Genomic DNA, 57,671 nt, shown 5'->3' with positions numbered 1-57,671 from the left:
AAAAATATGTAGATTCTCCGGCAATAATTAACAACGATTTCTCTTATTAACCATGAAACTCTCTCACGCAGGAATTGCCGTCAAAAGTTTAGAAGAAGCAACGAAGTTATTCTCAAAACTCTTTAACATCCAACACATACCAACGGAAGAAGTTGCTGACCAAAAAGTTCGAGTCGGATTTTGTCACGTCGAAAATGCTTCAATTGAATTGACAGAAGCCACTGCGCCCGATTCTCCGATTGCAAAGTTCATAGAGAAACGGGGTGAGGGCGTTCATCATCTTTCGTTTGAAGTGGATGATATTGTCAGCGAGTTGGTTCGACTGAAAAATGAAGGCTTCCAATTGATTGATGAAAAGCCTCGTGTTGGCGCAGGTGGGTATTTGATTGCATTTCTGCATCCGAAATCAACCAACGGTGTTTTGATTGAACTCAGTCAAAAACAGAATAAATGATGGAAGAGCAATCAAACATAACAATAAACGTTACCGATGAGGAGGTCGCACTATCTGAAAAGTTAGACAACTTACCGAATAAACCGGGAGTGTATCAATTCAAAGATGCTGAGGGGAAAGTGTTGTATGTCGGGAAGGCAGTCATTCTCAGAAATCGGGTGAGGCAGTATTTCCACAAGTCACGCAAGAACGAGCCGCGTCTTGATGCAATGATTTCAAAAATCCGTGACGTTGAATTGTTCGTGACTGACTCGGAGGTTGAGGCGTTAATACTCGAAGCGACACTCATCAAAAAACTCAAGCCGCGTTACAATGTAGATTTGAAGGATGATAAAAGTTACCCGTTCATTGTCGTAACGAACGAGCCGTTTCCACGTGTGTTTGTAACAAGAAGAGTGTTCAAAGACGGTTCAAAGTATTTCGGTCCGTACACCGATGTGAAGAACATGCGCGCATCATTGAAGATGATTCGGGAGATTTTCAAAGTGCGGAGTTGTAATTATCTCATCAATGAGGAGTCAATCAAGAAACGAAAAATTAAAGTCTGCCTCGATTACCACATCAAGAAATGCGACGGACCATGTGAAGGAATTATCTCGCAGGAAAAATACAACGAGATGATTCACGAAGTGGTGCAGGTCATCAAAGGAAAATCTTCGAGTCTTGTTCATTCATTACAGGAACAAATGCAGAAAGCGGCGGAAGAATTACGCTTCGAGGAAGCGGCGGAAATGCGTGACCGAATCAAACAACTCAGCGTTTATACCGAACGCCAAAAAATTATTGATGCTGAGTTGGATGATAGGGATTTATTCAATGTTGCAATTGAAGGAAATGATGCTTGTGGAGTTGTCTTGAAAGTTCGGGAAGGAAAACTGAGCGGCAAGCATCATGTGTACATGAGTGGAGTCGAGCACAAAGCCGAAACGGAAATCATCGAACAGTTTGTTCAACGCTATTATCTCGATGCGGAAGATATTCCGTCGGAGGTATTGCTTCCGGTAGAAATCGAAAGTCATGAGCCGATGGCGCAATGGCTGAGCCAGAAGATTGATAAGAAAGTTCATCTCATCATTCCGAAAATCGGTGAGAAAGTTCGCCTGCTGAATTTATGTAAGAAGAATGCCGAGTTGCTTCTTGGTGAATGGAAAGCGCAAAAGATGAAGCGGGATGATTACATTCCTCATTCTGTTATTGCGCTTCAACGGGATTTACGTTTGAAAAAGCCGCCGCGAAAAATCGAGTGCTTCGATATTTCCAATATTCAAGGAAGCGATTCAGTTGCTTCGATGGTGGTGTTTGTTGATGGAAAGCCAAGGAAGTCTGAATACAGAAAATTCAAAATACAATCCGTGCAAGGTCCCGATGATTTTGCGAGCATGAGAGAAGTCATCGAGCGGCGATACTCCCGCCTGCTTGAAGAGCAAGGTGAGTTCCCTGATTTGATTATGGTGGATGGAGGGAAGGGGCAACTTTCGTCGGCGGTCTCTGTCTTAGTTCGTTTGGGACTTCGGGAGGACGGGAATCTTTTACAAACTGAGGCAAGGGAGCGAGGGAGCGAGGGAGTGGGGGCGAATCTCAACGATGGAGTATTGGAGTTTGGGAGTATTGGAGTAATGGAGTTACAAGAAATTGCAAACGAAAATCAAAGAACAAGAGACTCAAAACCCAAAACTCAAAACTCAAAACTATCAATTATCGGATTAGCAAAGCGATTGGAAGAAGTTTTCATACCGGAATCTGATGAGCCGCAAAACATTCCACGAACATCTTCGGGATTGAAACTGTTGCAACAAATCCGGGATGAAGCGCACCGGTTCGCAATCACCTATCACCGAACGTTAAGAGCGAAACGTACACTTCAAACAGAACTTGATTTGATTGAAGGCATCGGAAAGAAACGTGCACAGGAGTTGCTTGAAACTTTCGGTTCTGTTCAAGGGGTGAAGTTTGCAACGCATGAACAGTTGGTCGAGATAGTTGGAGAGAAAGTTGCAGGAAAGATTCAGGAATATTTTGCAGAAGATGCTGTTTGAATTTCTCAGAGGAATTCTGTAACTTGGCAACGCAATTCGGGCGCTTAGCTCAGCTGGTTCAGAGCGTACGCCTCACACGCGTAAGGTCACTGGTTCGATCCCAGTAGCGCCCACAACAAAAAATCCCGACGTAATACATCGGGATTTTTTATTTCACAATCGTCAATGACTAAATCGTCATTGATTCAATCTCCTTAGTTTCCATCTACATAAATCTCGTTCGTGTATAACCAGGACGTTCCGGGTTTTGAACCAAAGGTAAAGGGAAATCGTGAACGGTAATATCCGAAATGAACATATCCGTCTGTATAGCGATATGATTGCCGCGGGTACAAGACAATTTTTCCATAAGGATTAAATCCTGTACAAGGAAGTCCACGTCCGGTAATATCTTTCCATTCGCTTCCGAATTTTTTCTGGATGTACCTGCTGATAACTTGTGAGCATGTCGAAAATGTGAGAATGGAATCTGAGCCGTTGTAAATGGTAATTGCAACAACTTCATTCAACCCATAGGAAGATTTGTTCGTCGTTGCACGAATCAAACTTTCCTGTGTCGGTGTTTCCTGATTGTTCAAAAATGTTTGAACCGGCACTTGTTCATTCTCGCAACTCAGAAAGAACAACAGACTGAGTAACACAAAAGGAAATATTCTCATAGAAGTTTTTTTCACATTATTCCACACGAATTTTTGTGCCGTATTGTACAAAAACTTTTGTAATGAATCAAGGTTTTTTAATGAAAAATCAATCGTGATGGTCTGCCGGTTGCATAGTTTCCGCCCCGGGAAGTCTGCCGATAAGCATTTGCGGGTCATGAATCAAGACAGGTAGATGTTGGGGACAAATACAGAATGTCCCTTCACGGTACGTTAATGTTATCAAGGGAATTTCAGTTGAGGTCCGGTTACAGGCAATGCAGTTTAATGTAGATTCGGAGTTCATTGTTGTTCTTTTCGATTTGTTAAGTTCAAAATAATGTAAAAAAGAGAGTGCGTTCAAGATTTATGTCGAAAAAAGAACTGCATGTCTTTTTTACTCTTTGAGAGCAATATAGCCAAAGTTCATATATTATCTAAGGCTATGGGAACAAAAGAAGTTGTGTATTTCACTTTTCAAACAAATTTATATAAAAAGAGTTGACTGTTACCAAAAAATATCTTAACTTTAGCCCGAAAAATTATATTCATTAACTATTGAGTCCATAATGTCGGTTGTTGTTAAACACCTTACCAAGTATTATGGCGCTGTTAAAGCCATTGAGAACCTTTCGTTCGAGATTCGACCGGGGGAAGTTGTGGGTTTATTGGGTCCGAATGGAGCCGGAAAAACCACAACGGTTCGTATTGTCACAGGATTCATGTCTGCTACCTCGGGAACAGTCGAGGTTGGCGGGAAGGATATTAAAAAATATCCGCATGAAACCAGAAAAATGATTGGGTATTTGCCTGAAGAAAACCCTCTCTATTTTGACATGGATATCATTGACTATCTTGAATTTATTGCAGAATTGCAGGATGTTCCAAGAAGCGATATGAAGCGCCGAGTCAAATATGTTCTTGATACATTTCAATTACATGAAATGAAAGAACGGAAAATCGGTCAGTTATCGAAGGGCTATCGTCAACGTGTCGGCTTGGCGCAAGCGCTGATTCAAGACCCGAAGGTCATCGTCTTCGACGAACCGACGAATGGTCTTGACCCGAATCAGGTTATCGAGTTCAGAAAATTTCTTTCTAATCTTGGAAAAGATAAAACCGTTATTCTTTCATCGCACGCACTTGCTGAAGTTCAAGCAGTCTGTAATCGTGTTATCATCATTGGCAAAGGACGGATTTTAGCAGACGCTCCGATTTCTGAACTGCAACGAAAGTTTGTCGGGAAAGATGTTATCTCCATCGAAATAGAAAAACCGGAAGGAGTAACTTTAGATTCTGCCTTGAGGATGATTGAACAGATTCCGAATGTAGTTTCCGTCTCGCCTCTTTCGACTGTCTCAGACGGCGAAAAGATCTTCCGCTTTTATATTGATTCGACAAAGAACGCGGAAGTGAGAAAGCAATTAACTCATTTGTGTTCAGAAAAGAATTGGAGTTTGTTAAGTTTGCAACAGCAAGTTGTCCGCATTGAAGATATTTTCCACCAACTAACGGTAGGAAAGGAGAAACAATGAAACACATAAATATCATTTTCAAAAAGGAACTCCGTTCTTATTTTGATTCTCCGGTTGCTTACATTTACATCATCATTTTTCTTTTATTGAATGGTTCGTATTTCGTCAGCAATCTCTTCTTAGAAAACGTTGCTTCGTTACGGTTGTTATTTGAATCAACTCCGTGGTTGTTACTCTTCTTTGCATCAGCGATAACAATGCGGCTGATTGCAGAAGAACGAAAATCAGGCACCTACGAAACACTCAACACGAAGCCAATCAAAGTCGGTGAAATTGTCATGGGGAAATTCCTCGCAGCATGGTTTCTGATTTTGGTTGCCTTACTTCCAACGTTGCTCTATCTTTTTACTGTCTGGCTCCTCGGTAATATTGATATCGGACCTGTATTCGGCGGTTATTTTGGTTTGATGTTACTCGGCGGTGCATTCATTGCCATTGGCATGTTGGGTTCAGCGATGAGTGAAAACCAAATTGTTTCGTTCATCATCAGTTTCGTCATCATCTTAATTCTCTTTACGATAGATAAAATTCTGATATACCTACCGTTGAATGTAGTTTCGGCTGTGGAATATCTTGGAGTTGTCAATCATTATGCGAGCGTTGCGCGTGGTGTGCTTGATTCCCGCGACATTGTTTACTACCTGACGGTAATGATTTTCTCGCTTCTGCTTGCAACTTCGTTTGCCCATAAAGAAAGCATACGAAATGTCTGGCGCTTAAAAAGTTTTGATTGGAAGCGGGAAGTTCCAAAACTCGGTTTGGTGCTTGTTATCCTTGTGTTTTTCAATCTCTTATCATTCAGGATTTTTTATCGTGTAGATTTAACCAGAGAGAAGTTATATACTTTGACCCCGACGACGAAGAGTCTCTTGAATTATCTTGACGATAATTTCCTTGTGAAAGCATATTTTACTCCGAACTTACCGCCCCCATATCATAATCATAAGCGTATCGTTCAGGAACAATTAGATGAGTTTCGTGCTCATTCTCCGCAGGCATTTCACTATCAATTTATTCCCGTTGCGGATGACCCGGATGCAGAGCGAGAAGCCATTTCCGAAGGAATGGAACCGGTACAAACAAAAGTTATCAAAGACGACCAGTATCAAACACAAAAAGGATATGCCGGTTTAGTCTTTTCGTACGGTGATAAATCCGAGCGTTTGCCTGTGGTTGAACAACTTGACCATCTTGAGTATTACATTACCCGCAACATGAAAAAATTGCTGGTCCCTCAGGCACATAAAATCGGAATCCTTACCGGGCATGGTGAAACATCTCCCGAAAAAATGAATGCGTTTCGGAAAGAACTTTCCAAGCAATATCAAATTCGTACCGTCAATCTTTCCGGCGGAAACAAAGCCGTTCCGGAAGATATTTCAATTTTATTGATTGTGTCGCCCAAAAATCGCTTCAGTGAAAAAGACAAATATCAATTGAACAATTATGTTATGCGTGGCGGAAAATTAGCTATGTTCATCAATACAGTTGTTGTTGATTCATTGACTCATCGCTCAAGTGTTATTGATTTGAATCTTGGAGATATGATTGAAAATTGGGGTTGCGCACTCGGAACGGACCTCTTACTTGATGCGACGTGTGTAACCATTACGGCAAAAGTGGACACACTTGCAACCGCACTTCCGACCGATGTTGCTTATCCGTTTTATCCTCTGACTGGAAAATTCAATCAGAGTAATATTGCATTTAAGAATCTGCAACCCGTAGCGTTCACATTTGTAAGTACGGTTGACCCGAAGATTGCAAGTATCCGTGGAGTATCCGGTGATGCATTGCTAACAACATCAAACAGAACGACAAGAATGGAAGGTGAACAAATTGATACTGACCCGGCTCAGATATTTCCTGAGGATATGTTCACGCTGGAGGATATTCCTGTTGCCGCCGCGCTTGAAGGACAATTCAAGAGTATGTACACGCTCAATCGGGCAGTTGAGTTGAAAATCATCAAAGAAGATGAAGCGGATTATGAAGACCCGATTCCGGCGAGAAGTCAGAATACGAGAATTGTCATTATCGGGGATGGTGATTTTGTCTTGGATGCGGCACAGTATGGTCAGCAGAATATTGAATTTGCATCAACGGCTGTAGATTGGCTTGTTGATGATATTGAACTTGCATCAATGAAGATGCGGGACCCTTCGCCGAAACAATTTACCGATGTTAGCGAAGGAACGAAGACATTTGTTAAATATTTTAATTTCACAGCGCCTCCGGCACTTATCATTCTTATAGGCTTCTTACGCCTGATGATGAATGCCGCGCGTCGTAAACGTCACAAAAGTTATTGATGAGGTTGTATGAAACGGTCATCTTATTTTTTATTATTTCTTGTAGTCATTGTTTTAGTTGTCGCGTATTTTTATATCAAACCGAAGGAGAGTCAGGAATCAACATATGAGAAGCCTGACATTACGCTGACGTTCGATATCGGGAAGATTACCAAAATCGAGATAGACAAAAACAAACAGTATATCCGGTTCGAAAAAATTAAAGACAGATGGAAAATTATCGACCCCATCAACACGTATGCGGACGATGAAGCCATCTATGGTTTACTCGAAGGATTCGCGAAGTTTAGTTTACTCGGTTTAATTTCATCCAATCCACAAAAGCAAGCGATGTATGAAGTTGATGATAAGGGAACATCCGTCACGGTTACGACTGATGGGAATCAGCAGACGACTCTCATTGTCGGAAAACTTGGACAAACATCAGGACAGGCATATGTTCGACCTGCATCTTCAGGTTCTGTCTATCTTGCAAAAGGATTAGTTCCATCACTTGTCGGAAAAAGTTTGAGCGACTGGAGACAGAAAACAGTTGTTCGGGTTGAACCGCGAATGATGAAAATGCTTACCGTTCTCGCCGGTGGAGAGCGTGCAGTGTTCAAGCGTGATGATAAGAAGTGGACTTCCGGCGGCGCCACTGTTCCTGCAAAGCGAATGAAACCTGCCGTGCAACAACTTTCGTACTTACGTGCTGAAGGTTTCATTGATACTGTTGTGTTTTTATCCGGTTCGCCTGCATTACATGTTGAGTTAATGACGGACGAATTGATGCGGCTTGATTTTTACAATCATCCCAAATTCAAAAACCAATATTTATTAAAGTCATCCACCGACCAGAAGTTATACGTGGTGAACAAATCTTCTGTGAAGGATATTAGTGCATTAGTCGGTGGCATGGCAGAACAACCGGAAGAAACCTACGCCGCCGAACCTGATGTTCCGACAACAGGAGGAGGAGGAGAAGTGGATGATTCATACAAACCGACAGGTGTAGAAGCAAATGCAGATATTTCACCTGAAGCAAGAAAAGTTTTGCAATCTATTTTGCAACAATCACGCGGTACAGCGTTATCTTCTCAAGAAGGACTACCTGCCGCTACAGGCATTGAAGATTCCGGTGAACTTACGGTTTATACATGTAAGAGCGGTGATAACATTGCATCGGTCAGCCGAAAGCATAATGTTACGGAAGAGCAACTTATGAAATGGAATATCCTGAAACCGGGTGATGTCCTCAAACCGGGAATGGAATTATACGTGTACTTAAACAGATAATGACGATTGAATCATTCTACGAACCGTAGGTTGACGACTTAATTATTATCTCTTTCATTATGAAGCCCTGTCCGTTTGGATAGGGTTTCTTATTTCTACAGAGTGATGCCAGCATTTATTCGATATGACGCTCTTCGGTTTTCAGAAGAAGAACAGTTGGAACGGGCGAAGAGTTACTTTGAACTATGTCAGAAGAGACGCACGGTGCGAGAGTTTTCCGACAAACCTGTTTCCCGTGAATTGCTCGAAACCTTGTTACGCACAGCCGGAACCGCTCCATCGGGTGCAAACAAGCAACCGTGGCGATTCGTTGTTGTTACTGAACCTGAGTTGAAAAGAGAAATTCGCATCGCCGCAGAAAAAGAGGAGCGGGAAAGTTATGAACATCGGATGCCCAAACAATGGCTCGATGATTTAGCCGCGCTCGGAACGGATTGGCACAAAGAATTTTTAGAAATTGCTCCCGCTCTTATCGTTGTCTTTTCCATTGAGTATGAAAAAGAAAATGATAATCTCAAAAAGAACTATTACGTGAAGGAATCTGTTGGAATTGCCGTAGGTTTTTTACTTGCAACAATTCATAATGCAGGCTTGGTTTCGCTTACGCACACACCAAACCCGATGAATTTTTTGCAAAAAATACTCAAACGACCTGAGAATGAACGACCATTTCTCCTTCTTCCAATTGGCTACCAAGCCGAGGGAGTTCATGTCCCGGATATTCAAAGGAAATCTTCTAACGAAATAATACTCTGGAAATAAATCTGAATACTTGTATTTATGAACGAGACTCAAACATCACTCCCATCATTTACCGTTATAGTCAAAAACGCTTTTGTACTAAGTCTTTTGTATTTAGCGCTTTGTACTTCCATCTTTTCCCAGCAGGCACGTCAGATTAAAACAGGCGCTGATGAGTTTTATTTCAAACATTCAATGATAGTTTCACAAAAGCGAGTAGGTATTGTTTGTAACAAGACATCGCTCCTATCGAATGGTGTTCACATCGTTGATTATTTTGTTGAGAAAGGAATTCATGTAACGGCATTGTTTAGCCCGGAACATGGATTCCGCGGAGAAGCGCCTGCCGGAACGTCAGTTGAATCAACAGTTGACCCGCTCCTTGGGATACCGATTTATTCGTTATATGGAAAAAATAAAAAGCCGACGAAAGAAATGCTTGAAGAAGTTGATGTGCTCATTTTCGATATGCAGGATGTCGGGGCGAGATTTTATACTTATGTAAGTACGATGGCGTATGCAATGCAAGCAGCGGCTGAACAAAAGAAGGAGTTTATTGTTTTTGACCGACCGAATCCGATTAACGGTGTTGATGTAGAAGGACCGGTGCTTGATACTTCGTTTTCGTCATTTGTCGGAATCTTCCCGATTCCGATTCGCCACGGTTTGACCATAGGGGAGATTGCGCGGATGATTCGATACGAGTGGTGGAAAATTGATTCGCTTAAACTGAGTATTATTCCGATGAGAGGATGGGAACGGGGATTGTGGTACAATCAGGGGATGTTACACTGGACTCCGCCATCGCCAAATATAAAAACACTGGCAACTGCAATAGTCTACCCGGGGACATGCTTGTTCGAGGCAACAAATGTCTCTGAAGGGCGGGGAACATCAAATCCGTTTGAATTTATCGGTGCGCCATGGATTGATAAGGAATTGTTTTCATCATCCTTGAATGCCCTTCATCTGCCAGGAATTCTTTTTGAACCTATTACCTTTACGCCTGCCGATAATTCTGCTCCGGCGGCAAATCCTAAGTACAAGGATGTGGAATGTCAGGGAGTGTTTATGAAAGTGACAGACCGAACATCGTTTAAGCCGGTTGAAACAGCCGTTGCGATGCTTACTATTCTTCAGCAAATGTATCCCGACAAACTCACAATTGATGAGAAGCAATTTGACAGACTTGCAGGGGTTAGTGAAATAAGGAAAATGATTCTTCAGGGGAAGATGACCGATTGGAGTATTTATCAGAATGGAATAGAGGAATTCAAGAAAATAAGAGAACAGTATTTGATTTATTGAATTCAGATGCGAATGCCAAAATGGTTTTGTACTTCCCTCATTTTTTCGTATTTTGTCAACCGTTTAATCATAGTGGAATCAAATAATGTTTACAATTCTTGCAATTCTTGAGATTATCGTCTCTCTTTTACTAATAATTGTTGTTTTAATGCAGGCAAGCAAAGGAAGCGGGCTTGCAGGCGCATTTGGCGGCTCGCAAATGGGGGCAATGTTTGGCGCTCGTCGTGCGGCAGATTTTCTCAGTAAAGCAACGACGGTACTTGCCGTTGTTTTTCTCGCGTTGTGTTTAGTCATTAATATCTTTGTGCTTGATAGTTCAGCAGGTGCTGTGGAAAGTATTATTCAACAAGGACAACCGACATCTGTTCCGGCTCCGGTGCCACCGCAAGCCACACCCCCCGCACAGCAAGGCAAATAGTTTCTATGCGCCTATGGCTCAATTGGTAGAGCAGCTGACTCTTAATCAGCGGGTTCAAGGTTCGAGTCCTTGTAGGCGCACTTTTCCCCTCCGAGATTTCCTTCTTTCTTTATGATTTCCACAGTGGAATTACAGAACACTGTGCCGCCTGCTATGGAAAATCAAAGTGGCTCGCCATCTTTTTCCAGCACAACATTGTTTGAGGAATATCATTTGTTGGTTGAATCTGCCATGCTGATTCAATGTACCAATGCAATACTTTCAGTCAGGGGAAAGGATTCGCTTGATTTTCTTCAACGACTTTCGACCAATGAGTTAAAGGCGATTTCCGAACATCAATTTGTGACAACAATATTAGTAACTGAGAAAGCCAAGGTTGTTGACGTTGCGACCGTGATTCGGAAGAACGAAGAATTTCTTATGATACTGCAATCTGTTAATGCTGGAATTGTTTTGAAATGGTTAGAGAAGTTTTTATTCACAGAGGATGTACATCTTCGGAATGTGACTGGTGAGTATGAACATTTTGCAGTGGTTGGAGAACGGGCAGAGCAAATAGTCAGTAAATTTTCCGAACAAGCACAAGATGGAATTACCTTTCAAGATTCATTATGGGGGGAGAGGATGGTTCATTGTTTGGTGAGACATAATCAAAAGCGTGAAGTCAACAGTGAACTATTTTCTTACTTGGGTACTGTAGGAAATGAATCGGATGCGTTTGAGTCTTACCGGATTGAGAACGGAGTTCCGAAGTTCGGTTTCGAGTTGACTGAACACATCAATCCGCTCGAAGCAGGATTGGAGCGATTCATCAGTTGGACGAAAGGTTGTTACATCGGTCAGGAAGTAGTTGCACGAATTGATACGTATAAGAAACTGCAACGGCGTTTGGTTGGATTTATTTTTGATGATGAGGGAAGAAACAAGGTAGCAAACGGGAAGATATTTTTCGAGGGAGAAGAAGTTGGCTGGACGACGAGTCATGCATGGTCGGAGAAGTTTAGAAAGCACATTGCTCTCGGTTATTTGAAAACGAGTGTTGAATCTGATGTTCTCCAGTTTCAAAACGAACAAATTAAAGAATCAATTCCTGTTCGGGTTTCAACACTGCCGTTCGATATTCAATGATGAAACATCCAGCAAGAAAAGTTGCAATTGTAACAGGGGGTGGAAAGCGTTTGGGGAAACATATTGCGATTGCATTGGCTGAGCATGGATTCGATGTAGCCATCGGATATAATTCATCGCGGACAGGTGCGAATCGGACGATACAATCAATTCAGAAATTAGGGCGAGAAGCAATCGCGTTGAAAGCAGATGTTCGAGACAAAAAGCAAGTGAAGAAACTTGTGGATTCAACGATGAAGAAATTCAAACGAATTGACGTATTGGTAAATAATGCGGCAATTTTTGTGGAAAGCACATTGGAAAATATTTCTGAAGAGATGTGGGATTCGACGCTTGACACAAATCTGAAAGGAACATTTCTTTGTTCACAAGCGGTTGCGCCTTTCATGCTCAACCAAAAAGAGGGACGCATTATTAACATTGCTTCACTTGGTGGATTGCAAGCGTGGAGTAAGCACTTGCCGTACAGCGTTTCCAAAGCGGGCGTCATTATGTTGACGCGGTGCTTGGCAAAATCGCTTGCACCGAATATTTATGTTAATGCAATCGCACCCGGAACAATTGAGATGGATGAAGTTGCATCAACGACAAGTCAGGTGAGTGTGCAAGCGATTCCACTCAGGCGTTACGGTAACTCAACTGACATTACAAGTATGGTTGTCTATCTTGCAACGACTGCTGAATATATCACCGGACAAACTTTTACCATTGATGGCGGTCGTTCCGCATAAGGAAAGAGAATGAAAAGCAAAAGCATACGCACACCTAAAGCATATAAAAACATGGAATTTCTTGTCGGACCGGAAGCGCGTTCTATCAGAATTCTCACCGAATTTTTAGAGCCGGCAAGTCGCTTCAAAGCGGAGGGAATTAACGAAGCGATTGTGTTCTTTGGTTCGGCAAGAATCAAACCATTGACTGAATCAAAAAAGATTTTGGGGAACTTGAAAAAGAAAGTCAAAGGCAGTTCAAATCAAACAAAAAAAATAGTAAAGCAAATTCATGAAGCAGAGATTGATGTTGAAATGTCTCGCTACTATGAAGATGCGTACAGGCTTTCAACGATGCTGACAAAGTGGTCATTGGGCTTGGAGAATGGACACAGGTTTGTAATTTGTTCTGGCGGCGGACCGGGAATAATGGAAGCAGCGAACAAGGGAGCGTTGCTTTCCGGAGGCAAATCAATCGGATTGAATATAAGTTTACCCCACGAACAGGAATCGAATCCCTACATCTCAAAGAATTTGAATTTCGAGTTTCATTATTTCTTCATGCGAAAACTTTGGTTCATGTCGCTTGCAGAGGCGTTGGTGATGTTCCCAGGCGGCTTTGGGACGATGGATGAAATGATGGAGGTACTGACACTGATACAGACGACGAAAGTGAAAACCAAAATGCCGGTTGTTTTGTACGGTCCGAAGTATTGGAAGCAGGTTCTTAATTTTGATTTCATGGTAAAATATCATACAATCTCAAAGCAAGATTTGAAGTTGTTTCATTTTGCCGACACGCCCGAAGAGGCGTTCGAAATTCTCAAGAAAGAATTGTCAAAACATCTCAATCGAAAATAATAAGTGTCCACAACCCGAAGGAAAATGTTATTATACGCATGAACTTTTCGACGGTTTTCTACACGCTCGATGAGCGAGTAGCGACCGTCACCATGAATCGCCCGGAACGACGCAACGCTTTGAACGATGTGATGATTCGTGAGTTGACAGAGTCTTTCCAAGCGCTCGGGCGAAATGCAAATTGTCGTGTTATTATTCTCACCGGCGCGGAGAACTCATTCTGCGCAGGTATGGATCTGGAATTTCTTGAACAGATTTCAGCAAAAACGCAGGAAGAAAATCTTGAAGATGCAAAAGCGTTGATGAAACTTCTGCAACTGATTTACACACTCAAAAAACCGGTGGTTGCAATGGTGAACGATTCTGCTCTTGGTGGCGGTTGTGGCTTAGCCATCACGTGTGATTATGTTTTTGCCGGAAAAGAGCGTGCGAAGTTCGGTGTTCCTGAAGTTCGAATTGGATTCGTTCCCGCGTTGATTTTACCCTTTCTCATCAAACGAATGGGGGAAGGGCGTGCGAAAGAATTTGTGTTGCAAGGTGAAGTTCTAAATTCTTTGATTGCAAAAGAACGAGGGCTTGCAACAGAAATAGTTGATGATGAAAAATTGAAAGAACATGTCATGTCGTTTGCAACAACGCTTGCAAAGACGACAAGCCCCAATGCTGTTTCATTGACGAAAGAATTGATTTCACGGCTGAACGAATTGAGTTTCAAAGATGCGCTTGAATTTGCCGCGAATCTTAACTCAATGACAAGGAAGACAGAAGAATTCAAAAAAGGAATTGAATCATTTTTGAAGAAGGAAAAGTTGGAATGGTGAACAGAGAATCATTACGCACTTCGATTCGGAACATCCCGGATTTTCCAAAGAAGGGAATCATGTTCCGCGACATCACAACGCTGTTGAAAGATAAGCAAGCGTTCACTCAAGCGATTGATGTCCTCTATGAGCGATACAAATCCGAGAAGATTGATAAGATAGCGAGTGTGGAATCCCGTGGATTTATTTTCGGAAGCGTACTTGCTTATCGTCTCGGAGCGGGATTTGTACCAGTGAGAAAACCAAAGAAACTCCCTTCGTCAACTATCAAAGAAGAGTATCAACTTGAATATGGAACGGACGCGTTGGAAATTCACACAGACGCAATTAGCAAAGGGGAACGGGTTCTGATTGTTGACGATTTACTTGCGACGGGAGGAACAGTCGAAGCAACTTGTAAATTGGTGAAACGTCTTGGGGGAGAGATAATCAGTCTTGCCTTTTTAGTTGAACTAACATTCCTGAAAGCCCGGGAACGATTACGGGAATATGATGTTTATAGTATCATCCAATACAATTCTGAAGAATAAAAGAACAAATAATTTGAAAACGCATATCAATTATTTTCTTATCGCAATGCTGAGTTTATTGATAATCGCATGCGAACAGAAAAAAGAAAATCCGCTTGACGTTCAATTGAACGCGCCGTTTGTCAGTAACATCGCGGTTACGCCTGATGTCATTGATACTGACTCAATACTTGTAGGAGGAACGCCCTCACCGAATGATTTAATTACTCTGACATTCGTGGTTTCCGGGAAGGCTACGCATCCCGATGGTAACGGCACACTGAAAACCGTTCAGTGTGAAATCCTCTCTCCTACTTCTACATCAACGTTGGCAACTGTGCGATTGTTCAACAACGGAGTATTCCCCGATACTTCAACAACGGATAATATTTTCACCGGAACAGTTTCGATTCAAATCAAACGAGTGCAGGTAGGAAATTTCTCTGTTCGTTTGAGTGCAAGTGACAAAGCAGGAATGACGAGTAACACCATCATTCATCGGCTGAGGGTTGTGAGAAGCAGCAACGCACCGGTAATTTCCAATCTCGTTGCGCCTGATACCGTGACACTTCCTCCAAGTCCGTATTCTGTGTTATTTGTGATGCATGTGAATGTTACAGATGCAGACGGAAAAGCAGACATAGAAAAAGTCTATTTCCGAAATCTCGATTCACCAAGCGACACGAATAAACAATTTCTATTGTTTGATGATGGAATTAAAAACGATGTGAAGTATGATTCGGTATCGGCAGATGGCGTGTACTCCGGCAGATTCCAGTTACCATGGAACACACCGCCACAATCATATCGGTTCGAGTTTGTTGCTGTTGACCAACTTGGTGTAATGAGTAATAAGATTTTACATACAATGATTGTGAGGCAACCGTGAAGAAGTTATCAGTTATCTGTTATTTGCTATTCGTTGGTTCAATGTTTGGGCAGATGAATGTGCCGAGAGTTATTTGGTCGGATTCGAGTTCGAGCAGTTCCCATTTGATTCCGAGCAATAGCGTTACGTACATGCGCTACGAACCGGGAAATTTATGGACAGGAACAAGCAAAGGTCTTGCACGAACGACAGACTTTGGAAATTCATGGCAAAGTTTTCGCGGCAATTCAAAATTTCCACACAACGGAATATTTTCGTTAGCAACGAATGGGAATACAATTTGGACTTCGACCGGCTACGATACAGAAATTGAAGGCGGAAGTGTTCAAACCGGCGGCGGGTACACATTCTCACTCGATAATGGAATAAGTTGGGATTATGTTCCGCAAACATTAGATGACCCGAATGCAAAATACATTCAATACGGAATCAATGATTCGGTCTGGATTCTTCCGGTTACTGTTCCTCAACAAAATGTTACGTTTGATATTTCCATCACTCCTTCGGGAACTGTGTATATTGCAAGTTGGTCAAGCAGTTTGAGACGTTCATATGATAACGGGCAAACATGGGAACGAATCTTACTACCGCTTGATAATAGAATGAGCATTTCTCCATGGGATACGCTTTGGACGTATGCGCCGTCAGATACGCTCCGTCAGCAAAGAATATTTACACGATTTGACCCACGGCAAAATTTTAACATGCTTGCTTTTTCTGTTTTTGCCGTTGATGATGACACAATCTGGTGCGGAACGGCTGGCGGTGTCAATAAATCAACCGATGCAGGAGTAAGTTGGGTTCGGTTAACGCATCAAAATCAAACCAAACCGATTCTCGGAAATTGGGTGATTGCGATTGATGAACAACGTGTGAATGGCAAAAGCAGAATCTGGACAACGAACTGGCGCGCAAACGATTACGAAGAAGATTATGGTATAAGTTACACGGATGACGGCGGACTCTCATGGAAAAATTTATTGCATGGTGTAAAGGCGTATGACTTTGCATTTAAGGATTCCATCGTGTACATCGCTACCGACCTGGGTGTTTACCGTACTTCGGATTGGGGAATTTCATTTCAGAAGTTTTCAGATTTTGTTGATGAATTGCCCCGGGTCTCTATACCTTCACCGAAAGTATATAGCGTCGTGGTTGTCAATGATACGGTATTAATTGGAACAGATGACGGATTAGTCATGACAATTGATAATGACATGCATCTGTTTGGTTCAACGTGGAAAGCATTTCGTGCTTATCAACAACTTGGAACAAAAGCCGAAACGTATGCCTATCCGAATCCCTATTCGCCTTCGCTTGATAATATTGTGAGGATACATTACGGTGCGACGAATTTAAGTGCGTCAGGAAATCGTGAAGTCTCAATTGAGGTTTTCGATTTCGGAATGAATCGAGTCCGCACGTTAATTACAAAAGCACAACGGTCTGTGGCTCAGGAGTTTGACGAATTTTGGGACGGACGAACCGATGGCGGCGAACTTGTCCCTAACGGCGTTTATTTCTATCGCCTTGTGATTGATAACGATGAACCTCAGTTCGGAAAGATTTTGGTGTTACAATGAAGAAGTTTTTCTTTCTGCTTTTGTTTGTTTGTTGTTTGATGTTTCAAGCAATGGCTGATAGTCCTTATATCGGTTCGTTTGCACGGATGGGATTTGGAGCGCGAGGGATGGGAATGGGAAATGCGCTTGTGGCAGTCGCAACCGGAGACATCAACACATATTACAATCCTGCGCTTGCACCATTTACAGAAAAACGTACCGCCTCTGCAAGTTTCGGAATTCTCTCACTTGACAGAAGTTTGAATTTTCTCAGTTACACACAACCGATTGAACCTCGCGGCGGGTTCTCCATTGGACTTATCAATGCGGGTGTGAGTAACATTGACGGACGGGACAACGATGGTGTTCACACGGAAGATTATTCCACGTTCGAGAATCAGTTTTATCTCGCTTTTGCTAATCGCGTCTCGGATAATCTTTCACTTGGTGTGACAGTAAAAATGTATTACAGTAAATTGTTTGAAGAGGTCTCTTCATCAACTGTCGGGTTTGATATTGGCGCAGTATTTCAATTCTCACCGGAGTTAACTCTGGGTGCATCAGTTTCAGACATCAATTCAAAATATAATTGGAACACAACACCGGTCTATGGCTCGCTCAACGGAAAGAATTCCAAAGATAAATTTCCGATGGTGAGAAAGTTCGGAGCCGCGTATCATTGGAAAGAAGCCGGTGCAATTATTTCTCTTGAATATGAAAACACATCGGCGAGTACGAACGCATTCCGTGCGGGAATTGAATACGCAGTCCACGAGAACATTAGCGTTCGCGGCGGATTTGATAGATACGATTTCGGCGATGATGCAACCGGTGCGAAACCATCGTTCGGATTTTCTGCCCGTCGGGCATTCGGAGATTGGACTCCTGCTCTGACATACGCATTTGTCTTCGAGCCGTTTTCTTCGCACGATATTCATGTCATTACCCTTTCGACAACGTTTTAATTTATGAAAAGAATTATTTCAATTGTTATCCTGCTTGGAATTAGTTTTCAGTTTGTTCTTGCTCAGGCAGGAGGAACCGGTTTATCGTTTCTCAAATTCGGTGTCGGTGGCAAAGCCGTCAGTATGGGCGAAGCGTATTCCGTCATTGGTGCAGAGCCGTTTGCAATGAACTACAATCCTGCTTCGCTGACACAATCTCAATCCGTTCAGGCTGTATTTTCACACAGAGAATTATTTCAGGATACCCGTTCTGAGTTTCTTGGCGTTTCAGTTCCGCTGGATGATGTTACGTTAGCATTCGGCCTTCATTCTCTTAGCGTTTCCGATATTGAAATTAGAAGCACCCCCGGCGCAGCAGAAGGGACGTTCGACGCGAAGAACGCATCAATAGGAATGGCAGGCGCGTATAGGTTTTCAGATGAATTGAGTTTAGGATTCACGGCAAATTATCTTTATGAAAAAATTTATGTTGATGAAGCAACCGGCTATGGAATAAACATAGGCGGAACCTACATGACTCCATGGGAGGTTCGCCTCGGCTTCGTTGTTGATAATCTCGGTTCGATGAACGAGTTGCATACCATTGCGTCAACGTTGCCAACAACGTATCGCTTCGGCGGCGCGTATGAAATACCGTTAGAGAAGATTGAAGGGAATATCACTCTCGCCACAGAAATTGTTTCAGTGAAGAATGAGGGGACTGCCCATGTACACATCGGGGCTGAGTTTGAATTTCAAAAAATGATTGCATTACGAGGCGGCTTTCAATCAGGGTATGAATCGAAGAGTATCACAACGGGAATCGGCTTCAGGCAAAACATGTTTACGCTCGATTATGCGTTCGGTCCCGATAAATCCGATTTGGGTTCTACTCACACGTTCACCGTTGGCGTGTTGTTCTAAATTACAAAGGAATCATGTATGAGTTTGTTCATTTTAAGTTTATTAGCATTGAGTTTTATGTTCACCCCGGACGATAAGACAGAGAAGAAAGTTGAAACTTCCTGGTCGTCATTTGAGGAAGGAATCGAGCAAGCAAAGAAATCAAACAAAAAAATTATGCTCGATATTTACACCGATTGGTGCGGCTGGTGTAAGAAACTTGATAAAGAAGTATACGCGAACAAAGACGTTGCAAAGTATCTCGGAAACAATTATGTCTCCATTAAGATTAATGCGGAATCTTCGAAGAAATTTAAGTTCAAGGGGAAAGAATATACGGAGGCGCAACTTGCACAAGGATTCGGCGCTACAGGATATCCAACGATTGTTTTTCTGAAGGCAGATTCAGATATGATTACCAAGTTGGGCGGCTATGTTGAGCCTGAGCGCTTCCTCAAAATTCTCAAGTTCCTCGGTGAAGACCACTACGAAAAAATGAAGTTTGAGGAGTTCCTCGATAAAGAGGAGAAGAGTTCGAAGAAAAAGTATGTTGGACAGGCATTCTTGCCTGTCAGAAGAGTCAGGACAGAAAAGGATTCCATGCCTGCGGCAGGCAGGTCTGTACTACAATTGGGGAAAATCTCGATGATTCTGCAATCAGGTGCTTGTAATGTTGGATTGAACTTCTTTCGCCAACTTCTCCACGCACGTTTTGCAAAAGTACAACATTTTGTAGTCGCCGATTTGCCGTTCGACGAGTTTTGATTTATGGAATTTTTCTCTGCACACCGAACACTTTTCGGAGAAGACATCGTCGGGATGAGCGGGTTTTTGAAGTAATGCCATCCTCCCGAAATATGCGGCGAATATCAGAAGAACTAAGAATGCAACGGCTAATGCGGTAATAATCATCGTGGCTGAATATATCAACAAGAACAATCAACACAAAATCACCTGACAACATATCAGTATGAACAGAACAGACGCACTTCAACTTTTACAAGAATACACCAAGAACGATGCTCTCCTGAAACACATGTATTCAGTGGAAGCGGCAATGCGTGCGTATGCGCGCAAGTACAACGAGGATGAGGAGATTTGGGGCATCACCGGCTTGCTTCATGATTTTGATTACGAAATGTATCCTGACCCGCCCGACCACCCGCTCAAAGGTTCGGAGATATTGAAGGAGAAAGGATACAGCGAAGAAATCAGAACAGCGATTTTGGGACATGCAACGTACACTGGTGTAGCGCGTGAATCTCTCATGGCAAAAGTGTTGTATGCGAGCGACGAACTGTGCGGGTTTATTATGGCGTGTTCGTTAGTCAGACCGAATAAAATTGCCGACCTCGAAGTGTCATCTGTCAAAAAGAAACTGAAAGACAAAGCGTTCGCCCGCAATGTTAATCGCGATGACATTACACAAGGGACGGCAGAATTAGGTATTCCGCTCGACGAACATATTCAATTTGTGATTGATGCGATGAAGGGGATTGCCTCAGACCTTGGACTGAAATAAAAATAGCGGGCTACTGACTGTAAGTAGCCCGCTTTTCAAAGCTTCATCTTTTGTTATTTTTTATCTTTTTCCCTTCAATCCACTGAAATAAAATCGGGAGGACAAATAATGTCAACAATGTTGATGTTACTAATCCACCGATAACAACTGTTGCCAGAGGTCGTTGCACTTCCGCGCCCGTTCCGTGCGAAAGTGCCATCGGGATAAAGCCGAGGCTTGCAACAAGCGCAGTCATAAGAACGGGGCGTAGTCGGTCTGATGCGCCTTTGATAATCGCTATGTTTAAATCATGTCCTTCTTTCACTAACTGATTGATGTAGGAAATGAGGACAATCCCGTTTAAGACTGCAACTCCAAACAAAGCGATAAATCCGATGGAGGCAGAGACACTCAGGTTCAAATCACGAAGAAGGAGCGCGAAGATTCCTCCGCTTAGAGCAAAGGGAAGGTTTAACAGAATCAACATCGAGTGCCGGATATTCCCGAAGGTTGTAAAGAGCAATACGAAAATAATAAAGATGGAAAGCGGAAGGACAATCGTTAATCGTTGCATCGCGCTTTGCTGATTTTCAAATTGTCCTCCCCACGTAATATAGTAACCTGTTGGAAGTTGAACGGAAGATTCAATCTTCTTCTTTGCTTCTGCGACGAACGTTCCTATATCGGTGCCACGCACATTACACTCGATGACGATTCGCCGTTGTCCGTATTCACGGCTTACTTGAACGGGTCCTTCTTCCGCAACAATGCGAGCAACTTGTTTTAACGGAACGTTTCCTCCGCCCGGTAAACTCACAAGAGTATTTTCAATTGATTGAATATCACCCCGGTTGTTTTCAGGGTAACGAACAAGTACTGCAAACCGCGCTTGTCCTTCAAACATCTCGGTAGCGGTTTTTCCTCCGATCGCAATCTCAATAACACGCTGAACATCAGCAACATTCAGTCCATAACGAGCAATTGCATCTCTGTCAACATAAATATTCAAATACGTTTGTCCTGAGGTTTGCTCAATCGAAACATCAACCGCGCCATTGACGGTACGAACGACATCGGCTATGCGGTCTGCTTTTTCTTTCAACATATTCAAATCAGTGCCGAACAGTTTGATGGCAATATCAGACTTCACACCGGAAACAAGTTCATCCACACGCATGGCAATCGGCTGTGTGATGTTGTAGTTTACACCGGGAATGTGCTTCAATTCTTCCACCATCTTTTCAACGAGTTCTTCTTTTGTCCCGGCAGTTTTCCATTCCGATTTAGGTTTCAGTGTGACATAAATATCGCTGAGGTTCACACCCATCGGGTCGGTTGCGATATCGGGGCGACCAAGACGACCAACCACAAACTCGACTTCAGGAAATTGCATAATGATTTGTTGAACTTTCTTTTCTATTTCGATTGATTCGGTGAGTGAAATACTCGGCATCCGTATCGGTTGAATGAGAATCGAACCTTCATCAAGTTCAGGAATAAACTCTGTTCCGAGGAACGGAACAACAGCAAATGAAATCGCAAGAACGAGCAACGCGCCAAGCAAAACAAGGAACTTATGTTTCAGTGCGCGTTCAAGAAGCGGCGTGTACACAAGTCGAATCCAATGGATAAGTCGAGGTTCCTTATGAGATTTCTTCTCTTTGAGGAAGTACGAACTGAGAACAGGAACAAAGGTGAGTGTCAGAATAAGTGAACCGAGTAACGCCATCCCGACTGTCAATGCCATCGGCGCAAACATTTTTCCTTCAATTCCTTGCAAGGTGAGAATTGGGATATAGACGGCGATGATGATGAGAATGCCAAAAAGAATCGGTCTGCCGACTTCTTTCGCCGCATCCTGAATGAGTTGAAGTTTCGTGTGTTGCCCGCTATGGTGAAGCAATTTACGCTCAAAGTTTTCTACCATGACTACAGAACCGTCAACAATCATTCCGAAATCAATTGCGCCGAGACTCATGAGATTTGCAGATAAACCAAGCCATTTCATTCCGATAAACGCGCAAAGCATGGAGAGAGGAATGGTCGAAGCAACAATCATCGCGCCGCGGAAATCACCGAGAAACATAAGCAACACTACCACGACTAACAATCCGCCTTCGAGCAAATTTGTTTTCACTGTCGTGATTGTTTTCTCCACCAAGTCCGTTTGGTCATAATAAGGATGGACTTTCACGTGTGGCGGTAAGGACTTGTTAATTTCATCAATCTTTGTTTTCACGCGTTCGATGACTTTTCTGCTGTTTTCACCTTTCAACATCATCACGATTGCGGCGGAGACCTCTCCTCGTCCCTGCATGACAACTGCGCCTTGACGGATTTCCGGACCGACAGTTACCTGCGCGACATGTTTTAGATACACCGGAGTTCCATGTTCATTTTTTACAACGATGTTTTCAAGGTCGCGCGCGGTTTGTGCAAGACCGATTCCCCGAATAATATATTGCTCTGACGCATGTTCGAGATAATTTCCTCCTGCAACCGAATTATTTTTTTCTACCGATTCAAACACTTCATCGAGCGTTAAATTGTAGCTCAATAATTTTGACGGCTCGACGAGGATGTGATATTGCTTGACAAGTCCTCCGAAACTGTTCACCTCCGTAACTCCGGGAACGGTTCGCAACTGCGGTTTAATATACCAATCCTGAATCGTTCGCAGACCCATAATGTCGAGACTGTCGCTTTCAAGAAAGTACTGATAGATTTCTCCCATACCGCTCGCGATGGGACCCATTTCAGGTTCCGGGACTGTCGGTGGAAGCGATTCCTTCACGCCTTGCAATCGTTCAAACACCAACTGCCGCGCAAAGTAGATATCAACACCATCTTCAAAGACGACAGTGACAACCGTGAGACCGAATTTTGAGATAGAACGAACTTCCGTCAATCGCGGAAGTCCGTTCATCGCGATTTCGATGGGAAATGTTACTAACTTTTCGACTTCAACCGGAGAAAGTCCCGGCGCTTCGGAAATAATTTGTACCTGAACGTTGGTAACATCGGGAAAAGCATCTATCGGAATTTCATTTAACGAGTAGATGCCGATGACTGCTACAAGAATTGCTAATGCAACAATGAGCACTCGTTGTGTTAATGCAAAATCAATGATTCTATTTATCATAAGTCATTCCTCTCTTAATGTTCTTCGCCAAAGGTTTCTTTTGCCAACTCGGATTTCAAAAAGAATCCGCCTTTGACCACTATTTTTTCACCGACGAGTAATCCATCCATGACTTCAGCAAATTCACGAGTTTCCACACCTGTGCGAACATCCCGCTTCTCAAATGTTGAATCATTCAGCGCGATGAAAACAAAATGCTTTTCTGTTTCCCCGAGCAACGCGCTTTCAGGAATCTTAATTGTCTCGTTCCCAAGCGATGTTTGAATTTTTACCGTGCAGAACATTTCGGGTTTTAATTTTCCCGATGTGTTTTGTACTTCGATGCGCGCTTTAACAGTTCGCGTATTTTCATCAACGACGTTATACACCGAATTAATTGTTCCTTCAAACACTTCCGGGAACGCGCTGACTTCGATTGTTGCGCGCATACCTGTTTTGATGTAAGGAAGGTTGTTCTCAAAAACATCTGCAAGAATCCAAACCGTCGAAAGGTCGGCATAATCAAACAATTCAGTTCCAAGTTCAACATACGAACCAAGTTTGATTTTACTCTCAAGCACCGTCCCCTTGAACGGAGCGTGAATCCGATAAAGAGATTGAGGAGTTAGTGATGTTTCTAATTCTTTCAATTCATTTTCTGTAAGACCTACGATTTTCAATTTCTTTTTCGACGACTCGTAGAGCGCTTTTGTTGTCGTGTTATCTTCACCGGATTGCCCGAGACGGTTCAATCTCGCCACGACTTGAAGAAATTCAGACTGCATTGTGAGAAACTCCTGACTGAAAAGTTCGGCAAGTACTTCGCTTTCAGTGACATTATCATTCGTGAACGCATAAACGTGCTCAATGCGTCCGGCGAGCCGTGAGGTGATGTGTGCCTGCTTTCGTTCATTGAAACTGACTTTTCCGGGGATAGTCAGTGGAATGGCAACGGATTTCTTTTCCACCGTTTCCACTTTGATTCCAGCGTGATACACTTTGTGCATATCGAGATGGACCGTCGTGTTTTCTGAGAATTCAGATTCGTGTTCCCCATGTTCCATTTCCGATTGTTCCTGTTCCCGTTTTCCACATCCAAGCAATAGCATGAATAAAAGAAACAGAAGTGAGAGAAGTATTTTAGATTGATATATGATATTCATTGTAACTCCATTTCAAAATTGTTGTTCATTTGGTAATTCCGCCGATGTTTCCAGTTCAGCAAGAGCGATGGCATAGTTCAGCAACGCGCGGGCATATTCAATATTCGTCGAGAGATATGTTCTGTAAATATCCAACACGTTCAGTATGTCTATTTGGTTGTTCTGATATTGTGTTATTGCTATTGAGAGAATATCTTTGGCATCTCTGAGTAGTGATTCATCGAACGAACGAATTTGTTGTTCCGTTGTTTGGACAAAATCGAATGAGTTCTTTATCCGAGTCCGAATATTCCGTTCAACTGCTTTCAAATTTTCTTCAGCGATGGAAGTTCTTGCAGTTGCTTCTTCAACCTGTCCCTTCGGTTCATACCACGACCAGAAGGGAAGAGATGCTTTCAATTCAATTCCCCACAGATTGTTATTGAAGCCATTGAGTTCTCTCCTTCGTTGGTGAGAAATCCCGACAGAGAAATCCGGCAGGTAACTTGTCTTTGCAAGGGAAAGGGATTGTTGCTCACGTTGAATGGATTGCTTTGCAATGTTCAGCGTTATGCTTTGTCCCATCAAAGAGGTGACAAGGGAATCTTGTTGTAATTTCACCGGCATAAATGCGATGCTATCACTTACTTCCACATTCTCATCAGATTGGTAACCGATGAGAATGGTAAGAGCGTTTAACCGGACCCGATATTCACGTCTTGCTTCGTTGATATCGTTTGACAACCTTGTCCGTTCGACTTTCATTCTGATGATATCAAGGTAGTTGATGTTGTTCGTTTGATATTGGGAGGTCAATGTTGTTTGCACGTCATCGAGCAAAACAAGTTGTTGTTGAAGAAAGTCAATTTGTTTCTTAGCAAAGTAAGCGTGGTAATATGCTTGCTTCACTTCGCCAGTGAGAAGAATCTTTGTGCGGGCAAGTTCAAGTTGCGTCAGTTGTTTTTCTGTTACTGCAATATCAATTCTCCAGTTTCTTTTGGTTGGATACTCAATCTCCTGGGAGAGAGAAATATCCTGCTCGTTTGAAGAACCGAAATTGATGCCTGATGGAGTTTCGTTCACAGCGATGGAAAATTCAGGATTGGGGATTTTTCCTGATTGTAAGATTCTTCCGTTCGCCGCGTCAATTTCCTTCTCGGCTTTAAGTAAGTTAGGATTATTCTTGAGCGCAAACTCAAGAGCATCATGCAGGGATAACTTTTTCACTTCTTGTCCTTGCAATTGCATGAACAAAAATAGAGAAAGCCATCCCACAAATGGGATATACCTTTTCAAGGCAAAACCTCTTAATTAGTTTTGAAAATCAGTGAAAGTAAAAAGTGCTCAAAGTGAGGGAATCACTTCGAGTAAAGGGGGAGGCAGTTACGCGGCTAACGGCGGGCGATAAAGAAGCCGGTTAGGAGATGAGGGGATGTGAAAAGTAAATTCAGGAAAATAATTTTGTGAACTAAGAGGGAATGTAACACCCCATAATTGTCCTATTACTGTAGGAGTGTGACAAACACATGTACAATTATCTACACTATTGTTTCGCGATCTATCGGCATTTGAAGAATGATTTCCAGAAAGATTGCACAATAACGAAGAACAATTCTCTTCGCTTGTTCCATTAAGGCAACTAATGTCACCACACCAAATAAGGGAAATGACAAAGCAAAGCGTTAAGAGAACCAAAATATGTGGTCGCTGATGATTCATGCGCGAGCAAGTATAAGGAATTCTTGTGACATTAAGAAACATAAAAAAAAGCGGGCTACAGATTGTTCTGTAGTCCGCTTCTTCTGGTATCAAAAAATATTTTTAATGGTCTTCAAATGTATGAAAGAAGACTTCCCCTTTGTCGGTTCCTGCGTAGATGTAGTCTCTATCGTCCGTCACCATCGATATTATAGCAACATCCGGGATCCCGATTTCATCTGTTTCCCAGGAATCACCATTATCTTCCGAACGAAAGATTCCTTTATCTGTACCCACATACGTGGTTCCATGCTTGCAAAATGTCAGTGAATAAAAAGAGGTAGCTTGCAGTCCCTTGGTAAGTTTTGACCATGTTCTTCCATCGCTCTGAGAGCGATATAATCCCTCTCGCGTACCTGCAAAAATCATATTTTTATTATTTACAGTCAACGATAGAATACTTGCAACAGGTAATCCTGAACTGACATTTTGCCATGTGCTCCCGTTGTCTGCAGAACGAAAAATTCCCATTTTGTCTGTTCCAGCGTAAATGTGACCATCTTTATCAAAAGACAAACATAAAACAACCTTATCGTCAAGTCCGCTGTTACCTTCCTTCCAAGTATATCCACCATCAAATGAGCGAAAAACTCCGCCACCTGCCGTTCCTGCGAAGATAATTTCCTTGGTTCTGTTAACCGTCATGCAATTGATGTAAGTGTTCTTCAAACCTGAACTTACTTCAGACCATTTTCCTCCATCATCTTTCGACATGTAAACACCGTCATCGGTTCCGGTAAATAAGTGTCCGTCAAAATCAACAGCAACTGCGTACGCAACAGAATTCGAGAGTTCAGAACTGATTTGTTTCCATGAAGCGCCGGGAACTAAATGGAAAACACCGTTTGCCCCTGTTCCTGCAAAGATATGCCCGCTGGAATCTAATGCGAGAGAGAAGACATAGCCTGCGTTCGGTCCCCCTGTTTTTTTCCAGACATCCTGAGATATACTCAAAGAAGTGAACAACAAAGAGAGAAGAATGATGCTTGAAATGAATTGAATTGTTTTTTTCATAATATGAGTACCCTAATAAGTGACAAATAAATTACAAAAATATTATTCCCACCATGCAAGGACTTGAGCATCGCACGGACCTCCGGCATTACCAATGATAGAACCTGTTGCGGTCGCAATTGCTTCATTTGAAAAAAGAATATTTCCGGTTCCATTTCCAATACAATTACCACGCGAGATGGAGGGTGATAACCCTACGATAGCGCCAACTACTGTCGAATGTATTCGATAGGGGTCATCGCAAATGACTAACCCTCTAAATGTTTGTTTCGTTTTCCATTCTTCGATACTGGCATTCTTCCATGCATTGTGCACAACTAAAATTCCTTCACCCTCAACATCCGCCGCTATCCATCTCCCCGCGTTCGCTAACTCAACATACGTCACACCACTGAGGGGATACTTAAGCGTTGCCGGGTTCGTCGTATATTGACTACCGTTTATTCCGCTCATTGCAATAGCTTTCAGTGTTCCTTCAGGAAATCCCATTGATGGTCCGCCGAGAATACTATCGGGAGTTCCGGGGTAACCGCCGGGCCAAACACCGAATGTTTTGAAAGTTTTCACATGAGCAGGTTTATCCGGTTCATAATCAACACGTGACGCGGAATCAGTACCTCCTGTATGTGAATCGCCTCTTTGGTCATACGTTTTCGTAGTCCATATCCCAAGTGTTCCTTGATTCGGAATCATTTTAGAACCTTCGAGATCGTGGTCTCTTCCGTCGGTGGTTAGAGTTCCTAAGGTTACAATGGGATTGTTTGCGGTAATTGCGGCTTTGACTGATGCCGGGATAAACCCTTTGGGAAGATATGCACGACTATTCCCGACAGTGTCCGGCAATCGTTCTGAAGAATCGGTCCATGTACTGTAAGGCATCTTTGCGCTGGCAAGTACTCCAATTACATTTTTACCATTAAAGACTGTGTCAACAATTCTTACGGTTAGATTTCCACCCATTAAAGGGAGGTTCTTATATCCTGCGCGCCAATTTCGGTTTTCAGCAAGTTTCCTGAGTCCCATATAAACGCCTGTCTGCGCAATGTTCTGTGCCGTCTGGCGTGAAGTGTAGTTGAGTACATTTTCGGTTAGACGCTTATTCGATTGCAACATGTTGTACTGAATGTAACTTCCGATTGCAATCACTCCACTAAGTATTATTGCTAATGAACGACCTTGCATAAATCACTTTAAATTTTTTGGTTTAACAATACGCTCCCAATACAACGTGTAAAAATTTGTATCGTACTGAGCAGTGGTTTCATATTTGTAAGGACTCGCAAATTGAAATGCGACTTTTATTGAACGGACATTTGAACGAACAGATGTTTCACTTTCAGATGAATCAAAATACCAGAGTCGAAATCGTGTAAATCCTAAATTAATAGGAGAGGGAACCTGGTTATTAAAGACCCGGTACAGCATCCGTATATCTTTATTCGCAGGTGATGCGTACACAGGAGTTACATTGTCGAAGTAGTATCTGATGCTATCAATGGAGCCGTTGTCATCAAAATCACCGAGTGCGGTAATCCTACTTGAATCCATAAGACTAAGTTTTATAGAATCGGTACAGCGATAACCGATTTTACGGAAATCATGTTCGACAAGTTCAGCCGCGGCAGTTGCATTGGATTGTACTACTTTTGAGAGGGCTTGTTTTCCTTGCAGCGTTACAAAGTTCGAGTTTACATTTAACACCATCAGCATTACAACACCGCCAATGATAATCGAACCGATGATATCGAGCATAGTACTCATAGCATGACCTCAATAGATATAAGCATATTCCATGACAAAGGGTCTTGGCAAGTATTGACCGGAAATAACAACCTTCATTTTTTTACAAAATGATGCCGTTGTTTTACTTGAATCCGGATACGTGACACTTGCGTACGTAACCGACGTGCGAATGGTATCCATTCCACTGCTCGGGGTTCTCACTACGCGTGTGTAATAATTGTAATCATCAACATCATCGAACCTGAGTTGTGATTGGGGGGTAGAAGATGATGGGAGAATTTGCTCTTTGAGGTAATATGTTGTTCGCTCTTGAAATTCTTTTTTTTCCGTGTATAAATCCACATAGTCAACGCCAACAAGTTCTCCTGTCCCATCGCTTCCAAAATTGGTGGACGTAGTTAAGGATTCCGGCTTTACAATGTTCTTGTTCGTGCTCTTTTCATCGAACGATTTGGTTTTCGCTTCGTCAATAACAGACTGAGCGAGCGCAATTGCAGTGATATAATGTTCACTCTGTAACATTATTTGGGTATTCTGCGTTATCATCGTATTCGATGATAAGGTGAACAATCCCAAAACAATGAGAGAGCCGACCGTAATTAATATGTTATTACCCATAGCTGTGCTTTTTCTATAAATAAACCCTAATTATTAAGGAAATTATCCTAAAAAGTATTCCTGATAAAATCCGAGGTAAATATAAGATAATATCTGATAATAAGTCAATAGACTCCCCTGTACGGGTGCGTCAAATCACTACTTTAAGAGCAGAATCCTTGTTTGGAATGAAAGATTACTGTTCTGAAGTTGAACAATATATATTCCTGAAGGATATTCAGTGGCGTTCCAAGTAACTTCATGGTAGCCGGATTCCAACTCGTTTTCAATCAGATTGGCAACCTGCCGTCCAAGTGCGTCAAAGATTTTTACAGTAACGAATGATTTTTCCCCAAGTTCAAATCGAATTGTCGTTTGCGGGTTGAACGGATTCGGGAAGTTCTGGAGCAACCGGGTTTGTGCCGGAATTGCAATGGCGTTTACTTCAGCCTGTAATTGAAGGTTACTTGTTTCTTCCTCAGATAAAATAGTGGAACCTGTTCCATCAAGTACAAAAATATTTCCATTTGAATGTAACATCCAGTTTATAGAATTCTTCTCAATTATTTCCCAAGAAATTGTAATCGGATAGTGTACAGAGGATAAATGAATAGGGAACTTCGAGTGTCCGTTTTCATCAGCCAATGCAAGAGATTGTTGTGACGTAAAACGAACATCAAATATTCCGGCAGGAGGCAAAGGAGGAAGTTCTGCGCTTTGGTTGTTCACTTGTTGATTTGCGTTGCCAAAATACAAGATTTGCTTATTTCCTCTCGCATCACGAATCGTAAGACGATTGCATGTGGTTTGATAATCCTGTTTGTGTGAAGAATGTTGGAATGTTAAAGCATCATTCAGAATTATTATTCCGCTTGAATTTGCTTTCACCCAATATCCTTTCCCCGGCTCAATTGTAAGCGCGTTTTCATAACCATAATTATATGCGAAGAAATCCGTTGAGAGCAAATTCGATGGTTCTTCGATGATTGATGAAACAGAAACCGGAGAACTGATTCCCCCGATGATGTTCCATCCTTCTTGAATTTCTATCGTATCTGAATGTACCGAATCTCCGCGCATAATAACTGCTTGCGATTCACTAAACTTTAGCCAGTACCCGATTCCGTTGAGCAAGGTATCTTTTTGATTATAAGAACCGTTGAACTCAATCGCCGATGAAACAGCTGTCGGGAAGAGGGTTGTCTTTCTTCGGTCTTCAAACGTTAAAGGTAGGGAAACAAGATTCCATCCCGCGCTTGGAGAAACAATCGCGCCTGCGAAATAAATTGTGAATGATGCATCAGACAAATCAAAGACAGCCGGATTTTCTGCTGAACTTATTTTTATCAAAGCAGAGGTTGTTAATGTTGTAGGAACATTCCATGTGTAATTTGACGGTGTAGAAGGAACATTATCTGCAATTGTTATCCATGAAGAACCGTTATCGGTTGAGTATTCCAAATTTACATTTGAAACGACCAATGGTGACCATTCAATTAATTGAGTTGAAGTTGCTTCCCATAATTCGTTTCCATTGGGAAAATTCAAAAACACAGAAGGAAAGGCAGAAGGAAGTTTTCGCTCAAATACGCCATTGCCATGTGTAGCAACACGGAGGATACGATTGGATGGAGAATATGTAATATCCGAAACAAGAACCGCATCGGGTAATCCGTCAGAAAAATTATTCCATGTGGTACCGGCATCAGTCGAAATAAACACTCCGATATCATTTCCCGCAAATACATTATTTGAATTCAACGGGTCAACCATTACAGCCGTGCCGGGAACATCCGGTAAAATTCCGGTGATGTTTGTCCATGAAGTGCCGCCATCGGTTGTTTTATAAAAATGCCCTGTTCCAAATCCGCCAAAAGCAATATACGCCGAGTTGGAATTATTCGGGTCTACAGTAATATCATTCGGATACCGGTCGGGGAGTGTGCCGGTAATGTTTTGCCAACTTGTTCCTCCGTTCACCGTCTTCCAAACTTGCGCTCGTGTTGTGTATGGCGCGGTTCCGATGTACACGACATTATCGTTTGTTTTTGAAATTCCCATCGAGAGCGTTGGGTTTCCATCAATATTCGTATTGCTGTTAGTCGCTGTCCAACTTGTGCCGCCGTCTGTCGTTTTATAGACTTTTTGTTTTCCAAAATAAACTACACTCGAATTTGAGGGAGCAATAACAAAAGGCGCGTTCCATGCGCCGGTCGTTCCAAAACTTTGCACATTTGAAAACGAAACGCCGCGATTTGTAGAACGATAAATATTACTCCCGCCTCTCCAAGCAGCATACATGATATTATCATTTGAAGGATTAATTCCTGTCCAGCCGACTTCATCCATTGCGCTTCGAGTCCAATTTGTACTGCCGGAGTACATATACCCGGGGATATGGTCTTGCACTTGTCCGATGGAGAGTAATGAATCAGTTGTTGAATTTGAAAAGCCGTTATAGAATTGCCCTGTGTTGTAACCACTGCTTACGTGAACAAATGACTGTCCGAAATTTGTCGAACGGTAAATCCCGTTGTCATTTGCATCATATAATATATTCGGATTGGTTGGATGAAGTGCGAATGCATGATGGTCTGAATAAGAAGATGCGCCGGAAAAATTAACTCCACCATTCGTAGAACGTCCCATTCCAACGACTGCATGAACGAGCAGATCCGGTGTTGTTGGATGTACAGCAACATAATGCGAGTACCAACCTTGTACACCCCAAATGCCATGTGTTGAACTATTGCTTTGTTCGTTCCAACTCAAACCGAAATCTGTGGTTTTCCAGAGCGAACCTGTTCCGTTTGTGCTGTCATCACCGACACTTGCATACACTATATCAGGATTTGATTCCGAAATTCCCAGCATTGTTTTTCCCAGATAGTCAGGAAAAATCAGATTCTCCCAATTCATTCCGCCATCGGAAGTACGAATGACCGTGGCTGCATACCCAAAGTTACCACAAGAAGCAATGACTTTATTTGAATCAGTTAGATGAACAACTAAATCCATTGCCGGGAGAGCGACAGTGTTTGTCCAAGTCAAGCCAGCGTCTGTGCTTTTATAAACTCCGGCTGTTGTTCCTGCCCAAACTGTATTTGAGTTTAGCGGATTAATTTTAATAACTTGTACGCCTTGTTGTTGATTGTATGACCAATCCAACACCTTTGTCCATGTCTCACCATTGTCAGTCGTTTTCAAAATTCCCATGCCGTAACTTCCACGTGTTGTTCGAATAACGGTTCCACCCGAAGCCGCGACATAACGATACACTTCTCCCGTTCCGATATAAATTGTGTTCGTATCATTTTTATCTATCGCAACTGCATTCACACCAAGAACCGGATAGCCAATCTTCACTCGTTCCCAATTTCCTCCGACACCGCCTGTAGGCGAACGCCACAACCCGCCGCTTGCAGAACCTGCCCATAAGGTATTTCCATTAATGGGATTCAGTGCGAGTGCAATCGTTCGTCCGGCAAGATTCACCGGTCCAATGAATTGCCAATCGTAATCAGAGAATGGCGTGTTGGGAATTTCCTTCATCCATTTTTTTGATTGTTCAAATCCGCTGTAAAATTTGTTAGATGAAATATCGGCATCAGGATAGGCGCGCGATGCCGTCCAGAATTCCAACGCTTCAAGTGCGCCCGAACGCCCGGTCTTTTGCGGTTGATGAACTTGTACAAATTGCATTTGAGTACTTGTAAACAACAAGACTAATGTTGCAAGAAAACAGGAAAGGGAGGTGGCAAGGAGAAAGAATCGTTTCATAAGTGTAGAGTTCAAGTTTGGGAAATAATGTTTGTATGAAAGTAGAATATCTTACCATCAAAATCAAATTTTCAAGCGGTAGTAAGCAATCAAATCAGTCGCCGGTGGTTTGATTCCGAGTTGACGAATCATTGTTGCCACTTGCCCGCGATGAAAACTTGAATGATTCACAAGATGTTGCATCATCTGTCCAAACGTATGCGTAAATACTTCTCCTTTGATAGAAGTTACCGTTTGAGTTTCATGTAAATGCGAATCGGTCATTTTTTCTAACAGTGCATTCAAGTGAGCATCAACAGTGTGCCACAATGTTTGTAACTCTGCAAGTGAAGCAATATCTTCTCCGTGCAGAAGTTTCGAGTCCGGTTTTCCAACCCAACGCGAGAGCCACATTTTTTGTCCTGCAACAATATGTGTCAGCGTTCCATGTATTCCGCCATGACCGCTTTTCATATCCTGCAAATATTGTTCTGCCGGAATAAGTGTAACTGCCTCAAAAATTTTATTATTTGCCCACGTGTTGTACGCGAACAGTTGTTTGATGTCTTGTAGTACCATAGTTGTAATCCTTCATTATTATTGTTATTAGCAACTGATGTGAGATGTGTGCAATGCGATGTGTATTAAAAAATCATATCTCACATCTCACATCGCACATCGCATATCAGTTTTGTAGATAATTAAAACATTTCCTGAAGACTCTTCGCTTGTGGAAGAAGCAACTTCGCTCCGTCATCGGTAATGAGCAGTGTATCTTCCAACCGTACACCGAACTCGCCAACGATATAAATTCCCGGCTCGTTGCTATGCGTGTTCCCCGGTTCTTCCGGATGTTTGTTGCCACGAACTAAATAATACCACTCGTGTCCTTCCATACCAATACCATGTCCGAGACGATGTGTGAAATATTTGTAGTCGGGTCCGTAGCCTGCGTTGACAATCTCCTTGCGTGCAGATGCATCCAGAACTTCACCGGTAACACCGGGCTTTGCTGCAATGAGCGCTGACGTTTGAGCGGTGCGAACAATATCAAATACCTGTTTCATTTTGTCTGTCGGTTTTCCGAACACGATTGTTCTTGTAACATCCGAAGCATATCCTTCAACCGAGCAACCGCCATCAATAAGAACTATATCGTTCTCTTTCAGTTTATTTTGTTTGATAAGTCCATGCGGATGCGCAGAGTTTTCACCGAACAGTACTAATGCTCCGCCGCCAACACCGTACTCAGAAAAACTTTTAGAAATTATTGAACCGAATTCCCGTTCTGTCATTCCTTCTTTCAACTGAGGCACGGAAGATTTAAACACTTCCGCCGTGATGTCATTAGCAACTTGCATTAATTCAATTTCATGTTCCGATTTAACAGAGCGACAACCGGCTGTAACCTGAGTTCCGTTCACCAGCGAAATCGTACTGGCTTCCTTTGATAAATTCTCGGTGACAAAATATCGTACTGTCTCTTCAATCCCGACTTTACCGAGAAGTGAATTATTGTCCCGCAAAATTTGCTTGATTAATTCATACGGGCTTTCATGTTCTTCCCACGTGAGCAATCGAGAATCTCCGACTTGTTCCTGCGCTCTCGATTCTTCAAACTTCGGAGCGATGAATGCAGGCTCACCGTTTTTTGGCAAAACCATAGCAAACAACCGTTCGCTTCGTCCCCAACTTACTCCGGTAAAATAATTCAGCGTAACTCCACCTTCAAACAGGAGCGCATCAATGTTGTGACTGTGCATCAGCCGCTTTGCATTTTCAATCCGTGCGAGGCGTTCCTCTTTGGTGATTGGCTTGATTCTCCATTTGAAGATTTCCGATTTCTGATTGCTAACTGCTGATTGTTGTTGTGCAAAAGCAGTTGAAGCTACAAGTGGGAGTGTTGCGGCTAAGGAAGATGATTTGATAAAATTTCGTCTATTCATATTTGTTAAGTTTTTTGATAGTGAACCACAGAGGCACGGGAGACACTGAGATAGTTAAATTACTGTGACTCGGTGTCTCTGTGGTTAATTTATTATCTAAAATAGAGAACTGAACAATTCATAAAACCATCCGACATATTCCATCTTTTAGAACAGGAACATAGAAGTTTAGTATTAAACCTACTTTGATTCCTGACAGTTTCAAATACGTCAGGAGTTGTGCTTTGTGAACCGGAGCGATTGCATCAACACATTTGAGTTCAATAACTACTTTGTTATCAACGACTATGTCCATTCTGTAACCACAGTCAAGCGTAACTCCCTTGTAAACAACAGGCAATGGCTGTTGTCTTACAAATGATACGTTTCGAATTTGTAATTCACGGCAAAGACATTCCTCATACGCGCTTTCCAACAAACCGGGACCCAATGTTCTATGAACTTCGATTGCTGACGAAATAATTTTTTCAGTTATGTCGTTGTAGTAAAAAGATTTTTCTCCGAGACTCTGTGTCTCAGTGGTTTCAATATCGTAGTTCATATCACACTCTCTTCTTCAATTCCGCCAACTTTTGCATCGCTTCCATCGGTGTCATCGTATCCAAATCAATTTTCTTCAGTTCCTCGCGCAGTTTATCATCCCGCATCTCAAATAATGTCAGTTGAACTTCCCCAGCACCCACGCGCCCTTTGCTTCTCTGCCTGTTGTTAGTGAGTGGTGAGTTGTTAGTGGTGAGTTGCTGTCGTTCATTATCACCGCTCACCGCTCCACGCTCACCGCCATGTACAGTCAACTCTGAACCCTCTAAATTTTTCAAAATGCTCTTAGCGCGCTCCGTAACTTCCTCCGGCAATCCCGCCATTTGTGCAACCTGAATTCCATACGAATGGTCAGCGAAACCGGGTTTGACTTTGTGAAGGAAAATAACTTTGTCACCGTATTCACGCACATCAACTTTGTAGTTTTTGATTCGGGGATGAAGGTCGGCAAGTTCGTTCAGTTCGTGGTAGTGTGTTGCAAAGAGCGTTTTTGCGCCAATGCGATTGTGAAGATATTCCGTCAGTGACCACGCGATACTGATACCATCGAACGTGCTGGTGCCGCGCCCGACTTCATCAAGTAAAATCAAACTTTTTTCGGTTGCCGAGTTGACAATGTTCGCCGCTTCGTGCATCTCGACAAGAAACGTACTTTCACCCGAAGCAATATTATCGCTTGCGCCAACACGAGTGAAAATTCTATCAACAATTCCAAGATGTGCTTCCTTTGCCGGAACGAAACTTCCAATCTGAGCAAGCAACGAAATGAGAGCCGCCTGCCGGAGATACGAAGACTTTCCGCTCATGTTCGGTCCCGTGATGATAAGAATTTGATTCTCAACCGTATCAAGCAGAACGTCGTTTGGTGTGTATTGTTCGCCGGGAGGGAGAAGTTGCTCGATAACCGGATGCCGTCCTTCAACAATTGTTATGCTGGTCGAATCATTCACATCGGGACAAACATACTTGTACTCGTATGCAACATCAGCAAGCGATGCAAAGCAATCGAGCATAGCGATGAGTCGCGCATTGTGTTGAATTGCATCCGCATGTTCTGCAATTGTAAGCCGCAGTTCGTTGAAGAGTTGAGTTTCAAGTGCGAGAATCTTTTCTTCCGCATGAAGAATCTTCTCCTCGTACTCTTTCAATTCCGGCGTGATGAACCGTTCAGCATTGGTCATTGTCTGCTTGCGGATGTAATCGTTCGGGATTTTCTCTTTGTGCGTGTGAGTTACTTCGATGTAATAACCAAACACGTTATTGAAGCCAATCTTCAGCGAAGAAATTCCGGTTCGTTCCCGTTCCTTCGCTTGTAAATTTGCAATCCACTGTTTCCCGTTGAGCGTGATGTCCCGGAGTTCATCCAACACACCGTTGTATCCTTGTTTGATAACGCCACCGTCGTTCAACGCCAACGGAGGATCCGATTGGAGTCCTTTTTCTATCAAATCAACAACCTCGTTTAATGGAGAGATGGAGTCGTGGAGTCGTTGGAGTGTCGAGCTAACGATTTCGGATTTCGGATTTTGGATATCGGATTGTTGATTGCCGATTTCCTTGCCCGCCTGCGGCGGGTGAAATTTCTGATTACTGACTACTGAATACTGATTACTGTTCAGAATGAGTTTGAGCTTTGAAATATGGGAGAGGAAATTCTTCAATGAAACCACTTCACGGGGATTGGCGCGTCCGGTGCAGATTTTGGAAATGAGCCGCTCCAAATCACCTATGTGTGAAAGCGATTCGATGACATTTCTCCGCATGTCTCTCTTTTCAAACAATTCTTTCACTGCTTCAAGCCGCGCTTGAATTGGTTCAAGTGTTCTGAGCGGATGGTTGAGCCATTCTTTCAACATGCGCCCGCCCATTGGCGTTTGTGTCCGGTCGAGAACCCAGAAGAGCGTGCCGTCATCTTTTCCGTCAACCGATTTAGTCATCTCTAAGTTTCGCTTGGTTGATGGGTCAAGTATCATGTACTCGCTGATGTTGTACGGCGAAATTCTTCGCAAGTGCGAGAGATTCGTCTTCTGTGTTTCCTGCAAATAATTCATCACAGCTCCCGCCGCGATAATTCCACTTCGCAATCCTTCAACCCCGAACCCCTTCAGCGTTTGTGTTTTGAAATGATTGATGAGTAATTCGTAGGCGTAATCGTAGTTGAAAATCCAATCGTCCAACTTCGAATAAATTCCTGTGTATTTCTGTTTGAGAAGTTGCTGAAGCGTTTCAATGTCCCGCTTTTGTGCAATAATTTCAGAAGGGGAGAGCGATGCGATTTGTTCCTGCAATTGCCTGAGAGGAATTTCACTCACCCGAAACTCCGCAGTCGAAACATCCACGAACGCAACACCGATGATGTCGTTTCCCGTGGCGAGAGGAGAGGGGAGAGCGAGCGCCATAAGATAATTGTTTTGCTTTTGCTCAAGAACTTTGTCTGAAAAAGAAACGCCGGGCGTTACCACTTCAATTACATCACGCTTGACAATTCCTTTGGCAAACTTCGGGTCTTCGAGTTGTTCGCAGATGGCGACGCGGTGACCGGCTTTCAACAACTTTGGCAGGTACGATTCAAGCGCGTGATGAGGAAATCCCGCAAGCGGCGTTTCTCCCGATGTTCCGTTTCCCCGCCGCGTCAGGACGATGCCGAGAACTTTGGAAGTAACTTTTGCGTCTTCTTCGAACGTTTCATAAAAATCGCCCATGCGGAAGAGAAGTATCGTGTCGGGATACTTCGCCTTCACCTGCGCGTATTGTCTCATTAATGGAGTTGACAAGTTTATTTCGTTGTCGTTTAACAGTTAGTTGGTTTTTGGTTGTATGTGCGACTCACTTCTCTCGAAGAGGAAGAACGTATTTCAGATTTGAACAATCTAAACGGAAAGTGAGTCGCACTTTCAATTTGCGGAAGGAATTAACGGAAAATCCGTGTGATTATCAAAAAGAAGAAGCCGGAAAGAAATTCATTCGGCTCATGTAATTACCCGTACTTCTTTTTCATATCCTTAACGGAAGTTGATATTAATTTCTTCAATACTTTCAGGTCAACATCTTCGATGTTCTTGATATACAAACATGAACCCGAACTGATTGTAAACTTGCCGAGTTTATCCAGTAACTCCCCATAGTTTTTTACTCCCGGCATGATGTAAATTGTTATGTTCTGCTTTCTTGGAGAGAATCCTGTAAGGGGCCAATCACCTTCCTGAGCGCTTCTCTCGGACTTATAATGAAACGACCCGTACCCAATCATATTGTTATTCCAGAGAGCAGGTTTTTCATTCGTTGCGCCGTCGAAAACTTTTTTCAGCGCAATACTGTCGGCTCTTTTTTTCTCCGGTTCGATACTTAGAAGAAAAGTATCAATGTCTATTTTGGTTGCTTTGGTTTTTATTGTGCCCATGATATTCTTCCTAAGATATGATTCTGTTTTTTATAATGGTTCCAATGTTTCTGTTGGTATGCAGTTGCAAGGGTTCATAGAACAACATTTTATTAATCTATGCTTTCATCGTTTGTACGAGGCCATTCCTCTAGGGGCTGTCTCAAAAGTCTAAATAAAGAGTAGCCGCAGACTTTATGTCTGCGTTTTTGATGTGGAAACGCAACCATGTCCCAAAGTGATGCCCTAGGCAAAGATTGCGTCTACAGTGAAATCTAATTTTTGAGACAGTCCCTAAAACAAATGGATTCCAGATTCTATTGAAGTAACATCAGTTACTTAATCAAGCTTTATTAAATGTTTATTTTTTGAAAGCCATGTTTCAAAATTCTGAAGCGATGGATTAAGCGCACGGCTACCATCTAAGTTTCTAACGCCACAAAAGTATTCTTCGAAGTCGCTTTTGAACTGGAACATGTTCCCAAGATCTTCTGCTCCAGGAAAACCGAAACTGCGGTATTGCTCAGGGCTCACACTGTTGTATTTTACATTCTGATTGAACGCGTTGGAGAGAGCCTTCGCCATTTGTTCACCTGTGGGATGTTCTCCGGCAATGCCGATAGTTTTTCCGATGAACTCGTTCCCTTTTTTTAATATTCCGTATGCACACTTCCCGATATCTTCAGCGGCGATGGAGGGAAGTTTCTTATCACCCATAGGAAGAGTAAAATACAAATTACCGTCGGGTCCTTTCTTCGGTCCCATACCGAAGAAAATCAAATTGTCCCAGTAGAAGGAGGTCAGCAGAAATGTTGTCGGAACACCTCGCGATGTGAATGCCTGATTAGCTTCCCCCTTAGCATCGAAATGCGGTACTTTATATTTTCCCATTAACGTTGGCATTCGGTTATCGGTGAGGGGAACCCAATTGCGTGTGTCTTCAAGAGTGGACCAAATGACATGCTGAAGACCGGCATCTTTCGCGGCTTCAGCCATTGCGTTGGCGTGTGCAATCTCTTTCTCCGGTGAAAAATGCGCCCAGAAAAATGTAACGCAGTAAGCGCCATACGCGCCGGTAAATGCTTTCTTCAAACTTTCAACGTCGTCAACGTCAGCCGCGACAACTTCGGCACCGAGTTTTGCTAATTCTTTTGCTTTCTCTGAGTTGATATCGCGCGTAAGAGCGCGGACAGCGAACTCGCTGTTTGCATCGTTCAGTATAGCGCGTGCAATGCCGTTGCCCTGAGAGCCGGTTGAACCGACGATTGCGATGATTTTTTTGTTATTCATGGAAGTGTTTCCTTTTCTTGAAATAAGAACAATAAATAATTGATAGTTAATGATACTTTTTTTGGCAAATGAGAATGTATCAATCTCGCGGTTTTGCCATTGTTGTTTCGGTGTAGTGTAACAAAAAAACTGATGATAATCAATTGACCTGTCAATTCTGTATCGTCTCATTCAAGGGAAAAGAGAAAAGCCGAACAACATCGTGTCCGGCTTTCTCGATGAAATGAAATTCGCTCAGCAATGAAGCAATCATCCTTTAGTGAGCATTTCCTTGACTGTTCTCAATAATTTTTCTGAAGTATACGGTTTATGCAGGAATACAATTAAGTCGTGATTAAAATTGTAACCATCCTCTTTGAGTCCGCTGACTGCCAGAATCTTAATTTTCGGATTCATGTTTTGTAATGCGCGAATCGTTGTCGGTCCGTCCATGAAAGGCATTAACATATCGGTTATTACAAGTGCGATTTGTTCCCGGTGTATTGCATATGCAGTAACTGCTTGCGTCCCGTCTGATGCTAAGATAACCCGGTAACCATGTACTTCTAATGTTGCCTTCGTAACTTCACGTATTCCCGCTTCATCATCAACGACAAGAATTAACTCGCCGTTACCCATCGGAAGCAATTCTTTTTCTTCTGAAACTGCTGACACTTCACCATTGTTTGCCGGTAAATACACCTTAAATGTTGTTCCTTTCCCGACCTCGCTGTACACGTTCACAAAGCCGTTATGGCTTTTGACAATAGCGAGGACGGTAGAAAGACCTAATCCTGTTCCTTTGCCGACTTCTTTTGTTGTAAAGAACGGTTCAAAAATTCTTTCTAATAAAGCCGGAGGGATTCCCGTCCCTTGGTCGCTAACCGTGACAACAACAAATCTCCCCGGCTTAGCATCAACGTTCATGAGAACATATTGTTCGTCCAGATGGAGGGTCTCTGCTTTAATTTCTATAATTCCCCCGTTTTGCATTGCATCGCGGGCGTTAACACAAAGGTTCATTAACACTTGATGAATTTGTGTTGCATCTGCCGTGATGGTGGGAAGGTTTTTCGGAACATCGGTATAGAATTGTATGGATTTTGGAAATGTTTCATTGATAGTCTTTCCCATTTCATCAATAAGGTGGCGAATCTGCACAATCGTATGTTTGCCTTCAACACCACGGGCAAATGACAATACCTGTTTGATGAGGTCTGCACCACGCTTAATATTTGCTTGTATCATCTGCAGCATCTTCTGGCTATGTTCATCAGGGAGTTTTTTGCTGAGTATTTCTAAGGCAAGCATGATTGGAGAGAGGACATTATTGAGGTCGTGGGCGATACCCCCGGCAAGCGTGCCGATACTCTCCATTCTCTGGGAACGAAGCATTTTTGTCTCTAATGTCTTTTGTTCACTGATATCTCGAAAAACACCGATGAGGCGTTCGAGTTTTCCTTCAGCATTGACATACATAACTCCGCGGTCTTGCATCCAATGGTAATCTCCATTCTTGTGAAGAATTCTATATTCTGAATGAAAGATACTTCGTTGTTGTGCTCTTGCATCATCAATTGCCTTCCACACTTTAGCTTTATCGTCGGGATGTATTTTACTTTCCCATGCATCTGTCGTATTTCCCAACTCTTCGCCCGTGTACCCGAGAATTCTGGTATAATCACCTTCCCAATGTACGATGTTGTCTATCGGGTGCCATTCATAAACGACCTCTCCCAGCGCTTGTACCAACATAGTATTCCGTTGTGCAACCGCTAAACGCTCTTCTTCCATCCGTTTCTGTTCTGTCATATCGAGATTGGCTCCGATTGACCCGATAATTTTTCCATCAGTATCGTAAAGAGGCGAACCGATAATTCGAACCCAAAAAACACTTCCATCCTTACGTCGTATCTGTTCTTCGTAGTGTTCAACTTCTCCATTCGAACGGTTGCGTAAACGTCTCTCCATGCGTTCTTGAGTGTCGTGAGGCATGAACACTTTATATGCTGTTTGACCAATCAATTCTTCATGAGTATAACCAGTCATTTTTAACAACGTGGAGTTGACATCCAAAATGACATCGTTCAGGTCGCTTACTATTAAACCTTCACCAAGTCCATTGATAATATTGAGTAATCGTTCCTGGCTTTCTATCAACTCGTACGTCCGTTCACGGACTCTTTCTTCTAAAATCACATTTTGATTTTGAAGTTGCCGATGAATCTCACGGGTGTGGAGAAGGTTCTTCACTCTCAACATTACTTCAATGATATTAAATGGTTTGGTGATGAAATCCATCGCTCCTTTTGCAAGGGCAGTTTTTTTAGTTTCAACATTCGTATCGGCTGTCAAAACAAGAAGAGGGATGTAGTCGTCGTGAGGGATAAGTTGTTTTAGTTCCTCCATGACGGCAAACCCGTCCATGTGCGGCATCATGATGTCCAGGAGGATTAAATCCGGTAGCCATTCTTTGTACGTCGGTACAACATGGCGCGGGTCCGTGAGGCTTTTGTATGATACATAGCCCTCTTTTATCAGCATACTCTCCAAGAGTTCTACGTTCGATGGTTCGTCGTCAACGATTAATATTTTTGCATCGTGGTTGTTGGTCATAATTTAATCCCTAATAAATTATCAAATAAACTATCGTGGTTGTATTTGTAGGAGGCTGTCTCATAAGTGCAATCGCCTTGGGTGTCATTCCTGCGAAAGCAGGAATCCATTCACTTTCGACGATTCTGGATTCCCGTTGGCACGGGAATGACAAGTGGAAAGACTTTTGAGACAACCTCTTTTGTTATGTTCCGCAATCGCATCCCAAAGAGATGCCTTTGGCAAAGATTGTGGTTACGATAATACTTCTCCTACAATTTTGAGAAGTTCCTTCACGTCAATTGGTTTTGTAATGTAATTTCGTGCGCCGGCGGCGAGCGCCCGCTCTACCTGCGTGTGGGTTGCATCGGCGCTCATGAAAACGATGGGAATTTCTTTCGTTGTCGTTTCTACTCGCAATTGCTTAAGAACTTCTATCCCGTTAATATCCGGCAAGTGCATATCGAGTAAAACCATGTCCGGTTTATGTTGTTTTGCCAAATCTATTGCCATACGACCTTGCATCACGGTGATTAATTTTAATCCGGGCAGGCGTCCGAAAATCTTTTCTGCTAAATGGATGTTGGCGAGATTATCTTCGACATACAAGACTACCCCTTTTTTTACTTTCGTCTTTGATTTCAAGTACTCCTCAACCTCCGCCAGGGCGAATGATTCCGTTTGCTGTGTGGTTAACTGCAAATCGAACCAGAACGTACTTCCTTTTCCGACTTCACTTTGCGCGCCAATTCGTCCACCCATTGCTTCAATTAACCCTTTGCTCAGTGCAAGACCAAGACCTGTTCCTTCAACATTTTTCGTGTCAGATTCTAACCGGTCAAACGCAACAAAGAGTCGGTTCATCTTTTCGGGCGGGATACCTTTTCCGGTATCGGTTACCCTCAGATGTAAGTAGCCGTCGGTGAGTAAACTTGTCGAAATAGAAATTGCTCCATGCTCGCGATTGTATTTCACAGCATTGGAGAGAAGATTGAGAAGTACTTGTTGGAGCCGTTGCAAGTCGGCGGTGATATAAATATCTTTTGAAGATGGAAGTTTGACATCAATGGTGATACCACGTTGTTTGGCGAGCGGCTGGATAAGGTCCACCGCAGGGACGAGCGCGTCATTCAAAAGCACTGTCTCAGGAGAAAGTTTCATGTTGCCTGATTCAATGCGGGAAATATCAAGCACCTCATTGATAAGGTCGAGGAGGTAACTGCCGGATTTCAAGATATGCTTTACATTCTGCTGTTGACCCAAATTGAGTTCGTCAAGTTCGAGCAGTTGTGCAAATCCTAACACGGAATTCAAAGGTGTACGCAGTTCATGGGACATACGGGAAAGAAACTCGGACTTGGCTTGGTTGGCGCGTTCGGCGATTTCACGTGCCAAGCGGTCTGCTTCTGCCTGTTTTCGTTCCGTAATATCCTGAAACGTACCGAAGAGCCGTACACATTTTCCTTCGCGGAACTCCGGTAGCCCTTGCGCACGTACCCAAATATTTTTCCCTGAAGCAGTAATAAAGGGGAGTTCCAAATCCCAGGGTTTTCCATCACGAATTGCATTCTCCACTGCTTCGCTAATTACGGGTTGTGCTTCGGGCGCGTAGAAATTAATGGCGCTTTCTATGTCAGGTTGTACGGAAGGGTCCACTTCGTGAATATGATACGTCTGTAATGACCATTTCGGTTTCATTGTTGGAACATCAATCTCCCAACCGCCTACGTTTGCAATCTTACCTGTTTCGAGTAACATCGTTTCGCTTTGTTTCAACGCTTCTTCGATTCGTTTTCGTTCAGTGATATCGAGGATAGTTCCGGTCAATTGTTCACCAACGATTCTGGCGCTCACCAATACCGTGAGAGGTTCTCCGCCTGCTGTTAATACGACGTTTTCAAAATTTTCAACTTTCCCATCGCTCTGTAATAATTGAAGAAATTGTTGTCGAAGATTCTGGTCTTTCCACCGCGCTACTGCTCCACTTCGAATCATCGCTTCACGTGAATCAAATCCCATCATACGTACTACTGTATCGTTCACGTACAGAATTTCCCCTTTCAGTGTTGAAGAATAAATACCAATCAGCGCGTTATCCGCAAGGTCGCGATACTTTTGTTCTGAGACGGTAAGTTCTGCCGTCCGTGCATTCACTCGGTTTTCAAGTTGATTGTTCAGAACGTGAAGCGCCTCTTCTGCTTTTTTCCTTCCTGCAATATCTCTTTTCACGATAATAAAAGTAATTCCCAACAACAGCATCTGCACTACAAGACTGATATATATAACAACCTTGTTGCGCTCTGCTTGTAGGATTGCAATTTCATTTCTCATCCGCATCAACCGTTCTTCTTCTGTAATCATTGCCGCAACATAACTGCGGATGCTATCCGACAGCATCTTTCCTCTATAGGTTTTAAACAATGCACGCGCTTCATTTTCACCCTTCACCTTTCTCAGCGAGACTACCGAATCGGAAAAGGCAAGCCGTTTTTGAATCATCACTTCGAGCGTGGTGAGCGTTTGCTCTTGTTTCGGGTTATCAAGTAGTTGTTGATGTAAATCCTTCAAAAGTTCGGGAAGTTCACGCGAAGCAGTTTCACGGGGAATCAAGAACTCTTCATCCCCCGTAATCACATACCCGCGCCCACTTGATTGAACATCGAGAACTTGGGAGAGAACGAGTCCAAGTTTATTTATGACCTCTTGTGTATGTTCGACCCAACTATTGGCACGTACAAGAGAGGTTACACCAGAAACAGAGAGGAACGAAATGTAAATGATAAGAGCGCTGGTTACTGTAAGTCCGGCGAAGAGTTTTTGTTCTACCGTAACCCGTCTGTGTTGTTGCGCGTATGCAGTGAAGAGCATGCCGAAACAAAGAATGATAAACGTTCCTGCAGTATGAAAAGCCATTTTTGTATAATCATGAAAGCCGGCAAATTCAACGAACCCGGTTATATACCCGGCAAATCCGATAATACTGACGGAGACAGAAAAGATGATAAGAAATTCAACAAGAAAATTATCACGGAATCGTTGAACAGTGAGAAAGATGAACGCAAATCCAAGGAGCAAAAAATTTAACGCAGTTGTCGGAGCCAATCTTCCCGGGTGAATAGTTTCAACTGCACCGCCCGGTTCCTTAAAAAGTATCTCATCGAGACCGATATTCCAATCGAAGAGATATTCGCATATGGTGAGGAAGCCTACCGATGCAATCACTATCGCACATAATCGTATGATTGCTTTGTTTTGTGGAAGGGACCGTTGCAGGAAGATGAGACATACTCCCGCAAGGAAAAAACATGCGGCAGTATTTGCCTTCATAGAAACTGTACCGGGAAGAACAGTTTTGAGAATGGCAATATCAAATTGCCAACCGGCAAGTACGAAAACCCCGACGAGAGTCGTTATCGCACCGGCTATGTATGAAAAAGTTGTGTAGGTATCTTTATGCATCGTTCGATTTTTCTTATCGGAATCTTTGCTTCTGTGAACAGAATTGTCATGTATGACGTCATCTTAACGATTACGGAATACGAAACATCAAAAGAACTCTTCCCGGGTTCGGATGATACGATGGAGGGAATCCAGGGTGATAAAATTATGCTATTGCTTTCCGAAGTTCCCATAGCGAAAATTATCGTGCAAAACTTAATAAAATTTTTCCACAATGTCAAGCATTTTTGATAAAAAAGTTTCCTTAAAGGAGGAAAACATTTCCTCCAAGGAGGGGAAGATTCCCTCCAAGGAGGGGAACATTTCCTCCAATGGGAAATGATCTTTTTCTCTTGAAATAAGGGAAATCAGAGTTTATCAACAAAAAAGCCGAACGATTGCTCATTCGGCTCTTTGTATTTTCAATATCTCCTTCAACGGTGGAAACACCGAAGAAGTTTGAGAGAGTTACTTCATCAAGAGAAGTTTTCTTGTTTCTTCAAACGAACCTGCCTGAAGTTTATAGTAATATATCCCGCTTGGGAATCCACTCGCATCCCACTCAACCGATTGTTCACCTGCTTCCTGAACACCATCAACAAGCGTTGCCACTTCCTGACCGAGAAGGTTGAAGACTTTTAATGTTACATAATTGTCAACAGGCAATTGATAATTTATAATTGTTGACGGGTTGAAGGGGTTGGGATAGTTTTGGGAGAGGGAGAAAGTATTTGGCAACATAGAGTTCCCCCAAAATATCAACGAGCTGTTTGCGATGGGAATGACGGAACGAGTTGTTCCCGTTCCGCTCAATGAGAAGTGTTTCCCATCTATTAATAAAATAGCAAAGGTTAAATTTTTGATGTTCCATGTAAATGAAAGTGGATACATGGCAGAGGAGATTCGTATAGGGATTTCTTTTCTTGTTTTCTTTTCATTTGATTCAACAAACTTGTTAGTTGTAAATCTTGCGTCAAATACACCGTCAGGAGGTAAAGGAGGAAGTTCGTATGTACGGGAAATTTTATCAGTTGTGAAATACAGTGATTGAGAATTTCCTGCTGCATCGTGAATCGTAATCTTGTCAAAATTATCTATTACTTCTGTCCGTGATTCTATTTTGGATATCAACGATGAAGAATTGAGAATTAGTATTCCATTATTAGAACTGTTTACCCAGTAACCATAAAAAGGTTTTAGTGTGTCTGCCTGAGTGTAACCGCGTGTATTTTCAAAGAAGGACCCATGAATAATATCTGATGGATAGGTGGTAATTGAATTAACAGAAATTGGCTCACTCAAGGACCCAATTATATTCCATCCTGCAGAAACTTCAATCGTGTCGGAATTTCTTGTTGTTCCTGAATAAGGCGCTGAAAAAATTCCATTTAATAATTTTATCCAATATCCTTTTCCTGGAATGAGAGAATCGTTTGCACGATATCCAGTCGAAGAATGGAAAGAAAACGCGTTTGAAATAGATGATGGAAATAAATTTGATACTGATTGATTTGAAAGATAATAGGGATTTGAAACGAGGTTCCAACCATGACGCATAAAATACGGAGGTTCAGGTAAGGATGGAGAAGAAGCGATGAGCAAAACTGACCCAATTGTATTGTCTGAAATTACTATGCTATCATTTGACTTTAAATTGTGGGTAATCTCATCGGGAAATTGAAAAAATACATCCCCATTGTACAATTCTTGAACTAATTCTTTCGACCATGTAAAAGTCACAGGATAACTTCCGCCTGTATAAAATCCGGTCCGAAAAATTATTTTGTAAGTATCAACTTGTGATGGAAGGTAGAAGGGTCTCATGTCAATCCAAGAACCACCCCCAAATTGAAAGTTCGAATTGGGTGGTTTTGTGAATCGCACATCAAATGCATCTGATAAACGTGGAGGCAACTCGTCTTCTCCTTCTGAATAATCTATAGTATGTGCAGAAGTGTCAACTCCCCAAATTCCAGGTGAAGCGCCTAAGCGAACGCCAAACCCAATTGACTGGATTCGGTTATAACTTACGTCATGGAAATTGAAAAACATTTTTATTCGTTCGGGAATTGGATGTACACCAAAATGAACGTTTGAATAATTATGATTTCCTCCTGAGATTTGAAATGTGTATGCTTCTACTAATCGAGGAAATATTTTTTCCCAACCTTGTGGAGGAAGAACCTGAACGCTACATTGGTCTGTCTCTTCTAAATAAAAAGTGTATTGACCAGTTGTATCCGTTTTGACAGTATCGTTCTGTGAGTCTAAAGAAAGACGCACGTTCCAATTTTCCATCGTTGAGTCTAATCCATCATAAGTACCGTTTTCATTTTTATCATTGTACACTATTCCACTAATGATATTCCAGTCAGGATTATATTGACCAAAATTAACATTTGTAAGTGAATCATTATGTAACAAATGAATTGTTGAACTTAGGGAAGTAGTATTTTGCCAAGGAAAAGGCAAAGGAGTCAACGTAATCTGATAAGTACCGGAATCCATTCCGGGAAAACGATACATACCTGAAGAATTTGAGACGACCTGTCCTTGATTATTTCCGGATAGTGTCACCAGACAATTTTTCAATCCTAAGTCGTCAGAGTTGTAGATTGTGTCCTGATTAAAATCTCTGAAAACTCTCCCGCTAATTGAACCACCCGCAGTTGTAAAATTTGTAAGAGTTAACCAAACAACTTGAGATTGATTGTAGTATGTAAATCCCATTCTACAGAAATAGATTGTTTTCGGAGTGAGATTGCTTAGTTGCAGGTAAAAGGTTCTGTTTTCTTTATCAGCAGAAAAAGTAACATCAGCAATCATTTGAGATGAAAAATTTGAATCTTTACTCACTTGAACAGTTAAATGAGAGATAGTTATTAATGGGTGATAATCCCATGTTAGTATTAAAGAAGAGGGCAACTCCAAATTTGTCATTAGCGGAACATTCATTTGACCATCTTGAGGATACGTCACTTGAATTGGAGAATTACATTCATTGATCGTGAGTTGCCTGATTAACCCAATATCCGAAGTGGTAATAATATTAGATCTGTTCATGAATGCAACGGAAAACCAATTGTAAGAACCATTATAGCTTTGTATCCAATTTGCACCTCCATTTGAAGTAGTTAGAATAATACCCTTCCCTGTAATAACTCCATGTAAGCTATCAATAAATTGTACATCATTAAGTCGTTTTGAAGTACCACTGTTTTGTTGTGTCCATGTAGAACCACTATTTGTAGTACGAAAAATACTTCCATTTGTAGATACAACAGTGCCGTTGTTTTTGTCGGAAAAAGATACGGCAGTAAAAGTAAGTGTAGATGTTAACTGAGTGGTCCACGTTACTCCAAAATTTGTAGTATTAATTATAACGCCTTGTCCAACCACTGTTGCATAAGATGAATCTAGTAACACAGCATCGTACAGAGTATTGCTTGTCCCGGTATTATGAGGTAAATTATAATACCAACTGGAACCACTGTTTGTTGTGAATGAAACTATACCGGAGGTTCCAACGAGGATTCCATAGTTTCTCGTAGAAAAGGCAATATCGTAAGTTGTATATGTGGTAGGTGTACTTCGATTCCTCCACGTGGATCCACCGTCACTTGTGGATAAAATTTGATTACGAAAAATAAAATAAACGGTACGTCGATCGAGCATTTCAACATCTGTGATAGTTTCAGAAGAAAATGAAAAACTGTTCCAATGTTTTCCTCCGTCGGATGTTCTATAAAATTTACCATAAGTATCAACGACAAATCCATTTAGTGAATCAGCAAATGAACCAAGTACTAAATTCCCACTTCCCGGTGAAGTACCATAATATTCCAAACATTGCGAATTCACCTTTGTCATTGAGAAAAGAGTGAGACAAATTGGAATGACTAAATGGAATGAATTTCTCATTTGTTCTTTATGAAGAATTGAAATGTTGTGGGATTTAGTAATGTACTCCCAACTTATATCAACCTAAGAAGGGAAAAATTGATGAAAAACGAAATTACCTGCTTCATAAAACTATCCTTATTTTTGTTGAGAAAAATTTATTGTTGCATGGGTGAATATAAGCCATTTTTTGCTAAAGTCAATAGGACTATTATAAAAATGAAAGCCGAATGATTATTCATCCGGCTTTCTTTGTATCGTTATAATTGGAAGAGAGGTATTATCTCATCACTTCATCAAGAGAAGTTTTCTTGTTTCTTCAAACGAACCTGCCTGAAGTTTATAGTAATACATTCCGCTGGGGAATCCGCTCGCATCCCACTCAACCGATTGTTCACCTGCTTCCTGAACACCATCAACAAGCGTTGCCACTTCCTGACCGAGAAGGTTGAAGACTTTTAATGTTACATAATTGTCAACAGGCAATTGATAATTGATAATTGTTGACGGGTTGAAGGGGTTGGGATAGTTTTGGGAGAGGGAGAAATGGCTTCCAATGTTCTCATCTGAATACTTTGGTGATGAAGTGTTGAAGAGACCATCAAGGGAAAATTTAGCAAAGAAGATATTCTCGTATTGTTGTGAGTAAATATTCGTATATAAAAATTGTTCATTGCCAGAAATAGTAGGTTTGAAATTTTTATCGTTATTATCTTGACAGAATATGTTTACTGGCAAATTAGCAGTTGTCGAATTATTATTATTTAAATCAATGGACGTTATTGATGAACTACCGTCTTCAAATATAAACAACTTATTGTTGGCAGTAAGGTAACTCTTTACTTGATTTCCAGAGGGGCTTTGAATTTCTTTTTTCCACATTACCTTTTTCTTCTGAGTATTGAATTTCATAACCATAATTTTTGATTTAAAATTTCCTACTTCATTAATCAATCTTCCTTCAGAAACAGTACCCACGAGATAAACATTATTATCGTTACCTACAGTAAAGTCATGAAGATTCGTACCTACTTCAAATTTTGAATATTCATCATCGTAATTCTCTAACATATACCCGTCCCCAAAATAATTGAATTTATTAATTCTCATTTTTGCAGTAAGGAGATACCAATTCCAACCTTCAGTACGTTTGAAATCATATTTTCCGTGTTTATTTCTTGTTGTAATTTCGACAAGATTATCTGCCGGAATAATTGCCATTCCGTTTGAAAATTCATAGTCGGTTCCAAAAAAATGTATATATGTTTGATTCACTAATCCCTTATTATCATAATTGGCTAAATAATTCCATCCCCTGTAAGCAAAAAATTTCTTATTAATAATATTTCCTGTTGTACCGTTAAACGTAAACGAACTGATTGAAGCGCGGGATTTTATTTGCCGTTTGGTACCAGTTACTTTTTCTTTTCTATTTTCAATCGCATTCATGATCACCCAAATTTTTCCCGACTTATCCATCTTCGGAGCTAATGGATAAATATATTCCGGGTCTTGAATTGGGATGAGTGGAATTGCCGAACGAAAAATTATCTCCCCAAGTGAATTAATTTTATATAATGTATCCCTTTCGGTCGTGCGGTTTGAGGCGACACTAATTGTGAGTAAATGTCCGTCCGGGGTGAGTGAACTTTTATATGAGAATCTTCCTCTGACTTGATTCTTCCATAGAATATCTCCCGTAGAACTTACAAACGAAATACTATCAGGCAATCCCAATAAATTGTTATACGCATAATAAAATACATATACTCCTTCTGTTGTGGGAAGGAGTTGATGGATGCTGGGAAGTGAACTAATATTCCAAATTATTTGACCGTCATCCGAAATTCGTTGGAGATTGGTAAGTCCCCCACTATAAAAATCGTTTTGAAAACCCTTTATGACCTTGGTTTCATAATTAACTCTCCACATTTCAGTCTGTGCGGATGCGAGAAAAGAAAACAACAACATGATGATGAAAAACGAAATTACCTGCTTCATAAAACTATCCTTATTTTTGTTGAGAAAAATTTATTGTTGCATGGGTGAATATAAGCCATATTTTTACTAAAGTCAATAGGAAAACTACAAAAAATGACATTTTTTTTCTGATTGTGATTTAGACGTGGGTTCATAAATCCCCAAAAAATAAATACAATCTTTATTGCCATTCTCCCCAAACCAAAGTATATTTGCACCGTCTGTAGGTCGAGATTTATCTCGACCAATCATTAGGACGAGATAAATTTCGTCCTACATTTTATCCATGAAAAAGGTATTGCCATGAAAAAGAATTACGTCATTTCACTTTGTCTCATCATTTTCTGTTGCTCGTTCTTTTCAATTTCATTTCTCAATGTCTCCTTTGTGAAAATCCATCAGCCACCGAAACAGAGTTCGCGTTCTGGCGCGATGGAGGCATTAGATTTCTGGTCACGTGCCCGCGCATATCCTGAACTTGATGTTCCGGCTGATAAATATTTCAAAGCATATCAGTACGATAAAGCAAAGTTCAAACGAAGCGACCGGCAAACAAACGCGGCAGGAATATTTGAGCCGCTCGGTCCGCTCGATTTGCAAGGTCGTTCGCTGAGCGTCGCTGTCAATCCACAAAACTCGAACACGATTTATCTCGGTTCGGCAAGCGGCGGGTTGTGGCGTTCCAACACGATGGGACTGGAACATGATTGGTGGCAGGTTCCACTCGGTCATCCGGCGCTCGGTATTTCTTCCATTGTTATTGACCCGCTCGATACAAACGTGATGTATCTCGGAACAGGAGAAGTGTATCGGTACCAAGGTTCATTCGGCGGCATCACCATTCGGACAACTCGAGGAAGCGTTGGCATCGGCATTTTGAAAACAACCGATGGGGGAGCAACATGGACGAAGAGTTTGGATTGGTCATCGAACCAACAACGGGGAATTCAGAAAGTCATCCTCAATCCGAAAAATCATAACAGCGTGTGGGCAGGAACGACGGAAGGAATTTATTTCTCATCGGATGCAGGCGCAACATGGAATCTGAATTTGAATTTGCCCTACACCTTGGTGAATGATTTGTTGATTCATTCAAACGATACGAACAAGATGATTGCATCGGTCGGGAATTTTAAGACCACGGGCTTTGGCGTGTATCGCTCAACCGATGGAGGAGCGTCGTGGAATAAGTTATCTGGTATTCCTGATTTTTCCGGCAAGACATTGCTGGGCATGTACGAATCGAATCCCGATATAATTTATGCAAGCGTTGCAGATAGCACAACCGGAGTCGGGCAGTTGATGAAGTCAACCAACTTCGGAACGACGTGGACTTCGCTTCCGACAAATGTTTATTGGGGCGTTCAGGGTTGGTACTCTCACTACATCGCAGTTCATCCGACGAATCCGAATTTGCTGTTTCATGCCGCAGTCGGAACTGTGTATTCTGCTGACGGCGGTTCATCATTCTTCGGAACGAACGGCGGTTATTCAGATAATCATGGCTTCGCCTACGACCCGAACAATCCCGATGTTCTCTACACGGCAAACGATGACGGTATTTATCGCTCGACAGATTTTGGGGCGACATTTACTGATATCGGTTTCGGAATGATGACCGGGCAATTCTATTGTGGCTTCTCCAACTCGTCTCAGGATTCTCTGCTCGCCATCGGTCAATCGCAAGACCACATTCCCGGATACATTTATCGTGGCTCGATGAATTGGGACAGAAGCGTTGTTGATGAAGCTGGCTGGACGGCAATTCATCCGACGAATGATAACATCATGTATGCGGATTCGCGATTCGGGAATGGTATTTACAGATCTACAAATCGCGGGAACACTTTTAACTACATTGCCGCTCCCTCAGGATTCGGAAGTTGGAACGCACCATTGATGCTCGCACCCTCTACTCCTACAACGTTGTATTTTGCAAAAGATAAAGTTTATAAGTCCACAAATTCCGGTTCGGCTTGGACGGCAACAAACAGCAACACCGTGTTAGATGGAAATCCGGCAGTCTCAATGGCAATTTCGTTTACCGACCCGAATGTAGTGTATGTCGGGAACGCGCCAATTTTTTCTCGTGCAAACATCTGGAGAACAAACAACGGCGGAACAAGTTGGACAGGTGTCGGAACGACTTTGCCCGACAGATACCCGCTCGACCTTGCTGTCAGTACGACGAACTCAGATATTGTGTATGTCGCACTCGGCGGATTTGGCGCGGGGAGATTGTACAAATCAACAAACGCAGGAACAAACTGGACAGATATTACTGGAACACTTCCCGATGTACCGACGACAGCCGTTGTTGTTGACCCGTTGAATACGAACAATGTCTATGTCGGAAATGATATCGGCGTGTATCTTTCCACTGATGCAGGAACGACTTGGTCAACCTTCAGCGATGGCTTACCCGATGCAGTGATAGTTGCCGACTTAGTAATTTCTCCATCGAACCGCGCGTTGCGATGCGTTACGCACGGCAACGGAGTCTTTGAACGAAAGATGTATGACGGAACTCCCGTTCCCGCGTTCGATTACAAAGCATATCAACTTGTAACTCCGTCTGATAATTCAATAATTACTATCGGTTCGACGCTGAGTAATTTCAAAGCATCGTTCCGAAGTAACAGCGGAGTTGCACAAACGGATTCATTCGAAGTGCAGTATAGAATTGTTTCCAGTTTGAATGAAGTATTTTCTTCAACCCAAAAAATAAAAGGAATGAAGGTAGGCGAAGTACGAATCATCAATTTTGATGGTTCATATACTCCGCCCGACACTGGAATATATACGATTCAAGCAATCACGCTTGCATCGGATTTGAATTCGAGCAACGACACGTTGACCGGAACGCTGACGGTTTCAACAACACCGACGCTTCCGTATTTCAGTTACAGCAAAAACTATTGTCCGTACACGGAAATTTCAGGAGGAACTCCCGGTCCGTACGGCGATGATGCACAAAAAGCATTTGCGTTGCCATTTCCTTTCACGTACGATGGTTACACGTACGACACGTTACAAATCAGCACGAACGGTTGGGCGGAGTTCGGCAAAGGCGCCGCTGGAACTGAGCGCGGACATTCTTCTTCAGGTCAACTTGGATTTTACTACAACTCCAACACAATTCTCGGAACGACGGAACGACCGAACAAAGTACTTGGACTTTGGTGGGATGATATGCACAGCGGCGATGCGAGTCCCGGCGGAAACATCAGTTATAAAACGGAAGGGACTGCGCCAAACAGAGTGCTCGTTGTTCAGTGGAAGAATGTAAAAGCTCATTACGAAGATGGGATTACAACATTACTGAATTTTCAACTTAGATTATTTGAAACATCAAACATCATCGAGTTTCATTACGGACCTGTTGTTTTGGGATTAACTTATGGAGCCGCCGCGATAGGTATCAAAGACCATCGCGGCGGAGATTATCACTACTACGATTTGTACCGGATGAATACCGGAACAGAGAGTGAGGTCGTTACGTCGTTAAATGCGCAAACAGATTGGCCCGGGCAAGATAGTTGTTTCAGGATTGTTCAAAATGCGAAGAGTGTTCAGGTTGAAATAAATGGTGGATGGGAACTCGTTTCTTGTCCGGTAATTCACTCAGATTATTCAGTCAAATCAATTTATCCGACCGGACAACAAGGTACGCTAAACAGATTTCTTTCTGGCATCGGGTACATACGAACGGATTCGCTTTATCCCGGTCAGGGAGCATGGCTTAAATTCCCTTCATCAATGAAGACGTATATAGTTGGTAATGAAATGCCAACTCTGGAAATAACACTAACTCAAGATTGGAATCTCATCGGTTCAGTTGACCATGAAGTGCCTCCGCCAAGCGATCCCAACATCGGGCAATTATTCGGTTATGATAATGGATATACCATTGCAACGTCTGTTATACCCGGAAAAGGATATTGGGTGAAAGCAAATTCCGCTGGGACAATTACACTCGGAGATGTACAAAAGAAAGAAAAAAGTGTGGCTGATGTTAATAGTTTTCCCTCGATAACTATTCAGGATAACAAATCAGGTCAGCAAAAATTATTCATTGCCCCGAAAGAAGAAGTGTTAAGTTTGAACAAGTATGAAATGCCGCCACTTCCGCCAACAGGAATGTTTGATGCGCGGTTCATATCAAACAGAATAATTGAACAGATTTCTTCCGAGAAGGAAAATGTTTTTCCGATACGAGTTTCATCTGCAAATTATCCGTTAACAATTTCGTTTGATGATGTTGCAGGCGGAATGAACGCAAAGATTCGTGTTGGTGAAAAAGAATTTCCGTTGAAGCAGGGAACTCCTGTCAAGATAATGAAGGAAGGAGAGGAGTTGGCTCTTGTTGTCGAACAGACAGGAACACTTCCGAATGAGTTTGCTTTATATCAGAATTATCCGAATCCGTTTAACCCAAGCACAGTTATAAGTTATCAGTTAAAAGTTAAAAGTTCGGTCTCTTTGAAAGTGTATGATGTGCTTGGAAAAGAAGTGGCAACACTTGTGAATGAAATTCAAGATGGCGGAGTGAAATCGGTGAAGTTTGATGGTAGTGCGTTGGCGAGTGGAGTCTATTTGTATAAACTGAAAGCCGGTGATTTTTCGGAAGTGAAGAAATTCGTACTAATAAAATAATTGAACTGATTCTCCATTCATCGGGGCTATCTTACAATCTCTTGAGATAGCCCCGATAGGATTTGAATGACTTGTTCAATGTACAACTGAGGATTCTCTCTTTCCAGAGGGGTAATAAAAATTAAATAGTAATGATATTGACTATAAAGAGCGTGTTGCCGAATGGTCATTGCGAGAAGAGGAATAAAACAAGTTTTATGAAATTATGTGGATGAACACACTCCGTACTATATTTACGGTACTTCTCAAGAGCAAGTGACAGTCGTGGAATTAGTGTTATTACCTGATT

General features: G+C 42.2%; 41 protein-coding genes and 2 tRNA genes. 23 read left to right on the top strand and 20 right to left on the bottom strand.

Annotation, left to right across the window (positions count from 1 at the left end):
- Positions 1-52 precede the first annotated feature (52 nt).
- The 3 genes from mce (at position 53) to HY960_00335 (ending at position 2,603) form a co-directional block, all read left to right on the top strand.
- Complete coding sequence (mce, locus tag HY960_00345; GenBank protein MBI5214180.1) at positions 53-454, top strand: methylmalonyl-CoA epimerase; 402 nt, start codon at positions 53-55, stop codon at positions 452-454.
- Positions 451-2,490, top strand: a complete 2,040-nt coding sequence (locus HY960_00340; protein MBI5214179.1) for an excinuclease ABC subunit C — start codon at positions 451-453, stop codon at positions 2,488-2,490. Before mce ends, HY960_00340 begins: the two co-directional genes overlap by 4 nt.
- Before the next feature lie 38 nt (positions 2,491-2,528).
- A tRNA-Val gene (locus HY960_00335) sits at positions 2,529-2,603 on the top strand.
- A gap of 81 nt (positions 2,604-2,684) precedes the next feature.
- Here the strand turns inward: HY960_00335 and HY960_00330 are convergent.
- Positions 2,685-3,149, bottom strand: a complete 465-nt coding sequence (locus tag HY960_00330; GenBank protein ID MBI5214178.1) for a hypothetical protein — start codon at positions 3,147-3,149, stop codon at positions 2,685-2,687.
- Positions 3,150-3,237: 88 nt separating this feature from the next.
- Positions 3,238-3,435, bottom strand: coding sequence for a hypothetical protein (locus HY960_00325; GenBank protein MBI5214177.1), 198 nt, complete (start codon positions 3,433-3,435; stop codon positions 3,238-3,240).
- Between the two features lie 262 nt (positions 3,436-3,697).
- Here HY960_00325 and HY960_00320 point away from each other — a divergent pair, with 262 nt between their 5' ends.
- From HY960_00320 to HY960_00235, 18 genes are all read left to right on the top strand, one after another.
- Complete coding sequence (locus tag HY960_00320) at positions 3,698-4,663, top strand: ATP-binding cassette domain-containing protein (GenBank protein MBI5214176.1); 966 nt, start codon at positions 3,698-3,700, stop codon at positions 4,661-4,663.
- A complete protein-coding gene (locus HY960_00315) occupies positions 4,660-6,975 on the top strand; it encodes a Gldg family protein (GenBank protein ID MBI5214175.1) in 2,316 nt (771 codons plus the stop codon). Before HY960_00320 ends, HY960_00315 begins: the two co-directional genes overlap by 4 nt.
- Positions 6,976-6,984: 9 nt before the next feature.
- A complete protein-coding gene (locus HY960_00310; GenBank protein ID MBI5214174.1) occupies positions 6,985-8,250 on the top strand; it encodes a DUF4340 domain-containing protein in 1,266 nt (421 codons plus the stop codon).
- 105 nt (positions 8,251-8,355) lie between these two features.
- Positions 8,356-9,012, top strand: coding sequence for a nitroreductase family protein (locus tag HY960_00305; protein MBI5214173.1), 657 nt, complete (start codon positions 8,356-8,358; stop codon positions 9,010-9,012).
- Between the two features lie 18 nt (positions 9,013-9,030).
- On the top strand, positions 9,031-10,299 hold the full coding sequence (locus HY960_00300; GenBank protein MBI5214172.1) for a DUF1343 domain-containing protein: 1,269 nt from the start codon (positions 9,031-9,033) through the stop codon (positions 10,297-10,299).
- An 85-nt stretch (positions 10,300-10,384) separates the two neighbouring features.
- Complete coding sequence (gene secG, locus HY960_00295; protein ID MBI5214171.1) at positions 10,385-10,717, top strand: preprotein translocase subunit SecG; 333 nt, start codon at positions 10,385-10,387, stop codon at positions 10,715-10,717.
- A gap of 7 nt (positions 10,718-10,724) precedes the next feature.
- A tRNA-Lys gene (locus tag HY960_00290) sits at positions 10,725-10,797 on the top strand.
- Positions 10,798-10,828: 31 nt separating this feature from the next.
- Positions 10,829-11,845, top strand: coding sequence for an aminomethyl transferase family protein (locus HY960_00285; protein ID MBI5214170.1), 1,017 nt, complete (start codon positions 10,829-10,831; stop codon positions 11,843-11,845).
- Positions 11,842-12,576 (top strand): SDR family oxidoreductase, encoded by a 735-nt coding sequence (locus HY960_00280; GenBank protein MBI5214169.1) that lies wholly within the window; start codon positions 11,842-11,844, stop codon positions 12,574-12,576. The genes HY960_00285 and HY960_00280 overlap by 4 nt, the downstream gene beginning before the upstream one ends.
- Before the next feature lie 9 nt (positions 12,577-12,585).
- Positions 12,586-13,416, top strand: coding sequence for a TIGR00730 family Rossman fold protein (locus tag HY960_00275; GenBank protein MBI5214168.1), 831 nt, complete (start codon positions 12,586-12,588; stop codon positions 13,414-13,416).
- Between the two features lie 38 nt (positions 13,417-13,454).
- Entirely contained in the window at positions 13,455-14,237 is a 783-nt protein-coding gene (locus HY960_00270; GenBank protein MBI5214167.1) for an enoyl-CoA hydratase/isomerase family protein, read from the top strand.
- The gene (locus HY960_00265) at positions 14,234-14,767 is read left to right on the top strand and encodes an adenine phosphoribosyltransferase (protein MBI5214166.1); all 534 of its coding nucleotides are present in this window, start codon (positions 14,234-14,236) and stop codon (positions 14,765-14,767) included. Before HY960_00270 ends, HY960_00265 begins: the two co-directional genes overlap by 4 nt.
- Positions 14,768-14,780: 13 nt before the next feature.
- On the top strand, positions 14,781-15,635 hold the full coding sequence (locus tag HY960_00260; GenBank protein MBI5214165.1) for a hypothetical protein: 855 nt from the start codon (positions 14,781-14,783) through the stop codon (positions 15,633-15,635).
- The gene (locus HY960_00255) at positions 15,632-17,218 is read left to right on the top strand and encodes a hypothetical protein (protein MBI5214164.1); all 1,587 of its coding nucleotides are present in this window, start codon (positions 15,632-15,634) and stop codon (positions 17,216-17,218) included. The genes HY960_00260 and HY960_00255 overlap by 4 nt, the downstream gene beginning before the upstream one ends.
- On the top strand, positions 17,215-18,162 hold the full coding sequence (locus HY960_00250) for a PorV/PorQ family protein (GenBank protein ID MBI5214163.1): 948 nt from the start codon (positions 17,215-17,217) through the stop codon (positions 18,160-18,162). The genes HY960_00255 and HY960_00250 overlap by 4 nt, the downstream gene beginning before the upstream one ends.
- A 3-nt stretch (positions 18,163-18,165) precedes the next feature.
- Positions 18,166-19,065 carry a PorV/PorQ family protein gene (locus HY960_00245; GenBank protein ID MBI5214162.1) on the top strand — a complete coding sequence of 300 codons (900 nt, stop codon included), beginning with the start codon at positions 18,166-18,168 and terminating at the stop codon, positions 19,063-19,065.
- A gap of 18 nt (positions 19,066-19,083) precedes the next feature.
- Positions 19,084-19,809, top strand: a complete 726-nt coding sequence (locus HY960_00240; GenBank protein ID MBI5214161.1) for a thioredoxin fold domain-containing protein — start codon at positions 19,084-19,086, stop codon at positions 19,807-19,809.
- A gap of 205 nt (positions 19,810-20,014) precedes the next feature.
- Complete coding sequence (locus HY960_00235) at positions 20,015-20,566, top strand: HD domain-containing protein (GenBank protein MBI5214160.1); 552 nt, start codon at positions 20,015-20,017, stop codon at positions 20,564-20,566.
- Positions 20,567-20,609: 43 nt separating this feature from the next.
- Here the strand turns inward: HY960_00235 and HY960_00230 are convergent, their stop codons facing one another.
- The 16 genes from HY960_00230 to HY960_00155 form a co-directional block, all read right to left on the bottom strand.
- Positions 20,610-23,687 (bottom strand): efflux RND transporter permease subunit, encoded by a 3,078-nt coding sequence (locus tag HY960_00230; protein MBI5214159.1) that lies wholly within the window; start codon positions 23,685-23,687, stop codon positions 20,610-20,612.
- A gap of 14 nt (positions 23,688-23,701) precedes the next feature.
- Positions 23,702-24,829, bottom strand: a complete 1,128-nt coding sequence (locus tag HY960_00225; protein MBI5214158.1) for an efflux RND transporter periplasmic adaptor subunit — start codon at positions 24,827-24,829, stop codon at positions 23,702-23,704.
- Between the two features lie 12 nt (positions 24,830-24,841).
- Positions 24,842-26,104, bottom strand: a complete 1,263-nt coding sequence (locus HY960_00220; GenBank protein MBI5214157.1) for a TolC family protein — start codon at positions 26,102-26,104, stop codon at positions 24,842-24,844.
- A 525-nt stretch (positions 26,105-26,629) separates the two neighbouring features.
- A complete protein-coding gene (locus HY960_00215; protein MBI5214156.1) occupies positions 26,630-27,580 on the bottom strand; it encodes a hypothetical protein in 951 nt (316 codons plus the stop codon).
- A 42-nt stretch (positions 27,581-27,622) separates the two neighbouring features.
- Complete coding sequence (locus tag HY960_00210) at positions 27,623-28,762, bottom strand: hypothetical protein (GenBank protein MBI5214155.1); 1,140 nt, start codon at positions 28,760-28,762, stop codon at positions 27,623-27,625.
- 3 nt (positions 28,763-28,765) lie between these two features.
- On the bottom strand, positions 28,766-29,341 hold the full coding sequence (locus tag HY960_00205) for a hypothetical protein (protein MBI5214154.1): 576 nt from the start codon (positions 29,339-29,341) through the stop codon (positions 28,766-28,768).
- A 9-nt stretch (positions 29,342-29,350) separates the two neighbouring features.
- Complete coding sequence (locus HY960_00200; protein ID MBI5214153.1) at positions 29,351-29,941, bottom strand: hypothetical protein; 591 nt, start codon at positions 29,939-29,941, stop codon at positions 29,351-29,353.
- A gap of 138 nt (positions 29,942-30,079) precedes the next feature.
- Positions 30,080-33,700: a T9SS type A sorting domain-containing protein gene (locus HY960_00195; GenBank protein MBI5214152.1), complete on the bottom strand. Its 3,621-nt coding sequence runs from the start codon at positions 33,698-33,700 to the stop codon at positions 30,080-30,082.
- Between the two features lie 63 nt (positions 33,701-33,763).
- Positions 33,764-34,258: a DinB family protein gene (locus HY960_00190; GenBank protein MBI5214151.1), complete on the bottom strand. Its 495-nt coding sequence runs from the start codon at positions 34,256-34,258 to the stop codon at positions 33,764-33,766.
- Between the two features lie 122 nt (positions 34,259-34,380).
- The gene (locus HY960_00185; GenBank protein MBI5214150.1) at positions 34,381-35,625 is read right to left on the bottom strand and encodes an aminopeptidase P family protein; all 1,245 of its coding nucleotides are present in this window, start codon (positions 35,623-35,625) and stop codon (positions 34,381-34,383) included.
- 118 nt (positions 35,626-35,743) lie between these two features.
- Positions 35,744-36,166, bottom strand: a complete 423-nt coding sequence (locus HY960_00180) for a GxxExxY protein (protein MBI5214149.1) — start codon at positions 36,164-36,166, stop codon at positions 35,744-35,746.
- A gap of 1 nt (position 36,167) precedes the next feature.
- Positions 36,168-38,924 (bottom strand): DNA mismatch repair protein MutS, encoded by a 2,757-nt coding sequence (gene mutS, locus HY960_00175; GenBank protein MBI5214148.1) that lies wholly within the window; start codon positions 38,922-38,924, stop codon positions 36,168-36,170.
- A 218-nt stretch (positions 38,925-39,142) separates the two neighbouring features.
- Positions 39,143-39,565 carry a DUF1801 domain-containing protein gene (locus HY960_00170; GenBank protein MBI5214147.1) on the bottom strand — a complete coding sequence of 141 codons (423 nt, stop codon included), beginning with the start codon at positions 39,563-39,565 and terminating at the stop codon, positions 39,143-39,145.
- A gap of 318 nt (positions 39,566-39,883) precedes the next feature.
- Positions 39,884-40,834, bottom strand: coding sequence for an NmrA/HSCARG family protein (locus HY960_00165; protein ID MBI5214146.1), 951 nt, complete (start codon positions 40,832-40,834; stop codon positions 39,884-39,886).
- Positions 40,835-41,083: 249 nt separating this feature from the next.
- Complete coding sequence (locus HY960_00160) at positions 41,084-43,429, bottom strand: response regulator (GenBank protein MBI5214145.1); 2,346 nt, start codon at positions 43,427-43,429, stop codon at positions 41,084-41,086.
- A 234-nt stretch (positions 43,430-43,663) separates the two neighbouring features.
- Positions 43,664-46,867 (bottom strand): CHASE3 domain-containing protein, encoded by a 3,204-nt coding sequence (locus HY960_00155; GenBank protein MBI5214144.1) that lies wholly within the window; start codon positions 46,865-46,867, stop codon positions 43,664-43,666.
- On the opposite strand from HY960_00155, the gene HY960_00150 reads away from it, so the two are divergent.
- The gene (locus HY960_00150; protein ID MBI5214143.1) at positions 46,862-47,098 is read left to right on the top strand and encodes a hypothetical protein; all 237 of its coding nucleotides are present in this window, start codon (positions 46,862-46,864) and stop codon (positions 47,096-47,098) included. The two genes, HY960_00155 and HY960_00150, sit on opposite strands and share 6 nt — an antisense overlap.
- A 216-nt stretch (positions 47,099-47,314) precedes the next feature.
- Here the strand turns inward: HY960_00150 and HY960_00145 are convergent, their stop codons facing one another.
- Complete coding sequence (locus tag HY960_00145) at positions 47,315-50,716, bottom strand: T9SS type A sorting domain-containing protein (protein MBI5214142.1); 3,402 nt, start codon at positions 50,714-50,716, stop codon at positions 47,315-47,317.
- A 318-nt stretch (positions 50,717-51,034) separates the two neighbouring features.
- Complete coding sequence (locus HY960_00140) at positions 51,035-52,747, bottom strand: T9SS type A sorting domain-containing protein (GenBank protein MBI5214141.1); 1,713 nt, start codon at positions 52,745-52,747, stop codon at positions 51,035-51,037.
- Positions 52,748-53,029: 282 nt separating this feature from the next.
- Between HY960_00140 and HY960_00135 the strand changes: the two genes are divergently transcribed.
- Positions 53,030-57,382, top strand: coding sequence for a T9SS type A sorting domain-containing protein (locus HY960_00135; protein MBI5214140.1), 4,353 nt, complete (start codon positions 53,030-53,032; stop codon positions 57,380-57,382).
- Positions 57,383-57,671: the final 289 nt, after the last annotated feature.

Source organism: Ignavibacteriota bacterium (assembly GCA_016212665.1).
Classification (GTDB): domain Bacteria; phylum Bacteroidota; class Ignavibacteria; order UBA10030; family SZUA-254; genus FW602-bin19.
Note: the sequence above shows the minus strand (reverse complement) of the source record. Positions and strands in the feature narration are given on the sequence as shown.

Coding starts and splice junctions, on each gene's coding strand:
- HY960_00285 (MBI5214170.1), top strand. CDS start 10,829: ATGATTTCCACAGTGGAATTACAGAACACTGTGCCGCCTGCTATGGAA.
- HY960_00275 (MBI5214168.1), top strand. CDS start 12,586: ATGAAAAGCAAAAGCATACGCACACCTAAAGCATATAAAAACATGGAA.
- HY960_00160 (MBI5214145.1), bottom strand. CDS start 43,429: ATGACCAACAACCACGATGCAAAAATATTAATCGTTGACGACGAACCA.
- HY960_00200 (MBI5214153.1), bottom strand. CDS start 29,941: ATGGGTAATAACATATTAATTACGGTCGGCTCTCTCATTGTTTTGGGA.
- HY960_00330 (MBI5214178.1), bottom strand. CDS start 3,149: ATGAGAATATTTCCTTTTGTGTTACTCAGTCTGTTGTTCTTTCTGAGT.
- HY960_00205 (MBI5214154.1), bottom strand. CDS start 29,341: ATGAGTACTATGCTCGATATCATCGGTTCGATTATCATTGGCGGTGTT.
- HY960_00340 (MBI5214179.1), top strand. CDS start 451: ATGATGGAAGAGCAATCAAACATAACAATAAACGTTACCGATGAGGAG.
- HY960_00155 (MBI5214144.1), bottom strand. CDS start 46,867: ATGCATAAAGATACCTACACAACTTTTTCATACATAGCCGGTGCGATA.
- HY960_00315 (MBI5214175.1), top strand. CDS start 4,660: ATGAAACACATAAATATCATTTTCAAAAAGGAACTCCGTTCTTATTTT.
- HY960_00225 (MBI5214158.1), bottom strand. CDS start 24,829: ATGAATATCATATATCAATCTAAAATACTTCTCTCACTTCTGTTTCTT.
- HY960_00245 (MBI5214162.1), top strand. CDS start 18,166: ATGAAAAGAATTATTTCAATTGTTATCCTGCTTGGAATTAGTTTTCAG.
- HY960_00230 (MBI5214159.1), bottom strand. CDS start 23,687: ATGATAAATAGAATCATTGATTTTGCATTAACACAACGAGTGCTCATT.
- HY960_00135 (MBI5214140.1), top strand. CDS start 53,030: ATGAAAAAGAATTACGTCATTTCACTTTGTCTCATCATTTTCTGTTGC.
- HY960_00325 (MBI5214177.1), bottom strand. CDS start 3,435: ATGAACTCCGAATCTACATTAAACTGCATTGCCTGTAACCGGACCTCA.
- HY960_00215 (MBI5214156.1), bottom strand. CDS start 27,580: ATGAAAAAAACAATTCAATTCATTTCAAGCATCATTCTTCTCTCTTTG.
- HY960_00270 (MBI5214167.1), top strand. CDS start 13,455: ATGAACTTTTCGACGGTTTTCTACACGCTCGATGAGCGAGTAGCGACC.
- HY960_00235 (MBI5214160.1), top strand. CDS start 20,015: ATGAACAGAACAGACGCACTTCAACTTTTACAAGAATACACCAAGAAC.
- HY960_00250 (MBI5214163.1), top strand. CDS start 17,215: ATGAAGAAGTTTTTCTTTCTGCTTTTGTTTGTTTGTTGTTTGATGTTT.
- HY960_00190 (MBI5214151.1), bottom strand. CDS start 34,258: ATGGTACTACAAGACATCAAACAACTGTTCGCGTACAACACGTGGGCA.
- secG (MBI5214171.1), top strand. CDS start 10,385: ATGTTTACAATTCTTGCAATTCTTGAGATTATCGTCTCTCTTTTACTA.
- HY960_00310 (MBI5214174.1), top strand. CDS start 6,985: ATGAAACGGTCATCTTATTTTTTATTATTTCTTGTAGTCATTGTTTTA.
- HY960_00170 (MBI5214147.1), bottom strand. CDS start 39,565: ATGGGCACAATAAAAACCAAAGCAACCAAAATAGACATTGATACTTTT.
- HY960_00305 (MBI5214173.1), top strand. CDS start 8,356: ATGCCAGCATTTATTCGATATGACGCTCTTCGGTTTTCAGAAGAAGAA.
- mce (MBI5214180.1), top strand. CDS start 53: ATGAAACTCTCTCACGCAGGAATTGCCGTCAAAAGTTTAGAAGAAGCA.
- HY960_00280 (MBI5214169.1), top strand. CDS start 11,842: ATGATGAAACATCCAGCAAGAAAAGTTGCAATTGTAACAGGGGGTGGA.
- HY960_00150 (MBI5214143.1), top strand. CDS start 46,862: ATGCATCGTTCGATTTTTCTTATCGGAATCTTTGCTTCTGTGAACAGA.
- HY960_00195 (MBI5214152.1), bottom strand. CDS start 33,700: ATGAAACGATTCTTTCTCCTTGCCACCTCCCTTTCCTGTTTTCTTGCA.
- mutS (MBI5214148.1), bottom strand. CDS start 38,924: ATGAGACAATACGCGCAGGTGAAGGCGAAGTATCCCGACACGATACTT.
- HY960_00165 (MBI5214146.1), bottom strand. CDS start 40,834: ATGAATAACAAAAAAATCATCGCAATCGTCGGTTCAACCGGCTCTCAG.
- HY960_00300 (MBI5214172.1), top strand. CDS start 9,031: ATGAACGAGACTCAAACATCACTCCCATCATTTACCGTTATAGTCAAA.
- HY960_00180 (MBI5214149.1), bottom strand. CDS start 36,166: ATGAACTACGATATTGAAACCACTGAGACACAGAGTCTCGGAGAAAAA.
- HY960_00185 (MBI5214150.1), bottom strand. CDS start 35,625: ATGAATAGACGAAATTTTATCAAATCATCTTCCTTAGCCGCAACACTC.
- HY960_00320 (MBI5214176.1), top strand. CDS start 3,698: ATGTCGGTTGTTGTTAAACACCTTACCAAGTATTATGGCGCTGTTAAA.
- HY960_00140 (MBI5214141.1), bottom strand. CDS start 52,747: ATGAAGCAGGTAATTTCGTTTTTCATCATCATGTTGTTGTTTTCTTTT.
- HY960_00210 (MBI5214155.1), bottom strand. CDS start 28,762: ATGCAAGGTCGTTCATTAGCAATAATACTTAGTGGAGTGATTGCAATC.
- HY960_00240 (MBI5214161.1), top strand. CDS start 19,084: ATGAGTTTGTTCATTTTAAGTTTATTAGCATTGAGTTTTATGTTCACC.
- HY960_00145 (MBI5214142.1), bottom strand. CDS start 50,716: ATGACAAAGGTGAATTCGCAATGTTTGGAATATTATGGTACTTCACCG.